The sequence below is a fragment of the Undibacterium sp. GW821-FHT07F11 genome (assembly GCF_059418665.1).
Genome location: NZ_JBWKQH010000006.1, coordinates 227950 through 285620, shown reverse-complemented (window position 1 = coordinate 285620; position 57671 = coordinate 227950). Strand labels below are relative to the sequence as shown.

The following is a 57671-nucleotide window of genomic DNA, read 5'->3' as shown; positions in this document are numbered from 1 at the left end:
CTGGGGTTCTTGATATCAGTGGTTATATTTTGCAACCTGATGCCACGGTCCGCGTGGGCGAAAATCTCAGCAAACTGAAAATTCTTCCCGCCTTGCCAGGGTTTGCAGAAATACTGGGCTTACAGGCAGTAGCGGGAGACTTGAAAGCCGCACTGGAAAAACCAGAAAATATAGCCATTACCGAAAGCGCCGCCAGGAAGATATTTGGCCCTTCACCGGCCCTGTCTCAATCCATACAGATCAATGACAAGACCCTGCGCGTGGCTGCTATCTTGCGCGATGCTTCTGCCAATACGACGATACCTTATTCTGCTGTCGTCGGAGAGAACTCCTCCCTGTTTTCCGCCGAAGAACGGGCTGAAGCGCTGACAGGTGCGCACGCTTCAAATGCCAAACTCTTCATACGTATACAAGCTGGCAGTTCACTCAAGGCGATTACCGAAAAGCTGCAAGATATCGTCGATCATGCAAGCAGTGTGCAAAACAATATGTTGCCAGATGCCAAAGCCAGACTGGGTACACGCAAGGCGATGGACCTTAGCCTCGTGCCTTTGCGGGACGCCTATTTTGATCAGGAAATTGCAAAAAATCCTATCACTGTGCCGGGTGACCGGGGCGACCCTGCGGTGATCAAAGGGCTGACTGCTATCGCCACCCTTATCCTGGTGCTGGCAGCCATCAATTATGTCAATCTGGCGACGGTGCGCACACTGCGCAGGCAGCGTGAGATAGGCATGCGCAAGGTGCTGGGAGCGAGCATCCCTCAAATCATTTTGCAATTCCTGGCGGAATCCTTGCTGGTATCCATGCTGGCAACTGGGCTGGGCCTGCTGCTGGCTTACCTCGCGCTGCCGCTGTTTGCAGAACTCATGAACCGCAAGCTCGACAGCATAGTCTCCGGCGGCAATCTCGCTGCCGCTCTCATCATTGGTATGCTGCTGGGTGTGCTGACTGCCATCTACCCGGCCTGGATTGCCATCCGTACCCGTCCTACCCAGGTATTGGCAGGGCGACCTGACAGTGAGTCCACACAAGGCAGGCAATTGCGCAGGCTGATGACAATCTTGCAGATTGCCACTGCCATGGGTCTGGCCAGCGTGACGCTGGCAATCGCCTGGCAGGCAGACTTTGCTATCAAGGCATCGCCGGGTTTTGATCCTGCTCCTATCCTGATCGTGGATTTGCCCGAACCTGTCAGTGAAAGCAAGAATGCCCAGGGCCTGATCGCAGCCTTGTCACAGAAGCCGGATGTCGCCAGCATGGCTGCGTCAACAGATGCCATAGGCCGTTATATCAACCCGTGGCTGATGGATGTCAAACTGCCGGATGGCACTGCGATTGCACCCGACATGAAATCCGTCAGTGCCAATTTCTTTGCTACTTACCAGATCAAACCTGTCGCCGGACGCTTGTTTGATGCCAGGCTGGACAAGGAAGGCGATGCTGAACCCATCATATTGAATACCATTGCAGTACGCCAGCTGGGTTTTGCCACACCGGAAGCCGCTGTCGGAAAAATTCTGGTGTACAAGCAATTCGACGGCAAGCAAGCGATTAAACGCATCATAGGCATTGCCCCTGAACTGCGCTTCCATTCCCTTCGCGAAGCACCACGCGCCATCGCCTATGAACTCTGGGTGGCAGGAACCGTACTCAGCATACGCAGTAGTACGTCTGTTGCGGCGACTGCCAGCACCTTGCAAAACCTTTGGCCCGTCTACTTCCCTGACAAGTTACTGGAGATGCACAGTGCCCGGCAAATCCTTGACGCGCATTATGAAGAAGACCAGCGCCTGGCAAGATTGCTCGTCATCTCAAGCATCATCGCCCTGGCCATCGCGGCATTCGGCACCTATGCCTTGTCTGCCTATACGGTACAAAGACGCGAAAAAGAAATCGCCCTGCGCAAACTCTACGGCGCAGGCAAACGCCATATCACCAGGCTGGTGATGAAAGAATTAGGCTTGCTGACCTTGCTATCAGCCGCCATCGCCCTGCCCGTTGCGGCCATCACGATAGAACGCTATCTGGCAAGCTATGTAGAACGCGCACCCATCGTCTGGTGGACGCTGGTGTTTTCACTGCTATGTTCCTGCGCCATCGCCTTCATTGCTGTCACCCTGCAAGCCAGAAAAGCCACTCGTCAACGTCTTGCCCTTTCCCTGCATGCCTGAGTAAAGCCTGTGAATTCCCAGATCTGTTTCCGGGAATTCAGCAGAACAGTTGGCCTGAACCTCTTCTCCCGTGCGTCATAAACTGCATGTTTTTTGAATATGCTGGCACGGGAGTTTTTTAAAATGAAAGCATCATTCAGAAAAGTAAATCACCCCAGCTTTAAGAAGCATGAGTACAGGTCGTAGTGACGTTGTTTTTGTTTTTGCTTTTGACTTTCTGCAGTTCCCATGTGTCGACGCCGTTTGTGCATTACAGAAAATGGAAAAAGAAAGGCCGATGTTTGAGGTGTAGCAGGGGTTTCATGGTGCATGTACGCATGCCTGCGTAACGACATGCGCTTGCAAGCGCATGTTCCTAAAGCAAGGCCGCAGGCGAGTTTTCGGACTTTCCCATTTTTTATACTGCATAAACGGGTACCCCGCAGGGGCGACGACGCCTGGGTCGCCTTTTTGGCCCACCTTTTTTGGTGAGACAAAAAGGTGGGTAGCTGCCGGTCTACCACCGGCCGGCAATCTAAAAATACGTTTGCAGGTATTTGAAAATCAGATACGAAAGACAATTCGAATCTGAAATTAAGATGCCTGACAACATGCCACGAAGGCTGCTGGATTCCAGCTAACCCCACGCTGGAGCGCCAGCCCAGTGCAATGACGATATTGAGATTGCTCGGGATTGAGAGCCTGACATATCTGTTAATCCCCATCAAAACCTATTGCCACAACCCCGCTTTCGCCTTAGCTCATTCAGCTTAGTTATAATAACCCCATTCCACAGGACATCAGTCCTGCAATAACAACAAGATACCAGCTTAGCAATGACCATACGCCTGATCGTCGGCCTGGGTAACCCCGGCCCTGAATATGAACAAACACGCCACAATGCCGGTTTCTGGCTGGTAGATCAATTACCAGTCAGCCTGCAAAGGGACAAGAATTTTAATGCGTTGGTGGGCAAGACCCGCATCGCCAATCAGGAAGTATGGCTGTTGAAGCCGCAAACCTTCATGAACCGGTCCGGGCAATCGGTTGGAGCAATCTGCCGCTTCTACAAGATCACGCCTGACCAGGTGCTGGTCGTGCATGATGAACTGGATATCATGCCTGGCATTGCCAAGCTCAAACTGGGTGGATCATCTGGCGGACACAATGGTCTCAAAGATATTACCGCGGCGCTGGGTACCCAGGATTACTGGCGTTTGCGCATAGGCATAGGCCACCCGCGCAGCCTGAATTTGACACAGGGCGTAGCGGACTTTGTCTTGCACAGGCCACGCAAGGAAGAACAGGGGCCGATAGACGAAGCCATCGCCAATAGCCTGGCTGTGCTACCCTTACTGGTTGAAGGTAAATTCCCTGAAGCGATGATGCAACTACATACGACAAAATGAGTTCAGCCATACAAATCCATGCCGGTCGCAAAGCTTACGCCCATCTGCGGGAACATGGTTTGCGCGCGCAGGATGTGGCCATCATCCCGGCAGCGGCAGGCGGCCCCAAGGGTTTGATATTGCAGGCTTTGGATCAATGGATATTTGGTGAATGGCTGCCAACTGCACCGCGTGAACGCACGCTGATCGGTGCCTCTATCGGTGCCTGGCGCATGGCGGCAGCCAGCCATGCTGACCCGGTGGCGGCTTTCCAGCGCCTGGGTGATTTGTATTGCGAACAGCGTTACCCTGAAAAACCTTCTGCTCAATATGTAACGCGGGAGATACAGAATCTCTTGCATGATTTCATCGGTGGACATGAAGCAGAGGTCGTCAACCAGCCTCTGCACAGACTGCATTTGCTGGCAGTACGCGGGCGTGGCTTGTTGGCAGCGCCTAAATCTGTGCACAAGGCCAAGGCCGGTTTTGTGGCAGCGACGTTTGCCAACCTGGCTTCGCGCTCGCGTCTGGCCAGACATATGGACCGTGTGATTGTCGGCGATACGCGTGATCCACTGTTCTGGCTGAAAGCCAAATTCGATGGTTTTGATACCCACTTTTGCCCGCTGCAAACAGATAACCTGGGCTGGTCTCTGCTGGCTTCCGGCACCCTGCCGCTGATCATGGAACCAGTCTCGCATATCCCGCATACGCCGGCGGGCACTTACTGGGATGGCGGCATCATCGATTACCACCTGGCCCTGCCCTATTCACGCGTGGCTGGCAGCAAGGATGGCGACCTGGTGCTGTACCCGCACTTTACCGACCATATCGTGCCTGGCTGGCTGGATAAGCCCCTGCCATGGCGCAGGGCAGGCATGGGAACCAATCGTCAATGGCTGGACAATGTGATCATGGTGTCACCCTCACCGTCTTTCCTGAAGACGCTGACACGCGGCAAACTGCCGGATAGAAAAGATTTTTTTTATTACGGCACGAACCATGATTTCCGTATCCAGAACTGGAAGCTGGCAATCAGCGAAAGCGGACGCATGCGTGACGACTTTGCGGCGTTTGTCGATAAGCCAAATCTTGATCTGGTGCAGGCTCTGAATTTTTGAGTTGGCTAGCTTGATATTTGCCTGCGTTGTTCAGCAACATACTGTATGAGTTCTGGAAAGAACTCCTGAAATCCCTCTGATAAAGCCGCATAATTACTTTGCAGATCATCCAGGCCTGCGCGTAACAAATCACCATTTTTTGAAAGCCTTTGCGAAGTGCGTTCTACTGCAATTCTTACGCCATCAAATTCATGATAAGACCCCAGCCAGTCCTGGCTGACCATGCGCGGCAAGGCTGCCTGCAGGTTTTCTGGCAAGACTATTTTTGATTGTTCTTGCAGGGCTGTATAAAAACGCGCTATCAATTCCTGGCGAGGAGCCGGACTATGCCGCGGCCAATGCTGACTCAGAACATGATCATAAAAAATATCCAGCAAAATGCCCGAATAACGGCGGTGCTTATCCTGGAATAAAGCTTTCGCCTGTAAAACGACAGGGTGGCTATCGGTATAACTATCCACCAGCCTGTGTATCTGGATATCTGCCTGGATGTCAGGGTGATAAAGTACGGTGTCTTTCAGTTTGACAAAGTCACCGAGCAGAGCCCCCAGCATGGCGTGATCACTATGCTGGGCCAGGTAAATGTGGGCGAGGTAATTCATAAGTGAAGCCAGTATAGCGGGCTTTTTGCCTGGCTGCTGCGGCGCTACAAATCAGTCAAATGAGTTCAGTCAAATCAATCGTCAGCCTGACTGTCGTCTTCGTTTGCAGCATCTGCCATTGTTTTGGATGAAGGCACATGCCGCCCTTGCTGCTTCAATGCCTGCCTGAGCAAGTATTCAACCTGGGCATTGGCACTGCGCAGCTCTTGCGCGGCCATGCGTTCGATCTCGTTCCACAACAGGGGATCGATACGCAGAGGGAAGGATTTTTTTCCTGGACTGGCCATTATCTGGCATTCAAACGTGGAGTGATATAACTGAGCAGGCGCTGTGGATCTTGCGTACCCAGGCGCAGGGTCTTCCCATTGCGCAGGCCCAGGCGTACTGCCAGATTACCAGTGGCGTTATACAACATGCCTTGCGATGTTTTTTTAATACCCAGCCCCTCAAGAAAAGCAGTATTTGTGCGTTCTGCAAACTGGATATCAGCCAGCGCCACTTTCCAGACTGGCCATCCCAGCCAGCCAAAACTCCAGGTCAGATGGCTGGCATCTATGCGTATGGTCAGGCAACCCAGTATCAGCAATACCAGAGCATTGATAATGGGGGCACCCAGCATGGCCCAGGTAGCCAGTGGCAGGCCAGCCATGATCTGCGTGCCCATGGAAAACAATGTCAACAACGGCATGAATATCCACAAGAACCTGAACCACTGTTTTTCCACATAGACTGGATGTTCCATCGTCTTATCTCGCTACGTAATCAATTGTACAAAGTGCCGGTATTGATGACGGGCTGGGTTTCCTTATCTGAACACAGCACCACCAGCAAATTACTGACCATGGCAGCTTTTCTTTCATCATCAAGTTCGCATATCTTGCGCTCTGACAAGCCTTGCAAAGCCGCTTCCACCATGCTGACCGCACCGTGCACGATTTTCTTGCGGGCGCTGATAATAGCTTCTGCCTGTTGACGGCGCAACATGACCTGGGCAATTTCTGCTGCATAGGCCAGGTGCGTGAGCTTGGCGTCTTCTACATCAATACCGGCAGCCGTAAAGCGCTTGTGCAATTCGTCACGCATGGCACCAGCCACCACATCCATGCCTGCCCGCAGGGTTGTCTCGCCTTCAGCCAGGTCCTCGCCATCGTCATAGGCATACTGTGTTGCCAGGTGGCGTATCGCTGCTTCAGACTGGATATTCACAAACCGTTCAAAATCATCGACATTGTAAATCGCCAGTGCCGTATCCTGCACACGCCAGATGATGGCGGCACCAATTTCTACAGGATTACCGCGCTTGTCATTCACTTTCAGCGGTGCCGTGTTCAAAGTGCGGGCACGCAGGCTAAGCTTGCGTTTGGAATAAAAAGGATTCACCCAACGCAAGCCTTCGCTGCGGTCTGTACCCTTGTATTGCCCAAACAGCGACAATAAAGCAGCTTCATTCGGCTGCAGCATATACAAGCCGGTGAGTATGAAAATACCCACAACAACAATCGCCAGACGCGCCAATACCGCTGGCACACTTGGCTGACCTGCACCGACCAGGTCAATAAAACTATAGGCACCGCCTGCGACAAACAGCAAACCCACAACAATCATGAAATAACCGTCCAGCGACGTAAGTGAACGTTCTTGTATTAATTTTTTACCAGTCGCTGACACTGAGGTAGTACTCATACTTTCTCCTGATAGATGGCACTTTGAAATCAAAGTGATATCACTTTAGTGCGCATGCATGAAAATGTCAAGGGAGATTAAAAATCAATGCAGATGTGCCGAAACAGCACAGGAATGACAAAAAGGCTGCCCTCTATGGGCAGCCTTCTTTAGATATGCTGAAGTTCAGAATAGTGTCAGGGCAAGAGTTCAATGCAGGAATTCGAAGAAGGAATTCAAGACAGAGGAAACAAATTCTTCACACGGTTACCAGCAAGCTTTTTGCTCGCAGCCAACACCGAAAGGCAGGTCTGTGGCTTGCAAGTTTCCAAGGGTTCAGGTACTTGCATACACTCCTCTGCAGGCTTGCTGCGACTACCGGCAAAATACAGGAGTACGCCCAGCATGGCTGCCGAGATCAATACCAAGAACATGACATCACTCTGGAAATGCGCCAGCAGGAAACCGCAGATCACAGGATTAAGTGCAGCACCAAACATGGCCAGGCTCTGCGCCCCATAATAACTGCCACGCTTGTCTGCAGGTGCGATCATATCGATGAACATGTATTCACAGGGAATGACTATGACCTCTCCTACTGTGAAGACCAGGGTTGCCAGCACCCAGCTCATCGCGCTGCTGGCATGCATGAAGCCCAGCAAACCCACAGCATACAAAGTGGCACCCAGACTGACCCAGCGGAACAGGTATTTTTGCTGCATGAGTTTGCCAACAGGATATTGCAAGACCACTACGGTCACCGCATTGGTGATGAGAATGAATGGCAGCAATTGCGCAGTCGCCTGCGTGCCCTGACTGATCATCAGGTATTGCGACAAATAGCCGGAAACAAAACGGCCAAACACGAAAGAAGTCAGCACACTGCCCATGGTGAACAAAATCAGGCGGCGGTCGCTTCTGAGTACACGCATGGTTGCATTGAAACCGGCAGGACTGGATTTGGTTTCTGAAGTCGCTTTGACTGCAGTGGCAGGTTTTCCCAGCACCTGCGATGCCAACAACGAGAAACCTGCAGCCAGCCACAATGGGCCAGAGACCTTGATGGCAAACAACCATGCTCCCAGAACCGGACCAAGGGCAAACGCCACATTGATCAGCGTATAGTTGAGAGAGAATGCTTTTGGTCTTTGCTCAGGTGGCAATAAATCTGCCAGCGTAGCCTTCAGCGAAATGCCGCGCAAGGTTAGCGCTGACTCTATGCACATCAGGGCCAGCAAAGCTGTCCAGGCATTCGGCGCTATCGTCAATGAAGCCGTACAAACGGCAACCACCACACCCGCCAGTTTCATCAGAAAATTCTTGCTGAGGCGATCTGCAAGGTAGCCTGCATACAGACTGAACAGGGTAGAAGAGAAAATGCTGCCTCCCAGAACCCAGCCTATGGTTTGCTGGTTAATGCCGAGGTGCTCATGCAGATACAGTGCCATGAAAGGCAGGGCGACTGCACGCCCCATGACAAAGACAAAGGAACTGAATAAAAGCCGTATCACGGTAGCGGGAAAGCGGGACATCATCTTCCTTTTTTGTACATTCAAAAACGGGCGGGGGCTGATGTCTGACAGTATGGTAAAAAAAGCAGAAAGGAAAAATGGATATAATTTAAAAAAATTTTTCCTCTTTTATCGTCTCGATAAGCGCATAGACTATCCACCATGAAACTGCTCGATCAATACCGCAAACTGCACGCCTTCCTTCAGCATCATGAGCAACAGCCAGGCTTGCCAGCTCTTGCATTGGCCATGCATTGCAGTGAACGCAATATGCGCAACCTGTTGGCGAAAATGCAGCAACGTGGCTGGCTGGACTGGCAAGCCGGACGCGGACGAGGCAATCATTCTCAGCTTGAACTTTTGCAAACCCCGGATAGCCTGGCGCTTGATCACCTCTCGCAATTTCTCGCACGTGGTGATCTGGAGCAGGCTTTTGCCAGTCTGGATGATCACCAGCGCCAGCAACTGGCAACGCGTCTGCCTGATTATCTCGGCATGCCGGACAGTGCCTGCCGCAGCTTGCGCATGCCCCTGTTTCGCAGCGTAGAAAGCCTGGACCCATTAAAGGTTCATGGCCGTCTGGAAGCACATCTGGTGCGCCAGATTTTTTCACGCCTGACGACCTTTGATCATGAGCAAAAAGCCTTGCGTCCGGCTATCGCCCACCATTGGGAAAGCGAGAAAAACTGCACGGTCTGGCACTTCTGGTTGCGCCCCGGCCTGAGTTTTCATGATGGCGCTGAACTGGGTGTGGAAGATGTGAAAGCCAGTTTTTTACGTCTGCGCGATGAGTCGGCAATTTACCAACGCCTGTATCGTCACTTGCAGCATATAGAAACTGGCCCTAGTCAGCGCGTGAGCTTTTATCTGGAGCACCCCGATCATTTGTGGCCGCATTGCCTGGCCACGGCCAATTCATCGATCGTGCCACGCCAGCGGGCTGCCGACTTTGAACGCTTCCCGATAGGCAGTGGTGCCTTCCGCATCATACGCAACAATACCTATCAGCTGACCTTGCAGGCCTTCAAGGATTATTATCGTGAGCGCCCATTGCTCGATGAAATCGATTTGTGGATGTTGCCACCACCATCCGGCCCATCAGGATTTGATTTGCAGTTTGGCCACGCCAATGAAGACTGCACAAAAAAACAAGCCATCATCGGCGCAGAATCAGGCTGCACCTATATCATCTGCAATCCTGCACGCAGCCTGTTTAAAACTGCAGAGCAAAGGCTGGCGCTGGCAGACTGGCTGGCACCGGAAACCCTGTTTGATCCTGATGAACGCAGCAGAAAACCGGCATCCGGCTTGCTGGTCATCTGGAAGCACCGCGTCGCTAAAAAACCAAAATGCAGCATTTTCAAAGCTGGCTGCAAATTACGCATGATCAGTGGCCAGACCAAGGAAATGCTGAGCCTGGCGCAAGCCGTCAAGCAAAGGCTGGAGGCAGGCGGCTTCATCGTCACCTGGACCAGTCTGCCCTTTGATCAATTACTGGCACGCGACTGGATGAAAGACACCGACCTGGTCGTGACCCGTGAAGTCATGCATGACGATCAGGATTTTGGTTGCTATGAATGGTTTGCTGCTGACAGCGTCTTCCGTCGCTGGATGCCTGCCAGTGCACTGAAACCCATGGACGCTGACTTAATGAAAATCAAGGAACTGGCCGACAGCAAACGCCGCATGCTGGCTTATGCGCGCATAGGGAAACGCCTGGTTAAGGAAGGTTGGCTGATACCGGTGTCGCATGAAAACCAGCAAGTCAGTATTGCCCCGCACGTGGCAGGAGTGAGGATGACGCCATTTGGTTTTGTATCTTTCAATGAAATGTGGCTAAGGCACTAGAACCTGCACAAAAGCAAGGAAATTGCATTCTACGGTAAGATGCTGATCCAATCCCTCTTTGTTTGCCCTGCATGAAAACCCGTATCCGTACCGAAGCCGCCGCCCTCTGGACCATTGCCTGGCCTGTCTTGATAGGACAACTTGCCACCGTAGGCATGAGTGTGGCCGACGTTGCCATGACCGGCCACCTCAGTGCAAACGATCTTGCCGCAGTTTCATTGGGGGCCAATGTCTGGGTAATTATTCTGGTCAGCGTGATGGGTATCATGATGGCGGTAAATACCGTGATTGCCCATGAAGTCGGTGCAGAAAATCATGCGCGCGTGCCGCATATGGTGCGTCAGGCTTTATGGCTGGGCCTGGGCGTGGGTCTGGTTGGCTGTCTGTTGTTGAATGTCGCTACGCTGGTTTTCAATTACCTGCAACTGGAGCCTGCCATCAATGCCAAGGCTTCAGAGTTTGTACATGTCATCAGCCTGGGCATGCCAGCCTTTGCCATGTACCGCGCCTTGTACGGGTACACCACCAGCCTGAACCAGACCAAGCCTGTGATGGTGATTGCACTGGGCGGACTGGCTTTTAATATCATCATCAACTGGCTGTTTATTTATGGCCATCTGGGTTTCCCCAAACTGGGCTCTACCGGCTGTGCCATGGCCACCGGCATGGGCCTGTGGCTGATGCTGGGGGCAATGATATTCTGGATGCGACGTGCTGAAGCCTACAAAGAGACTTTTCCTTTCAGCCATTACGAAGCACCGAACTGGGCAGAGATACGCTCTACCCTGCGCCTGGGCTTGCCGATAGGTGTTACTTATTTTGCTGAAGTCTCCGCCTTTGGTGCTGTTGGTTTGCTGATTGCCCGCTTTGGTGTGGTGCCGGTGTCGGCCAACCAGATCGCCCTGAATTTTTCATCACTGGTGTTCATGGTGCCACTCAGCCTGGGGATAGCGCTGACTACGCGGGTCGGGCAAACCCTGGGTGAAGGCGACCCGGAACGGGCGCGCTTTATCTCCTGGACGGGCTATGCATTGTCAACCAGCTTTGCCGTGATATCGGCACTGGGCATCATGATCTTCCGCGACCTGGTGGCGGCTGCCTATACCTCTGACCCTGCTGTGCAAGCCATGGCATCTGAATTGCTGCTTTATGCGGCAATCTTCCAGTTATCTGATGCGGCACAGGTCACCGCATCCTGCGCCATACGCGGCTACAAAGTCACGCGCACACCAATGCTGATACACCTGATGGCATTCTATGGCTTTGCCCTGCCTATAGGTTGCCTGCTGGGGCTGGCACCGGCATGGCTGCCATGGAACCCTGAACAGCCTATGGCAGCGCGCGGTTTCTGGATAGGTCTGGTACTCGGCCTGACTATTGCAGGTATCATGCTGACCGGCTTATTGCATAAACTCAGTCAGCGCAGGATCATGCAAGCTGCTGGTACAAGCCGGTAATACCATCCATGGTACTGAGTATGCGCTCGCTGGTGGTGGCAACATTGATGGCATATTGACGGGCATTTTTGGGTTCGCTGATCTTGCGCAAGGCGTCATCAAAAAACATCCATTGTTGTTGCGCCAGCGCCAGTTCTTCGCGTATGCGCGCGGTATTCGATGGCGCTGCCTGCAACGTTGTCATGCCGGCGACAAAGTCCTTGCGCGCGGCTTCCAGCTTGAGCATCACATCCGGCGGTGCCACGCCCCATTGCTGGGCCTGGTAAAACTTGGCCATTCTTTGCGAGAGCATGCGCTGCCTGCCTGAGATATTCACCAATTGGCCCATGGCCGTGCCTGAATAGGTTTCCAGTTGCACCGTGGCCCTGTGGGCGATGCTCAAGACATCTTCATTGAGCACCATGATGAGGCGGGCATCTTGCTGATTGGGCTGTTTTTCCAGCAAGACTTTTTTATATCCCAGCCAGTTCTTTTCCATTTCAGACAGCAACTGCTTATTGTCATTGGTAGGTGCAAAAGTTTTCAGTTCGGCCAGTTGCCTGTCAAAACTCGCCAGTGAGGTATCTAGTATCTTGCGCGACTGCTCAACCTCTATCCCCTGCCCCAGTTGCAGATAAGCCTTGGCCAGACGCTGTGACAACATGCGCTGACGACCGGATTTATTGATCGCTTCATTCAAGCTGATGACTTGCGCAATCGCATAGGAAAGCACAGCAAGATTACCCACCGTCAATACTGCCCTGCCAATAAATCCACGTCTGTCCATGTCTTGCTCCTGAATAATTGTTGGGATTAATATTCACAAAGCAAACTTCATACCTGTATTTTTAAAGAAAACTGCCCCAAAATAAGGCGAACATCATTTAATGAATGATTTGAACACTGCGCACTTCTGTCGCGCTGCCTGAATTATTAGCAAGATTTCCCGGTTTTATTCCCAGTATCGTAGCCAGAATCAGTCTGAAGGCCATGCTTTCCGGTAAAATAGCGGGTTAATCAAATCCAACTGGCAAAACATCATGAGTCTCAAATGCGGCATCGTCGGCCTGCCTAACGTCGGCAAATCCACACTGTTCAATGCGCTGACCAAAGCAGGCATACCGGCAGAAAATTATCCTTTCTGCACGATAGAGCCGAACGTGGGCGTCGTTGAGGTACCTGATCCACGCCTGAAACAACTGGCTGACATCGTCAAGCCTGAGCGTATCCAGAACGCCATCGTTGAGTTTGTTGATATCGCTGGCCTGGTGGCTGGTGCATCCAAAGGTGAAGGCCTGGGTAACCAGTTCCTCGCGCACATCCGCGAAACTGACGCCATCGTCAACGTCGTGCGCTGCTTTGAAGATGACAACGTGATCCATGTGGCTGGCAAAGTCAGCCCGCTGGACGATATCGAAGTTATTCAGACAGAACTGGCCCTGGCCGATATGGGCACGGTAGAAAAAGCCATTCATCGCGAAAACAAGAAAGCCCGTTCTGGCGACAAAGACGCACTGAAACTGGTTACCGTGCTGGAACGCATCATGCCTGCCCTGAACGATGCCAAACCTGTGCGTGCACTGGGTCTGGATGCAGAAGAAATGCTGCTCATCAAACCACTGTGCCTGATCACTGCCAAGCCAGCCATGTATGTTGCCAACGTCTCAGACAGCGGCTTCACCAACAACCCATTGCTGGATCAACTGACAGCCTATGCAAATTCACAAAATGCCCCTATCGTGGCAATTTGCGCTTCCATAGAATCTGAAATCGCCGACCTCGACGATGCCGACAAAGCCGACTTCCTGGCCGACATGGGCATGCAAGAACCTGGCCTCGACCGCCTGATACGCGCCGGTTTCAAATTGCTGGGCCTGCAAACCTACTTCACCGCCGGCGTCAAGGAAGTACGCGCCTGGACTATCCACGTTGGCGATACAGCCCCGCAGGCAGCCGGTGTCATCCACACCGACTTCGAACGCGGCTTCATCCGCGCTCAAACCATAGCCTTTGATGACTACATCACATACAAGGGTGAATCCGGTGCCAAGGAAGCAGGCAAGATGCGCGCTGAGGGCAAAGAATACGTGGTCAAGGATGGGGATGTGCTGAATTTCTTGTTTAACGTGTAAACAAGATCCAGAAGAATCTGTCCAACGTCAGAAAATCCCACAAAAAGCCGCGACATTCGCGGCTTTTTTGCTTCCTTCATTGCCCTTGTGCCTGAGATGTAATATTTTAAGCATTCACCATCCCAGCCTTACTTATTCATATCACGGAGAGAATTTGCCTGACAAGAATCATTGCCGTTTCACTGATGCGGCACAGACATGAAACTTGATGTCAGAACCATCATGCTCATGTGGAGCGGGATTAATCTGCTGGGTGCCGGGATGATGGCACTCATTAGCTTTCATGCTGCGAATATCAAGGGCGCGCGCCAGTGGGCTGTCGGGCATCTCTGCATGTGCCTGGGTATTTTTTCATCTACCCAGATGTCACCGGAATGGCCACTCTGGGCGATAGGTGCCGCACCATTTCTCGCAGGCTCCGGTTTTGGTCTTCTCTATAATGGCATAGAAGCATTCAAAGGCAAGCGCTGCCAATACTGGATACCTGCCTGGGTAGGGTTGCAAATGACGATACAAAGTCTGTGGCTAGGTATGGTACAGGGTGACTTCAGGATGCTTCTGATTGCCAATTCACTGGTGGCCAGCACAGTGTTTTTTGCATGTGCCCTGAGCCTGATGGTAAAAACTGCACAACCACTCAGAACCGCCTACCTGCTGGCGGCTGGTTCTTTTTCATTTATCGCTTTGATGAGCCTGCTCAGGGCGCTGAATCTTTTACGTATGCCTGGCGAGCAGGTAAAACTGTTTGCTCAGGGAGATATCAATCCTGTCTTTCTGGTGCTGGGCGGTTTGTCACAACTATCCATTTCGCTATCGCTGGTATTGCTGATTACCTTCCGCCTGGTCAGTGATCTGCGCGAGCAAGCCTCGCATGACAGCCTGACAGGTCTGCTGAACCGCCGTAGCTTCGAGGACGAATCCCGGCGTTTGCTGGCGCGCGCTGTGCGGACTGGCGAAACCCTGGCTGTCATCATGATTGACGTGGATTACTTCAAGCGTATCAACGACATGCATGGACATCAGGCGGGCGATGAAGTATTGCGCCGTCTGGCAGCATTGCTGCAGTCCATAGTCCGCAGTGAAGATTGCCTGGCACGCTATGGCGGGGAAGAGTTTTGTGTCTTACTCATGGGTACTGGCGAACAAGGTGCAGCTCAGTTGGCCGAACGTGTGCGCCTGTTGTATGCCGAATTACAAATCGCCTGGAAAAACGAGATACTGCAAAGTACCCTGAGTGCCGGCATTGCAGATTCCTTGAGCAATGGCATGGATCTCGTTACCTTGGTGGACGCTGCAGATCAGGCACTGTACCGCGCAAAAAATGCGGGTCGCAACTGCATCACTTTGCACTCAGCAGGTAGCCCGCCACAATAGTTTGAATTTCGCTTGTTCCATGACTGTCACACCACTGTCAATAATTTCGGGTTAATGCCCCGGTTGCCAGCAGCAACCGGGGCACAAGTCAGTACTTAAAACTTCACATCGAGGCGTACGGATACATAACGGAATGCATTCCGTGTCGGCGTCCATGTCGTGGTCGTGATATTGGCTGGTGGATTGGTTCCTGTGGCATTGAAGCTGGCCAATGGGAAAGAGCGGTTGGCGCGGTATTGACGGTCAAACAGATTATTGATCCTGAAACTCAAGGTAGCGCGGCCAGACTTTTCACGGAAACCAAAACCGCCATGCACATAGGTAGTTGCCGGCACAAAGTTAAGCGGGTTTTGGTCAAGATTGGAAATCATGTCGCTCGCATACACCACATTCCCGGTGACGTAGGCATCAAAACTCATCTCAGGCAATTTCAGATCATATTTGAAACCTACGCTGGCTTTGCGCTTTGGTGAAAATGGCATGCGCCCGCCAGATACGTCATTGGTATTTTGATCGCCATACAAGGGGTTTTTCAAGATGCAGGTTTCATTGAAACCACCATTAGGGCTGCCAGTCACCTGGTAACAGGTAGAGTTTTTAAACGAGGTGATGGTGGCATCGGTATAGGCGAAATTGGCATTGACCAACAAGTCTTTGCTTGCCAGTGCATTGATGTCCAGTTCTGCCCCGCGTGTCTGCACACCTTCCAGACTATTCAGACGGGTCTGGTAAATCAGGGTATCTGGAATATAGCTGCCTGAATTTTGCTGGTAGTCTTTGAACTTGCTGTTGAACAGTGTCGCTGCCACAGTCAGACGGTTATCCAGGAAATTGCCCTTCATGCCGATTTCAAAGCTCTTCGCCGTCTCTGATTTGACGGGTTGCTGCGATGCTGTCAAGGCAGACAGGCTGCTGGTGATATCGTAAGCCTGACCCTTATAGCCGGTAGATGCAGAGATATAGCCCATCAAGGTAGGCGTGAATTGTTTTTGCAAGCTCAGCTTGCCAGTGGTGGCGTTTTCTACATTGCCAACGCTGGAGAAGTTATTGACGGCGACATAGGGGCTGCCCAACGCCAATTTGGAAGGGTTTCCAGTTCCGGAAAAATGATAACCGGATTCTTGCCTGTTAAATCGTACTCCTGTAGTCAAAGTATAAGTAGGTAGGAATTCCCAACTGGCCTGGCCAAATACTGCCTTGTTGATATTATAGGTATCGCCATAAAACTCGGTAGGACTGGTCGCGACCAGGCCGTTTTCCCCGCGCTTGAAGTAACGCGCCAGTTCATTCTTGCCATACCAGAGACCGGCGACGTAGCGAAAGTTGCCAGTATCCACTGACACCAGGCGTATCTCCTGCGTGCGTGAAATCACATCAAAACGGCCATGCTGCTCTGCTCCCTGGTTCAGGCCTGATGACTTGGTCGAACCTGTCACCGGGTAGTACAGCATGACCGGTGCATCGGTAAAATCCTGGTCACGCGAATCGTAGGCGTGATAGCGGTCACCCGAAGTAATCGAAGTCAGGGTTGCGCCGTTAGGCAACTGGTAATTCACCCTCAGGCCAAAACCACGCGTAGTCGATTCCTGCCCTGTGAATGTGTCATTGCGGATAGTGCGGTTGTCCGGGCCGGGTGTGATGCCTGCCAGCACTTGTGAGATAGGCATGGCTGGGGAATTATTCAGCAAGCCGTTTTGTATATTGGTGCCAGTCAGACTGGTGATGACCAGCGCGCAGCAATCGGTTTTTGTATAGTTGTAGCGCGGCGAAAAATCGATGTCGAGATCATCTGTCAAGTGCCAGTTGAATTTACCCAAAAAGGTTTTACCGGCAGAGCCATTGGTCATTTTACCGGTGGTCAGGTTATTCACGTTACCGGGATAGTCATTATTGCTGGCAGCGATGCGGAAGCCAAATTTTTCTGACACTTCACCACCCACCGATGCACCCAGACGCCATTCCCTGTCGCTGGACAGCAATACACTGGCACGCGAAACGATGGGGCCGGAGATAGGTTTGGTGACGATATTGATGGCACCGGCAATGGCCGATTTTCCGAACAGGGTACTCTGCGGGCCTTTCAGGATTTCTACGCGGGAGACATCTGCCAGATCACGAAAAGCCTGCACCTGCATGCCAATAGGAATATCATCGACGATCACGGCAACATCAGACTCCACGCCTATGCCTATTGACTGGGTGCCTATGCCGCGCATGTTCAAACCCGTGTTTGCGGGATTGTCACTCTGAGTCTTGGTCAAGGCTGGTGACAAGTCTATGATGTCGTCAAGGTCGCGCACATTATTGCGGTGCAATTGCTCTTCGCCAATAACGGAAATCGACATTGGCACATTTTCTAATTTCTCTACGCGCTTGTTGGCGGAGATGACTACTTTGGCCAGACCTTTTTCATCCACGTCTGTATTCACTGGCGCAGCTTTATTCGCTGTAGCTGCCGGTACATTAGCAGAAGCTTGCTGCGCATTGGCCGTATTCATGAAACTCAACATTGCCAATGCCACTGCAGCCGTAACTGGCGTCAATTGATACTGTTGAGTTACGTCACGACGACGATACTTTTTTTGTTGATTGCTATGTTTGGTATTGGTATTACTGCGGAACATTTTCGTCTCCTTGCGATTTAATAATTTTTATAATGGTTTTATTACTACAGCACTGCTCTTACTTATTTTTTGATAGATACACTGAATTTTTTGTGCTTTCCCCTAACGTACCAGACAAGGTTTCTTGTTATCAAAGGTCCATCCCGAAATCAAAAACTGCATGGCAACTGCATCATCCCGTGCACCTAATCTCATATTCAGATAGAGTTGATGTGCCGCTTCTACTGCTGCCATGTCCAGCTCGACACCCAGGCCTGGCTTGTCAGGTACATCGACCATGCCATTATTGATTGTCAGTGGCGCAAGCGTCAGGCGTTGGCCGTCCTGCCATATCCAGTGCGTATCGATAGCAGTAATTTTCCCTGGTGCGGCGGCGGCCACATGAGTGAACATCGCCAGCGAAATATCAAAGTGATTATTTGAATGCGAGCCCCAGGTCAGCCCCCATTCCTTGCACATCTGTGCGACACGGATTGAGCCTTGCATGGTCCAGAAATGCGGGTCAGCCAAGGGGATATCGACGGCCTGCAACTGTACGGCATGTCCCAGCTCGCGCCAGTCGGTTGCGACCATATTGGTGGCTGTCGGCAAACCAGTTTCACGGCGAAATTCTGCCATCACTTCGCGACCTGAAAAGCCATCTTCTGCGCCACAAGGGTCTTCGGCATAAGCCAGCACATCAGCACGATCACGGCACAGGCGTATGGCATCTTTTAAGGACCATGCGCCATTGGGGTCGAGGGTAATACGAGCGTCAGGAAATGCTTCAGCGAGAGCAGTGACGGTTTCTATTTCTTCTTCGCCACGTAATACGCCCCCTTTAAGTTTAAAGTCGCGAAAACCATAGCGCTGATGCGCGGCTTTTGCCAATGCAATCACAGCCCTGGTATCAAGTGCTGGCTGGCAGCGCAGGCGCGCCCAGTCATCATCTGGCCCGGCTACAGTGTCTGGATCAGGATAAGGCAGATTGGTGTCATGGCGGTTGCCGATGTAGAACAGATATCCCAGCATGGCGACCTGGCTGCGCTGCTGGCCCTCACCGAGCAAGGCGGCAACTGACACGCCCAGAAATTTGCCCAGCAAATCCAGCAAGGCAGATTCCAGCGCGGTGACTGCATGCACGGTAATGCGCAAGTCAAAAGTCTGATGCCCACGACCATTGGCATCACGCTGGGCAAATACCGTGCGGACTTGATTGAGCATGCTATTGAATGCGCCTACAGGCTGACCGATGATAAAAGGACGTGCGTCTTTCAAGGTTTTTTCAATTTCGCTGCCGCCAGGTACTTCGCCAACCCCCTGATTGCCTGCACTGTCGGTCAGGATCACAATATTGCGGGTGAAGTAAGGGCTGTGTGCGCCACTGAGATTGAGCAGCATGCTGTCATAACCAGCCACAGGGATCACTTGCAATCGGGTCACGACAGGCGTGACATGCACTTGAGGACGTGGGTTGCTTACATTGGGAAACACTGGTGTCTGCATAAAAAATAGAGATGGTTTTTATATAAATTTGTTCTGGATTATTTCTTCAAAGGCTTTACTACTGACCTACGTCATCAGTGCGCCGTGATAGCGAACAAGCTGATTCAAGACTGTTAAAGCTAGCCAATTTTATTTTGATTTTGTTTTAATGGTACCGCTACCAAACAATGAATTTATGGTAGCGGTACCTTTTTTGGAAGTCAATCAATTTCTTGAGCGAATTGTAGGAGATTGAAAAATCGTGTTAAGTAGCGCCGAAATCAAAACGAAAATACAACGAGACATGCAACTTGCTATGTAAAGCAGTATGCAAACTATCGCAGTCAAGGAATCAAGGCAGGAAAGATGATAGACCAGGCGCGTTAAAAACATACTAAGCCGGTCAGAGAAACTGAATACGCTTAAAAATCAAAATTCAACATCAGGCACTGTCACGTTCGACGATAGAAAAACCTATATCCTTGACTTTGTCTGTCACAGGATTGCCATCAACACGATCAATAATGAAGCGCGCTGCCAGGCTGCCTATGGCGGTACCGTCTATGCGTACGCTGGTCAGCGAGGGATTGAGGTCTTTTGAAAATTCCTGGTCGCCCAGACCTATCACTGCCAGCTTTGCTGGCACGGCTATACCCATTGCCTGCGCTTCTATGATGACACCCTGAGCCATCATGTCTGAGCTGCAAAAGATGGCATCGATGGCAGGATCATTCTCCAGTAAAGTGCGCAAGCCACTACGGCCACTGCCCAGTGTGGTCGGTGCCTTGACTATGCAAGTCGCAACTTCATTCGCACCTGCAGACCCCATGCCCAAGGCCAGAGCTGCATCAGAGAATGCCTTGTTGCGGCGTGCTGCGCGCTCATCATTGGCGCTGATGGTGGCTACGCGCTTGCGCCCACGACCATGTAGGTATTTGGCGACTGCCTCACCGATTTTCTCATGAGAAAAACCGACCAGCATATCGATAGGGGTAGGTGTCAGGTCCCAGGTTTCCACTACCGGGATACCGCTGGCGAGCAGGCGCTTACGACCGAGCTCTGAACGCATGATGCCGGTCAGGACAACGCCATCTGGACGGCGCCCTATGATGGCTTCCAGCAAAGCATCTTCACGCGAGTTTTCATAGCCAGCCTGGCCCAGCATCAATTGGTAGCCTTCATCTGCCAACGACTTGGTCAGGGATTGCACCATCTCTAAAAATACCGAACCAGTGATGGTAGGTACCACCGCAGCCACCAGGCGGCTTTTTTTCGAAGCCAGGCCACCTGCCAGCAAATTGGGCACATAGCCAGTGCGCTCTACCGCTTCTTTTACTCTCGCCAGGATGGCGGGAGACACTGCATCAGGGGTATTCAATGCCCGCGATGCAGTGATAGGCGCGACATTGGCCAGCTTTGCCACGTCGCGCAAAGTAAAGCCACCGCTGGAGCGGCGGCTGCGGCGCACAGGATCGGGCGCAAGCACATCGGTTGCGAGTGCTTCAGTTGCAATATCAGGTTTGGCTGTCGCTGTAGAGGATGACTTGTTTTTCATCCATAAATTATAGCATTGCAAATTCGCCCATAGCCATTTGCCAACGGCAAGGCCGCTGCTGACAATTCTGTTGCCAATCTTACTTCAGCTTGTCCAGAAACTGCAGTTCACCAGTCAAACGGATATCGTCCGACGCACTGCCCAGCATGACGATAAATTTGCCTGGTTCAGCTACCCATTTCAATTTGCTGTCATAAAACGACAGCATGGCCTGGTCTATGCTGAACGACACGCGCTTTTGCTCACCTGCTGCCAGTTTGATTTTCTGGAAACCTTTCAGTTGTTTGACGGGACGTACTACTGATGCAACCGGGTCTCGTAAATATAATTGCACCACTTCCTCACCATCCCGTTTGCCAGTATTGTGCAACTCAAATGAGACAGTCACGGTAGCGCCGGGCGACATGCTTGTATTACTGAAACTCAGATTGCTATAGCTGAATTCGGTGTAACTCAAGCCATGCCCGAAGGCGTAACGCGGCGTATTTGGTGCATCAATATAGGCGGATTTATAGACAACATTTTTCACGTCTTGCACAGGTCGCCCGGTTTCATAATGGTCGTATGAAATGGGAATCTGGCCTACGCTGCGCGGAAAAGTCATTGGTAGTTTTCCTGCAGGGCTGTAATCACCAAACAGTACATCAGCAATCGCATTGCCACCTTCACTTCCGGCAAACCATGTGTACAAAATTGCGGCGGCATGATCAGCTACAGTATTGAACACCAGAGGTCGACCAGCCATGATCACTACTGTGACTGGCTTACCCTTTGCCTGCAGCGCCTCGAATAATTGCGTCTGCAAACCCGGCAAGCCCAGCTCGGTACGCGATTTCGCTTCACCACTCATGTCCCAGCTTTCACCCAGCACCAGCAAGACAGTGTCTGCCTTGTCCACTGCCGCCAGTGCTGCAGAAAAGCCGTCGGTTTTAGAGCAGGCGATATCACAGCCTGGCGCAAAAATCACTTCCGTGTCTTTCTCTACATGGCTGCGTATGCCGTCCAGTAAACTGGCCACCTGGCCCGCATCTGACTTAACGATCCAGCCACCTTCCAGGTCACGGCGCGCATCTGCCAATGGACCTATCACGGCGATGGATTTGGCGGTTTTATTCAGGGGCAAGGTCTGCTTGTCGTTCTTGAGCAGCACCAGGGACTTGCGCGCAATGTCGCGTGCTATCAATCGATGACTGGGGTCATTCATCACCTCCTGTTCTCGCTTTATATCTGAAAAACGATAAGGGTCATCGAACAGACCGAGTTCAAACTTCTTGTACAGGATGCGCCTGACTGCATCGTCGAGCAAAGCCTCTTTCACTTTGCCGCTTTTGATCAGTTGCGCCAGAGAGCTGGAATAGACAAAGCCTTCCATATCCATATCGCTGCCTGCATTGATGGCTTTTAACGCCGCGTCAGGAATATCTGCGGCATAGCCATGTTTGACCATTTCAGCGATTGATGCCCAGTCGCTAACGACGAAGCCGTGGTACTTCCATGCGCCTTTGAGTAGGTCGCGCTGCAGATAACTGCTGCCAGTTGCAGGGATACCATTCAGGGTATTGAAGGAGTTCATGAAAGTAGCAACGCCCGCATCTACCGCCGCCTTGAATGGTGGCAGATAGGTTTCCCACAACTGATGCTCACTCATATCCACGGCATTGTAATCACGCCCGGCTGTCGCAGCACCATAGGCGGCGAAATGCTTGGCGGTAGCCATGACTGCATCAGTACCACCGAGTTTTTTTCCTTGAAAACCAAGTACCCGTGCTTTGGCAATCTGGCTGCCGAGATAGGTATCTTCGCCCGCCCCTTCCATCACCCTGCCCCAGCGCGGGTCACGGCTGATATCCACCATGGGGGCAAAAGTCCAGTGTATGCCGGACGCTGCCGCTTCTTTGGCGGCGATGTGTGCAGATTGCTCTATGGCCAGCAAATCCCAGGAGGCTGCCTCACCCAATGGGATGGGAAAGATGGTCTTGTAACCATGTATCACATCAAGGCTGAACAACAGAGGTATCTTCAACCGTGATTGCAAGGCCGCCGCCTGTACTTCACGGGTTTCTGCGACGCCTTTGACATTCAGCATCGAGCCTATTTTCCCCTTGCGGATTTCTGCGAGGATGTTGGTATTTTTATTGTTGGCAGGACCAGTCAAGTCACGCCCAGATAGCTGGTGTAATTGGCCGACTTTTTCTTCCATCGTCATCTGTTTTAACAGTGCATCGACTTTTTGCTGTATCTGCCTGTCTTGTGCTGACGCATTTGCCGTCAGGATCAGGGTAGCAAATAATGCTGTCAACGCTCTGGATTTATTATTATGCATATCGTGCTTTACCATGCTCATTTATTGATATTTCTTTTGCACATCGTCATAGAAGTTTTTTAAGGTAAAAAATGCCTTCTTCTTTTTACCGCTGTCAGAGATCAATCCCTTGCGGTTCCAGAAATCCTGAAAGTAAGGATGCTGGCGCCGTGGTGAGCGGAAATCCACCAATATCCATGGCGTCATGCCGCGTAGGCCGGGCATGGCGGTCAGCATCTTGAACTGGTTCTGGTATAGCAGTTCCTGATATTCTTCACTCCAGCGGGTATCCGCATCGGCGTGGTAACCAGCTAGGGCATCAGCGCCAAATTCTGTAATGACTACCGGCTTGTTGTATTTGATCTTGAAGCGATAATCCAGCATCTCTTTGGTGTTACTCCAGTACCAGCCTGCATATTCATTGAAACTGACCAGATCCAGTTTGTCTGCCAGCGGGTCTTCGACGATGACTTCATGTCCTTCGCGGTGCACTTCGAGTGCAGCAGCCACCAGACGGGTATCATCATTGGCACGCGCAGTATTCGCCAGTTTGCCCATGAATACATTACGGGCTTCACTGACCGGGGTTTCATTGCCTATCGACCAGATAATCACGCTGGCGCGGTTTTTATCCCTGAGCATCAGGTCTGTCAGTTGCTGGCTGGCGTTCTGGTAAGTGTCAGGATTAGTCCAGGAAATAGTCCAGTACACCGGCACTTCAGCCCAGACCAGCAAACCCATTTCATCTGCCAGACGCAGCATTTCTTCGCTGTGCGGGTAATGTGCCAGGCGCACATAATTTGAATTCAATTCCTTGGCCCATTGCAGCATCATGCGCATATCTGCCTGGCCACGCAGACGGCCAACGATAAGTGGATTTTCATCATGCAGGGAAATGCCACGCAAGAATATCGACTTGCCATTCAGCAGTATGTCCTGCCCTCGTGTTTCTATGGTGCGAAAACCTATGCGGTCGCTGACTGTATCACCGGCAGCGGCAATATCGACTTTGTAGAGCTTGGGATTCTCAGGCGACCAGTACGTCATTTTTTCCACCGGGATGCTGATGGCCGCACGGCCATTCGCATCAGTTTTTACGGTAGTGCTGATACCAGCTTCGGCAATATTGATCCTGATATCTTCCGGCTTGCGCACACCAGCCAATTGCACAAAACCCTCTATGCGTTTGAGAGTGCCCTTGGCGAGCTGGATTTTATAATCATTGATATAGGTAGCTGGCAGCTCTGCGAGCAAGACATCGCGGGTGATGCCGCCATAATTCCACCAATCGGTATTGACGGTAGGTATTTCATGCTGATGCCGGGTGTTATCGGCCTTAACGACAACAAAGTTCCTGCCTTTGTTGAGCTTGCCGGTCACATCAAACTGAAATGGTGTGAAGCCACCTTTATGGCTGCCCAGTTTTTTACCGTTCAGATAGACATGAGCCTCGTAATTGACTGCGCCAAAGTAAAGAAAGTAATTCTTGCCCGCTTTGGGCTCAACATCAAATACCTGACGCAGCCAGATTGTGCCTTCATACAATTGCAGCTTTTCTACCTGCGAATTCCAGTCACCCGGTATTTTCATTGTTGGTGACAGGTCAAAATTGTATTCGACCCAGTCGTTTTTATCCTTGGGTGCGCGGTCATCATAAAAGCCGCCTTTGCCAGTGGCTGACTCATCAAAGGGCATGCGGCGGTAATCGTAATAACCCATCTCATAGGGATCGATGATGTAATTCCAGCGTCCGTTGAGGCTGGTATGAGAACGGCCATAGATGTTTTGTATCGGTGATGAGGAGATAACTGATACCTCTGCAACAGCAAGCGGCCTGGCTTGCGCAAGTGCTGTACTACCGGTCGCCAGGCTGGCAAGCGCAGCAAGCATGGTGCTGCAGATGACACTGCCCAGTGATGCTATTAAACGATGCATTTCACGTCCTTTACTAAATTTTTGATTGCTGTCCCACTTTTTACGATCATGTCTGAAGCATATAAAATCACCATAATATGGTAGCGGTACCATTTTTAGAAGTCAATGCTTTTCTGTGAAGCTGAATCCTGTCGCTGACAGCAAGGCAAAAATATCAATAATGAAAACTCTGCTTACCTATATCAAACCGTTCTTCATTCGTACTATCTACACCAATTACACCAATCAAAAAAGCCCGGATGCGATGCAATCCGGGCTTTCCATACAAGATAAGAGCTACTGCGCTTTATCCTGCGGCACGTTGGCGGCCAGCCATATGCGAGCTGTATACATTACCTCTATCCATCAGCACCCCTGCTTCCACGGCAGCAATCCAGGCATCGGTGCTGCTGACGGCACCAAAATTGGAATGGAAGACCACACTAAAGGCGCGGTGGATTTCTTCTGCAGTGGCATAACCGGCAGCATTTTCATAAGGCAGAGAGCCTGTTGCATCATTCAGGGCTTCTACCTGATAACCCATATGTGCTGCTTCAAAGATGGTGCTGGCATTGCAGTTATGCGTCATGTAGCCAACGATGCTAAGGGTATTGATCTCATTCTTTTTCAACCAGTCGGCAGCATCTGTTCCTGTGAATACGCTGGCCATGTTTTTTTCTATGTGGTGATCAGCATGGCGACTGGCAACTACGTCATGCAACTCCCAGCTTTTTGAACCACGGGCAAAAATGGGGGAATTTTCTGGCGCAGAATGCTGAACCACCAGGACAGGAATACTCGCAGCCTTGGCCACATCCATGGCCCGGCCTATGTTTTGCAGGGATACTTGCGGGTCAGGGTAGCTGATTTGCATATTGCCGGTGAAGTACTCGTTTTGCACATCAATAACGATCAGGGCGCGTTTTACAGTGGCGTTGGTGGTAGTGGTCATGACATTATCCTTTGGCGGTGACGGTTTTAACAGAGTGTAGTTTTAACAAACAGCAGCGCTGTTCATGGACTGTATTTTCAGCCATCGCGCCTCTTAATATAAGTGACCCGATTGCCAATATTCGATACAATCAGGCCATGCAGATATCAAACCCCGTGAATACGCTCAATACTGTGAATATTGCCGTGCTGGCCTTTGATGGCATCAGCCCCTTCCACCTGTCTGTCCCCTGCATGGTGTTCGGTGACCATCATGGCGGGCTGGCGATGCCAGTATTTGATCTCAAAGTCTGCCTGGATCAGCCTGGAAAAACGCAGCCTGAGGTACGCACCAATGCCGGTTTTGGGATACGCGTGCGGCATGGCCTGTCTACTCTGCTCAAGGCGGATATGGTCATCGTGCCATCCTGGCATGATGACCTACGCCCTGCTCCACCACCCTTATTGAAAGCCTTGCGCCAGGCTCACCAGCGTGGTGCGCGCATCATCGGTTTATGCCTTGGTGCTTTTGTGCTGGCTGAAGCTGGCTTGCTGGATCAGCGCAGCGCTACCACCCACTGGGCGCTGTGTAAATCTTTCTCGGAGCGTTATCCACAGATCAGCCTTGATCCAAATGTCTTATATGTGGATCATGGAGATGTGATTACCTCAGCAGGTACTGCTGCAGGTATCGATTGTTGCCTGCATGTATTGCGCACTGAATACGGTGCAGATGTAGCAGCCCATGTCGCCCGCCGGCTGGTAGTAGCACCACACAGACAGGGCGGACAAGCCCAGTACATAGAGCAACCTGTACCGGCACTGGCAGCAGATGACCGTTTATCCAAAGTGCTGGAATGGATGCTGGCCCATCTGGCCGAACCACAGCAACTGGATCAGCTGGCACAAAGAGCCTTGATGAGCAGACGCAGCTTTACCCGTCACTTCCAGCAGCAAACCGGCACGACCGTGGGTAAATGGTTATTGAATCAAAGGCTGGCGCAAGCCCAGCGCCAGCTGGAAACCAGCAAACGCGCGATTGATGATATTGCTGCCGATACCGGTTTTGGTACGGGACTATTGCTGCGCCGTTATTTCGCCCGCGAATTCAGCATCTCCCCTTCTGCTTACCGGCGTGCTTTTCAGGGGAATGCATGATTGCTGCACATCATCAATGAATGAACTGGCATGGAATATGCCTGAAACATCAGCATGAATAGAGCTTAGCCATTAAAATAGCTAGAACTCATCCCGGCTTACTTAATTTGCGTCAAGATCATGCCCAGCATACTCTCCCTTAGCATTTACCCCATCAAATCCTGCGCCGGTATCGCGCTGAATGCAGCCACGCTGAACGAAACCGGCCTCAGTTTTGAGGGCATACATGACAGGGAATGGATGCTGGTTAACCAGCAAGGGCAGTTTTTGACGCAAAGAGAATTTCCAAAGATGGCTTTGATACGGCCAGAAATTCACAGTGACGGACTTTACATCCATGCCCCCGGCATGCCTGTCCTTTCCCTGGACCAGCAAGAAGATACCCGCTCCACCTCTGTCACTATCTGGGAAGAAAATTTCGCTGCCCTTGATTGCGGCCAGGCCATGGCAGACTGGTTCAGCAAGGCGCTGGATACACCTTGCCGTCTGGTACGCAGCACACCACAGACGCAGCGCTATGCGAGTCAGAAATGGACGGGTAGCAAGCTGGTAGCAACCCGCTTTTCCGATGGCTACCCTATCTTGCTGACAGCATCTGCCTCACTGGATGACCTCAATCAGAGACTGGAAAAACAGGGCCGCAGCGCGCTACCCATGAACCGCTTTCGTCCAAATATCGTGCTGGATGGCATAGAAGCTTTTGAAGAAGACTATGCCGAGAATTTTGAAGCTGGCAGCCTGATACAACTGCGTCCGGTGAAGCCCTGCCCGCGCTGCCCCATACCATCAATAGACCAGAGTACCGGTGAATTTGGTCCTGACCCACTGGACATCCTGCAAACCTACCGGGCCAATCCCCTGGTCGATGGCGGCATCACCTTTGGCATGAATGTCATCGTCGAACAGGGTATTGGGCAACTGCTGCGCGTTGGTGATTCCATCAATATGAATATCGCATTTTAAATACGGGCCAACATGGAAAGCATGATGCCAGCGTCTACCGACATAGAGCCAGATGAAGTTCCATCTGCGCTGCTGGAATTGCAGCATGAAAATCAGACACTGCGTGCCCGGCTCGACAGCTTGCTTGAACTCGCCCATCGCAATCAAAGCATCATGGCGCGTCACCAGAGTTTCGATTTAAAGATCATCGGCGCAAACAGCTTTCGCGAACTCATCACGAATATTTTCAGTGCTCTTGCAATCACTTCGGAACTCGATGTCGTGTCGCTGGTATTGTTCGACAAATTTGGCGATCTGCAGCAGATGCTGTGCGACCTCAAGATCGATTTGAATGAATTTCCGCATCTGATTTTTTTTCGACATGAAGTTGAACTCAGCCAGCCGGAAACTGCCCTGCGCAAACCTCAGTTAGGTTTATACCAGAGCCTGGCATATTCATCTTACTTCAGCAGCTTCAATAAAAAACCGGCAAGTATCGCCATCATCCCCATGCGCAGGCAAGGCCGCCTGATAGGCTGCCTGAATCTGGGCAGCTTCAAGGCCGACCGTTTTCAGCCGAATATGGCGACTGATTTTATTGAACGCTTGGGTTCCATCATTGCGATCTGTCTGGAAAACGTCATCAACAATGAGCGCCTGACCTATATCGGTTTGACTGACCCCCTGACCAATGTCAGCAACCGCCGTTATGTAGAACAGCGCATGCTGGAAGAAATTGCCCGCGCACGCAGACAAAGATACAGCATCGCCTGCATGTATCTGGATATCGATTTTTTCAAGCAGATCAATGACCGTTACGGCCATCAGGGCGGTGATGATGTGCTGAAAGAAGTAGCAAAACGCATCAAGGATGAATTACGTCTCAGTGACACCCTGGGCCGTTTCGGTGGTGAAGAATTTGTGGTGGTGCTGGTCAACACCAATTTGCATGATGCGATACAAGTAGCAGAGCGTATACGCAAGAGTATCGAGGGCCAGGATTTTGTATTGAGTGAGGCTGGCACTTGCCAGGCCACGATATCGATAGGCCTGACGACCATTGATGAAAATACCAATTACGACGATGCCAGCAGCATTGCCCGTGATCTGGTGTTGCGTGCTGACCGTGCCTTATATCAGGCAAAAAATGGCGGGCGTAATCAGGTGCGTTGTTTTTAGGCCGGGCTTATGCTTACGCAGGCTTTTTGCCGGCCTGCAATTGCTCATACTTCGCGTTCAACTGTTCTGGGGTTTCGCGCCACTCAGGATTAAAAGGAATGCAACTGACCGGGCACACCTGCTGACATTGCGGCTCAGTGTAATGACCGACACATTCAGTACATTTATGCGGGTCAATCTCATAAATTTCCGGCCCCATGTAAATGGCGTCGTTGGGGCATTCGGGTTCGCAGACATCACAATTGATGCAATCGTCTGTAATCATCAGGGCCATGTTGTCACTTCACTTTCATGTGCTGCTTAGTTCAGTACGCACTGATTTCAGCGCATACGAATATATCTACTCTTGTATTTCAACTGTTTGTGTTTTCAGCCAGCAAAGCGACTTTCTTCTTTAGCCAGCGATCCACTGAAGGGAACACAAATTTTGACACATCGCCACCAAACATGGCGATCTCACGCACTATCGTACCTGAAATAAACTGATATTGATCAGAAGGTGTCAGGAACAGGGTTTCTACATCTGGCAACAGATAACGGTTCATGCCCGCCATCTGGAATTCATACTCAAAGTCAGACACGGCACGCAAGCCGCGCACGATGACACGCGCATCATTTTTGCGTACAAAGTCTTTTAGCAAACCAGAGAAACTCTCTACTTTGACATTCGGGTAATGTCCCAGCACTTCATTGGCAATTTCCAGGCGTTCATCCAGGGAGAAAAATGGATTCTTGCTTTTGCTATCCGCCACACCCACCACCAAAGTATCAAAAAGACCGGATGCGCGACGCACCAGATCTTCATGACCGCGTGTCAGCGGATCGAATGTTCCCGGATAAACGGCTGTGACCATCTTCACTCCCTTTTTTCGCAATCTGCATAAGGATATGCACCAAGTTGAGCAGGCATTATGCCTGATTTTCGTGCGCCTCATGCGGCAAAATGTTGCGTTGCAGTATATGGAAGTACACACTACCGGCTTTATCGGCACGGATAAGTTGCCATCCACTTAATAATTTAGCTAATTTTTCTTCTGTCGCTGCATCGCCTGAAGTTTCAGCCAGGGGAAACTCGGATTCAACATAAATACAGCCTTTCGGGCTCAGCAATTGCGCGCAAGCTGGCAAGATACGACCCAGCCAATCCTGCTCAAACGGAGGGTCAAGGAAGATCACATCCATTTTTTGTGACTGGTTTGCCATACTTTCAACTGCCTTGAGAGCATCGGCCCTGATCAGTTTGCATTGGCTGGCTTGCAGTTTGTCCCTGACTTGCTCCAGTTGCTTATAAGCAGGGGTATGCGCCTCCACCATGATGACTTGCGCTGCGCCGCGGCTGGCGGCTTCAAAACCCAGGGCACCGCTGCCAGCAAACAGATCCAGGCAATGCACGCCTGTCCAGTTATTGTGCAGCAAGTGATTGAGCCAGTTAAACAGGGTTTCTCTGACGCGGTCTGGCGTAGGACGCAAACCCTCGGCATCAACCACGCTGAGCAGGCTGCGTTTCCACACGCCGCCTATGATGCGGACCTGATGGTTTTGACGTTTTACTACCGACGTTTTTGCGGTCGCGTTTTTTGTTTTTTTATTACTATTTGTTTTCATTGCATGCTTGCTACGGCTAAATCAGTTTACGTTGCGCTGTCTGTTAAAATGGCAGCATTCTAATATCAGGGCTGGCTTATTTGCCGCCCGCACTCCCAAATATCCCGATGTTTAGTTTTTTCAAAAAGAAGCCCAAAGAAGAGGCGCCAGTTGTTGTGGCTGATCCTGCACCCGTTGTTACGGCACCAGCCAGTCCTGCACCTGCTGTTGCTACGCCTGCCATCGTTACCACGGTTACCGCTCCTGCGCCTGTGGCTGAAGTTAAGCCAGCGTTGGCAGATGTTGTAGCCCCTCAAGCACCAGAACCCGAGCAAAAACGCTCATGGTTAAGCCGCCTGAAAGCCGGGCTGGCTAAGACTTCCTCGAATCTTACCACCCTCTTCATCGGTGCCCGCATTGATGATGATTTGTATGAAGAGCTGGAAGCTGCCCTGCTGACCTCGGATGCAGGTGTGGAAGCTACCCAATTCCTGCTGGATGGATTAAAGAAAAGGGTCAAGGAAGAGAAGCTGACGGATGCCGAGCAAGTCAAGGCTGCCCTGAAAGTGTTGCTGCTGGAATTGCTGACCCCTTTACAAAAACCACTGGAACTGGGCCGTTATCAACCCTTGGTCATGATGATCACTGGTGTGAATGGTGCTGGCAAGACCACCACGATAGGCAAGCTGGCCAAGCACATGCAAAGCCATCAGCAATCCGTTTTACTCGCGGCGGGCGACACCTTCCGCGCAGCAGCACGTGAGCAACTGACGATCTGGGGCGAACGCAATAATGTCACCGTCATCGCACAGGAATCTGGCGACCCTGCCGCAGTGGCTTTTGATGCAGTCGCCTCTGCCCGCGCCCGTGGTACGGATGTAGTGATGGTGGATACAGCAGGCCGCCTGCCTACCCAGCTACATCTGATGGAAGAATTGAAGAAAATCAAACGCGTCATCGCCAAAGGCATGGACGGTGCGCCACAAGAAGTCTTGCTCATCATCGACGGTAACACTGGTCAGAATGCCCTGGCCCAGGTCAAAGCCTTTGATGATGCCCTGCAATTGACTGGTCTGGTCATCACAAAGCTTGATGGCACTGCCAAAGGTGGCGTGCTGGCAGCGATTGCCAAGAACCGCCCTGTGCCCGTCTATTTCATAGGCATAGGTGAACAGATTGAAGACTTGCAACCGTTTAATGCACAGGAATTTGTTGACGCGCTGTTCAGCTAAATGTGACTGAGAACAAGCACAACAGCCATTGATGAAGCTCAAAAAGACCATACGCGACCATGATTGAATTTGAACACGTCAGCAAACAATATTCGCAAGATGTCTATGCGCTCAAGGATGTTTCATTATCGATTGCCGCCGGTGAACTGATCTTTCTGGCTGGCCCCTCTGGTGCTGGCAAGTCCACCTTGCTAAAGATGATCGCTGGCATAGAAAAGCCAACAGCGGGTACAGTCAAAGTGAATGGTCAGGACATAGGCAAACTGAAAAACAGCAGCCTGCCTTATTTGCGCCGCAAGCTGGGCCTGATTTTGCAAGATCAAAAACTATTGACTGACCGCCATGTACTGGCCAATGTCATGCTACCCATCATCGTTACCGGTGCTTCCCATAGCGAAGCCGAAACCCGCGCCCGCATAGCGTTGGAAAAAGTTGGCTTGCCTGATAAAGCTTATTCTTTGCCGCTGGCTTTATCCGGTGGAGAACAACAGCGCGTGGCGATTGCCCGTGCCATCGTCAACCGGCCACAGATCATTCTGGCGGATGAACCTACCGCCTTTCTCGATCGCGACAATGCCAACAAGGTATTGGGTGCGCTCAAGGCTTTCCAGAGCGCGGGGGTCACCTGCATTATCTCCAGCCATGATGAACAATTTCTCGATCAGGCCAGCCGCGTGATTTATCTCAGCCAGGGTCAGGTAGTCAGTACCTGGAAATCCTCGCTCGCCGCCTGATCCTGCATGACAGAATAATAAGGATGAATTCATGACCAACTGGTTCCGTCAGCATTTGTTTGCCATCAAGAGTGCGTTTGCCCATTTACGCGGCAGCCCTGGCAATTTCTTGTTCAATGTACTGGTTGTTGCGATTGCGCTGGCCTTGCCCATCGCTGGCCTGACCCTGATAGAGAATATACGCCCGATCTCTTCGCAACTATCAATAGAGCCTGAAATCAGTATTTTCGTCAGCCCGGACACGCCAAGGGCAACTGCTACTGCCTTGTCGATACCCTTGAAGAAATTGCTGAAAGAGAAAAACATCACGGCAAACTTGAGCTTCATCCCCAAGGACAAGGCACTCGCCAGCCTGGAGCAGTCATCCAATCTGGCCGAAGTCTTATCCACCCTGGGCGGCAATCCCTTGCCGGATGCCTATGTCTTGTCCATGTCGAATAATGAGGCTGGCAAGATAGAGGCGCTGGTAGAAGAAATCAAACAAATGCCTGATGTCGATGTAGTGCAACTGGACTCGGCCTGGGTCAAGCGCCTGGCAGCACTGGTGCAGATCATGCAACTGGGTTTGTTATTCCTGGCTGCCACGCTGGGTGTGGTGGTGGTGGTCGTGGTGTTTAATGCAACCCGTCTGCAAGTCATTTCACACCGGGCTGAAATTGCCGTCTCACGCCTGTTGGGGGCCACCAATAGCTTTATCCACAAACCTTATTACTATACCGGCGCATTGCTTGGCTTATTGGCGGGTGGCCTGGCACTGGGCCTGATCGCTGCATCACTGCAGCCTTTGAACAAGGCTATTGCTGAATTTGCTAAATTATATGCCTCAGAATTCCACCTTGCTCCGTTGGGTATCGTACAGAGCGCCATTCTCCTGGCTGTTAGCATGTTGCTAGGATTGGTAGGCGTTTTTCTGTCAGTAAGAAGACAACTGGCACGTGCAAGTTAAATTAATAGCTGCCATTGCAAAATAAATCTGGTTTTGTTTCGTCTACATGATGTTAGCGGTGCCTGCGTCAACGAAGTTGGCCGGGCGCCTTGATTTGCAACAGCCTCTTACAATTTGCATCAACAGGATTGCAACTTTCAAGCCTGAGCCGTATCTAAGCAATATAAATGTTGTAAATGAATGCTAGTTTTTCAATAGATTTATTTGATGAAGTTCATAGAATCTGATTATTAGCACTCTTCTCAAGAGAGTGCTAATATAGGAACTTGAAAGTGCCAAAAGGAGTAATTGATACTCTTAAGGCAGCAATAAGGAGGAAAAATGGCAACTACATCGACACAATTGATCCCTGCAACTGACAGCACAGCATTGGCCCTGGGCTTCAGTGGTACGCTGGGTAATATTGATGCCTATATCTCTGCAGTCAATCGTCTGCCCATGCTCACGCATCAGGAAGAGATCGACTTCGCAAACAAATTACGTAATGACAATGACCTGGCTGCCGCGCAGCAACTGGTTATGTCGCATCTGCGTCTGGTAGTGTCCATCGCCCGTGGTTACCTCGGCTATGGCTTGCCACATGCTGACTTGATTCAAGAAGGCAATATTGGCCTGATGAAAGCCGTCAAACGTTTTGACCCTGACCAAGGCGTGCGTCTGGTGTCCTATGCCATGCACTGGATCAAGGCTGAAATGCATGAATACATTTTGAAAAACTGGCGCCTGGTTAAAGTAGCAACGACCAAAGCCCAGCGCAAATTGTTTTTTAACCTGCGCAGCCATAAAGAAGGTCTGGACGCGATGACACCCAAGCAAATTGATGCCCTGGCATCGACATTGGATGTCAAACGCGAAGAAGTCATCGAAATGGAAATGCGTTTGTCCGGTCATGATATTGCCCTGGATGCGCCGACGGATGATGACGATGAGAAATTTGCCCCTATCGCCTATCTGAAAACGGAATCCGACGAGCCTACCCGTGTTCTGGAAACACGTCAGTATGACCGTCTGCAAAGCGAAGGACTGGAATCTGCCTTGTCCAAGCTGGATGCACGTTCGCGCCACATCATAGAATCACGCTGGTTGAAAAATGATGATGGTACAGGTGCGACCCTGCACGAGCTGGCCGATGAATACGGTGTCTCTGCCGAACGCATACGCCAGATCGAAAGCGCAGCCTTGAAGAAAATGAAGGGCAGCCTCAGCAGTTTTGCTTGATCAGACATGCACTAGCAATGAAAAAGGCACTCGCAAGAGTGCCTTTTGTTTTATACGCCGGATTTATACGGCAGTTCAGAGCAAGCTGCTCAAACTTATTTCAATAATATCTTCAAATCATGCGCAACAGGTTCTGCCCCCTGACCATGGCGCAAGAATAAGCGTATGCGCCCCTGAGGATCAAATACATAACTGCCGGCAGTATGGTCTACGGTATAACTACCCGGGGTTTTACCCTCTACCTTTTGATAAAACACCTTGAATTCTTTGGCGACCCTGGCTGTTGCCGCTGCATCGCCATACAAACCAAGGAAACGCTTGTCGAAATTGGGTACATAGCTGGCCAATAAAGTCTGGGTATCACGCTCAGGATCAAGCGTTACGAACAGTACCTGCACCTTGTCGGCATCAGCACCAAGCAGCTTCATGACATTGGCCATTTCCACCATGGTGGTCGGACACACATCCGGGCATTGGGTATAGCCAAAAAAAATGACGACAGCCTTGCCCTTGAAGTCTGCCAGGGTGCGCGCCTTGCCATTGTGATCTGTCAGGGCAAAGTCTTTGGCGTAATCAAGACCTGTCAGATCCGTGTTATTGAATTTTTCCTGCGCGGGATTGCAAGCCACCAGGGTCAGCAAACTCAGCGCCATCAGCATACTGGTCACATGCTTCAGAATTTTCATAGCTTGATATAGTGATCAATCAACAAGGCTGCGAATAGCAGGGACAGGTAGATGATGGAATAGGCAAAAGTCTTGCGTGCCAGTATGTCATCATAATGCTTGTAAATACGCCATGCATACCAGAGGAAAATCAGGCCAAGGATGATCGCGCTGACCAGATAAATCAGGCCACTCATATGCACCGCATAAGGCAGCATGGTAGTGGCAAACAGGGCAATGGTGTATAGCCAGATGTGGAAACGGGTAAATTCCAGACCATGGGTAATCGGCAACATCGGCAAACCAGAACGCGCATAGTCATCACGCCTGTACATCGCCAGTGCCCAGAAATGCGGCGGTGTCCAGATGAAGATGATCAACACCAGCAACCAGGCCTGCATCGGTACATCGTTTGCCACGGCTGCCCAACCCAAGGCTGGCGGCATGGCACCGGACAAACCACCGATAACGATGTTTTGCGGTGTCGCCGGTTTCAGGATGATGGTGTAAATAACGGCATAGCCGACAAAGGTAATGAAAGTCAGCCACATGGTCAGGGGATTGACCATCGTGTACAAGATCCACATACCCATGCCACCGATGACACCTGAGAAAACCAGAGTCTGTGGCACGGTGATTTCACCCTGGGCAGTCGCACGGCGCGCAGTTCTTGCCATGCGCGAATCAATTTCTTTTTCTACAAGGCAATTTACTGCAAAAGCAGCACCAGCCAGCAGCCAGATACCCACGGTAGCGGCAACAACGACACGCCAGTCCGGCAAGTCTGGCGTCGCCAGGAACATGCCGATGACGGCACAAAATACGGCAAGCTGGGTAACACGGGGCTTGGTCAAAGCCCAGTACTGAGCCAGGCGGTTGGAGGGCAAACTTAAAGTGGTCATGATCTATCTTTGGCAGCGGCAAGGCTCACATGCCTTATGCGGTAGTTTAACATGGTCAGCAAGAGCACGAGCATGGCGGCCATCCCATTATGCAAAACTGCCAGCAGCAAAGGCCAGGAAAAGAATACGGTAGAAACACCGATGATGAATTGGGCAAGAATCGCGAGCAAGAGATTGCGCCCCAGCTTTTCCAGCCCTGCAATCTTGCGTGCCCTGAGAGCAGTCCAGAGGCAGACAGCAACTACCAGCAGGGCAAAATTCCTGTGTACCCAGTGTATGGCAACCAGGGCATTGAAGGGCAGGTAATCACCACTCATGGTCTGACCTAGCTGACGCCAGAGACTGAAGCCATGCTCAAAGTCCATTGCCGGTATGGCTTGCCCATTGCACATGGGGTAATCATGGCAAGCCAGGGCAGCATAGTTAGTACTCACCCATCCACCCAGGGCGATTTGTACAAACACCAGTAATAAGGCCAGGCTGGCAGGCCATAGCATGCGCCTGCCATCTGAGGCACCAATGCTGGCGCTAACCAGGGATGAACTTTGCTGCTCCAGGCTGGCACTGAGCAGCGCCAGTAAGCCCATGCCCAGTATCAAGTGAGTGGTCACTATGACAGGTTGCAGCTTCAGAGTGACCGTCCAGGCACCGAAAGCGCCTTGCAGGCAGACAAAGAACAGCAAGAAGGTCGCCAGCCAGGGGCTGGACTCGAGTTGACGACGGCGCGCCCAGGCGATGCCCATCTGGGCAATGATCAGTATGCCCACACTCATGGCCAGATAGCGGTGCACCATTTCTATCCAGGCTTTTTGCAAAGTGACAGGACCGGTAGGCATGGCAATTTCAGCCGCCTTGATAGCCGCATGGGATTGCAAGGGATTGGCCTGGCCATAGCAACCCGGCCAGTCCGGGCAGCCGAGGCCAGAATCTGTCAGGCGAGTGAATGCGCCGAACATGATAAGTTCAAAGGTCAGCGTCACGGTCACCGCAATGAGCTTGCGGAATTTATTCTTTTCTTTGGATAAGAAAACCATAGCCGCCGGGATCACCGCGACCATGAGAGCTGTCAATGCAATCTGCAACCACATGATTCTTTTTTAACCTATCGCTGACGCACGCAATAACTTGCTGAGGTCTTTTTTAATTTTGTTGGGATCTGCATTTTTTTGATAACGCATCATCAGATTACCGCGTGGATCTATCAGGTAAATATGGTCGCTGATCTGGGTATCACTTTCAGTCGGCAACCAGGCTTTGAGGGCGGCAGCATCGACCTTGAGCATGCGCGCACCGTCATGCTGGCGTATCAGCATGGTATCGATAGGTGCATCATCAGTAATCAGCCAGACGCGCTCTATCCTGTCCATCTCCTTGCCCTGGGCAGTACGTAACTGGCGTATGTCATACATTCTTTTTTGGCAGGCATCGGCGCAGGCACCGCTATCCACCTGCACCATCAGCCACTTGCCTGCATAGGCTTCCAGGCCAATGACAGGATCTGTCGCGGCAGCACCCAGCAAGTGCCCAGCCAGTTTAGGCATGGGGTAATTGCGTGGATCAAGAATAGTGCCGTAATTGGTACGGCCACTGGGCTTGATGACATAGTAGGCCAGATAGGAAAAAATCATCGGGGCGGCACAAACAGCCAGCACCATCAATAATTTCCAGCGACCACGCGACTTTTTCTTTTCAGTTTTTTCCACGACGAAATCCAGTAACAACAAAAAATAAGAAGGCCATCAAGGCCAGTGCATACCATTGAAAGGCATAGCCTCTGTGCTTGTCGGCACCAGCCGAAGGCATGGGCCATTCACGCAAGAGACCATCGCCCTGCGCGGAAGTTTGTTCCAGCGTTTGCTCAAGTACAAAGGGATAAAAATCCCAGCGCGTTTGTTTTGCCAATGCTTCCACATCAATGTTCTGCAAGAGACTGCCCGGTTTGACAGCTTCGGCCTGACCGAGTTGCATGACGCGGTCCAGCTTGTCCCTGAGCATGCCTTCCAACACAACTTGACCACCTGGTGCCGGTACATCTGGCATATGCATGCGGTCACGTGCATCACGCGGATGCCAGCCACGTGCGATCAAAATATACTTGCTGCTATCAGCCAGCTTGAAAGGCATCAGCACATACAAACCCGCTTTACCCTGCAAGGGGCGATTATCCAGATACAGGGGCCATTCACGTATGAATTGCCCGCTGACTTGCAACTTGCGAAATGCCTGCAACTGATCAGGCGGCGTCTTCTCATTCAATACCAGGGCTGGCAAATGCTGGCGTTCAGCCATTTGCGCCGCCAGGCTTTCTTTTTCTTGCGCCCTGTGCGTCTGCCATTGCGCCAGAGAGATACCCAGGCTGACCAGCAGCAGGCAGGCAATAAACGGGATCAGGCGGAAGCGGAAGGAAATAGGCATTCAGGTATTAAGGTATTACAATGCAGGAGTCGATCAATCAAAAGCACCAACAATAGCTCAGTATGAAAATTCTTGTCGCCATCGCTTTTTTCCTCATCCTGTTCAGCCTGGGATCAGCCCTGGTTTATCTGATGAAAGACAAGGGAAAAAGCAATCGCACGGTCAAAGCACTGGCATTCCGGGTCGGGTTTTCCATCACCCTGTTTTTGCTGATCTTGCTGGCCAATCACTTTGGCCTGATACAGCCTACCGGCATCAGGTAATTTTGCGTTTACTGTCGCTTAAGCGCCAGTATCGTTCGCTGCTCAAGCACTTTCATATATGTAAAAAAGCCGCACTAACTGTGCGGCTTTTTTTACGCTACTGAAGCTTGCTTACAGCCAGTAGACAACAACGTACAGACCCAGCCAGACCACGTCAACAAAGTGCCAATACCAGGCAGCGCCTTCGAATGCGAAGTGATGCTCAGGTGTGAAATGGCCTTTCATGACACGGTACAGAACGACGGACAACATGATCGCACCCATGGTCACGTGGAAACCGTGGAAACCGGTCAGCATGAAGAAAGTGGAACCATAGATACCGGAAGTCAGTTTCAGGTTCAGTTCGCTATAGGCATGCATGTATTCATAAGCCTGGAAGCCCATGAACACGGCACCCAGCAATACAGTAGCAAACAACCAGAATGCTGTCTTGGCACGATGGCCTTCACGCAAAGCGTGGTGAGCAATCGTCAGCGTCACACCGGAAGTCAGCAACAAGGCAGTATTGATCGTAGGGATAGGGAAAGGTCCCATGGTTTTGAAGGCTTCGACTGTACCAGCTGGGCCTACATTACCCCAATTGGCAGCAAAATCAGGCCACAAGACTTTGTGATCCAGATCAGCCAGCCAGGGCATACTGATGGTACGTGCATAGAACAATGCGCCAAAGAAGGCTGCAAAGAACATGACTTCAGAGAAAATGAACCAGCTCATGCTCCAGCGGAAGGAGACGTCGATACGGGCACTGTATTTGCCGCCTTCGGATTCAGCAATCGCTTCACCAAACCAGTTATACAAAACTACCAGGGTCAGGATGATACCTGCAAAATTCAGGTAAGAACCCCAGGCCAGACCATTCACCCAGGCAGAAGCACCTATCATGGTCAACAATAAGGTGGTGCCACCGAGGACTGGCCATTTGGATGGGCCAGGCACAAAATAATATGGCGCATTAGCGTGTTGAGAACTCATTTCCATCTCCCGATGCAATTTAATGTACTACTTGAATTGTTATTTCGCGACTACATGTTTGACTATCATGATCAGCACTGCAATGAAGATCAGCGCACCTATGATGCCGGCAATAATCACGTGAACAGGATTCAACTGTGCTGCATCCTGCTCATAATCATTTTTCTTGCGTATTCCCAAAAACGACCAGAATACGGCTTTCATTGTTGCCACAAACGAAGCCTTACGCTTGCTTGCTTCTTTTAAATCCGTCATAGCTTGCCCTGTCCTTCTCCAACCTGGGCAGCGCCTGCCTGCGGCTTCATGCCTACTTCAAAAAACGTATAAGACAAAGTAATTGTCTTGACATCCTTTGGCAAGGCCGGGTCCAGATAAAACACCACTGGCATTTGCCGCGCTTCATTCGGGCCCAGGGTCTGCTGCTTGAAACAGAAGCATTCCATCTTTTTGAAGTAATTGGCAGCCTGTTGAGGTGCGTAGCTGGGTATCGCCTGCGCATCCATTTTGTAAGACTGCTTGTTAACTACTTCATAAACGATCTGTGTCATTTCACCGGGGTGCACTTTCATGCTCGCCACGGTAGGACGAAAACGCCACGGGCCTTGTGTGTTTGCATCAAACTCAACCGTCACTTCACGGCTTCTGTCGATTTGGGAATTGGATATTTCTTTTACTGAAATATCCTTGGGCGTCAAAATATTCACCCCCGTCAATTCACAAATCTGTTTGTAGATGGGCACCAAAGCGTAACCAAATCCAAACATCAGAACCGCAATCACCAGCAACTTGCCCAGCATCTTTGCATTCAGCTTGTTCTTGCCAGCAACGCAGGATTCCTCTTGCAACATGAAGCTATCCTATCAGCGTAACCAGGTTTGCTTGATGAAGACACCGGCAAAAAACACCAGCGCCACAGAAAACAGAATGATGGCTGTTCGCAAGTTATTCGGTTTTTTTTGATTACTCATTTTTTGTCTTGCTCCGGAAAAACCGGAGCAAGCCTAAGCCGTACTACATTATTTGAATTCTGGCGGTTCTTCAAAAGTGTGGAAAGGCGCAGGGCTAGGCACTGTCCATTCCAGACCTTCAGCACCATCCCATGGTTTTGCTGCTGCTGGTATACCGCCTTTGATGGACGGGATGACCACAGCCAGGATGAAGTACACCTGCATCAAACCAAAACCAAACGCACCAATCGTTGCCAGCTGATTGAAATCAGTGAACTGTGCAGGGTAGTCGGCATAGCGACGTGGCATACCGGCCAGACCCAGGAAGTGCATAGGGAAGAAGGTCACGTTGAACAAAATCAGCGAACCCCAGAAGTGGATCTTGCCACGTGTTTCGTTGTACATGAAACCTGTCCATTTTGGACCCCAGTAGTAGTAACCGGCGAACAAGGCAAACAGGGAACCCGCCACCAATACATAGTGGAAGTGGGCAACCACGTAGTAAGTATCCTGCAACTGGATATCAATCGGTGTCACCGCCAGGATCAAACCTGTGAAACCACCCATGGTGAACACGAAGATAAAGCCGACAGCGAACAACATAGGCGTCTCGAAAGTCATCGAGCCTTTCCACATAGTCGCTACCCAGTTAAACACTTTCACGCCGGTAGGTACCGAGATCAGCATGGTCGCATACATGAAGAACAACTGTGCCGTCACTGGCATACCGGTTGTAAACATGTGATGTGCCCAAACGATGAAGGACAGGATAGCGATGGATGCTGTTGCGTATACCATCGACGCATAGCCAAACAAAGGCTTGCGGGCAAATGCAGGAACGATCTGGGAAACGATACCGAAGGCTGGCAAAATCATGATGTACACCTCTGGATGTCCGAAGAACCAGAAAATGTGTTGGTACATGACCGGATCACCACCGCCTGCAGCATTGAAGAAGGATGTACCAAAATGACGGTCAGTCAGGGTCATGGTGATCGCACCGGCCAGAACTGGCATCACAGCGATCAGCAGGTAGGCAGTAATCAACCAGGTCCAGCAGAACATCGGCATCTTCATCAAGGTCATGCCAGGAGCGCGCATGTTCAGGATGGTGGTGATGATATTGATGGAACCCATGATGGAAGACGCACCCATGATGTGGACGGCGAAAATCGCCATATCCATACCTGGTCCCATTTGTGTGGACAATGGTGCATACAGAGTCCAGCCAGCAGCAGTCGCGCCACCTGGTACCCAGAAAGAACCCATCAGCAGGATAGCTGCAGGAGGCATGAGCCAGAACGAGAAGTTGTTCATACGGGCAAATGCCATATCGGACGCGCCGATTTGCAGAGGGATCATCCAGTTGGCAAAGCCAACGAAAGCCGGCATGATTGCGCCAAAAACCATGACCAGACCATGCATGGTGGTCAACTGGTTAAAGAACTCCGGTTGCATGAGTTGCAGGCCAGGCTGGAACAATTCACTGCGGATACCGAGGGCCATGACGCCACCGGCCAGCAACATCGTGAAGGCGAACCACAGATACAGACTACCGATATCTTTATGGTTGGTTGCAAACAACCAGCGCTGCCAACCGTGTGGATGGTCATGCGCGTGGTCGTGAGAGTGATCGTGAGCGTGATCAGCTGTAGTAGTGCTCATCTTTTCTCCTGTTCTTCCTGTTTATTACTTGCGCGCAGCCAGAACTTCAGCCGGTTGAACGATGTTTTCAGCAGCCTTGTTAGACCAGTTATTGCGTGTATAGGTAATCACAGCAGCAATTTCTGTATCAGACAAAGAACCCTTCCATGCTGGCATGCCTGGCGCTTTACCATTCATGACGATATTGATTTGAGCAGCTTTTGGACCAGTTACCATGGCAGAACCATCCAGTGCAGGGAATGCGCCTGGCACACCCTTACCAGTTGCCTGATGGCAGGCTACGCAGTTTGCCGTATAGACTTTTTCGCCACGTTGTTTCAACTCATCCACAGTCCAGACTTTGCTAGGATCGTCTGCCTTGGCAGCCATTTCCTTCTTCTTGCCATCAACCCATTTTTTGTAGTCTTCATCGGAAACGACAGTAACGACTATAGGCATGAAAGCATGTTCTTTACCGCACAGCTCTACGCACTGACCACGGTAAGTACCGATTTTCTCAGCCTTGAACCAGGTATCACGTACAAAACCAGGAATCGCATCCTGTTTCACACCGAAAGCTGGAATAGTCCAGCCATGGATAACGTCATTGGCAGTAGTGATCACGCGGATTTTCTTGTTAACCGGAACCACAACTTCATTGTCAACTTCGATCAGGTAATTGTCGCCGCGTTTTTCAGTTGGCTCTACACCAGGCGCACCAACTTGTGTACGTGGCGTGGACAAAGTGGACAAGAAGGAAATGCCTTCGCCCTCCCCCTTCAGATAGTCATAGCCCCATTTCCATTGCATGCCTGTGGCTTTAATGGTGATGTCAGCGTTTGACGTGTCCTTCATTGCAACAACAGTTTTTGTTGCAGGCAAGGCCATGACGATAACAATAATGAATGGAACAATAGTCCAGGCGATTTCAACTGCGGTACTTTCATGGAAAGTAGCAGCCTTGTGACCTACTGATTTGCGATGTTTCAGTATGGAGTAAAACATCACCCCAAAAACTGCAACAAAAATTACCATACAGATAACCAACATCAGGTTATGGATGGAGTAGATTTGCTCCGCAATTTGCGTAACAGGTGGTTGCAGATTTAACTGCTTTATCGCCGGACCGCCCTTCATATCTACCGCCGGACCATTGACCACCGCCCACGTTGGCAGACTAGCAGCCAAGAGCGAGGCACCCAGCATGAACGACTTTAATCGCTTAGCATGTTTCATGAATTTCCCCAAAACCCGATTAGAATTCTTTTAACAGAGCGCCAGGGACACAGATTCAAAATTTTTCAAATGCGTACCGGCAACTTCCACAACTGCGAGAGTATAAGGCGTAAAGCAGGGTGATATCAAGCAGAATACACGAGCGACAACTATGATCCCGCTCAAATGTCACAAAGATTTATGACGCAAATTTACAGTTTTTCGGTATTTTTTGATCCGGCTTTGATCTGCATTAAGGTGACTTTTTAGGCAAATCGAAACGGACTATGGATTCTCCGGCAGCCGTTTTCCGGTTCACCGGACGAAAAGCATGGCCATACACCACTTCCAGCGTCAGGGTGATGCGGCCATCCACGTTTTTGCGCTTATCCAGAGCAGCCAGCAATCGCGCGTGCGCTGCACGCCCCAGCAAACCTTGCCTGCGTGTCATCAGCGGGTTCCCCCCCAGGGCGCGCACGTCTTGCAATAATTGATCGGCGCTGCCATAGGTCAGGGTAATTTTCTCCATATCCATGACCGGCGTGGAGAATCCTGCATTCACCAGCATATCGCCAAAATCATGCATATCAACAAAGGGCAATGCGTGAGGCAGATCATCGACTTCGGCAAAGGCCTGGCGCAATTCCATCATGGTATCCGGACCAAAACAGGAAAACATCAGCAAACCCTCAGTCCGTAAAACCCTGCGCCATTCAGCAAATACCAGATCAGGCTGGGGATGCCAGTGCAACGCCAGATTTGACCAGATCAGGTCAACTGCTGCATTTGCTATCGGCAAGCGGGCAAAATCGGCACACAACAAATGCTGACCGCCATCCTGACGCAGCGCAACAGGCGTCCATTTCGCCAATAAACGTCCGACTGCACTCTTGGCGGCTGTCTGCTTATTTCTGCCCGCCTCCAGCATTGCCAAAGATGCATCAACACCATAAGCCTGGGCCGCCGGATAATATTTTTGCAACTCAGCAATATCATCGGCCTCACCACAACCGGCATCCAGGAAGCTGACGGGCTGGATCTTGACCAATTCCAGCTTTTCACGCATGCGCGCGGCTATTTCGCGACGCAAGAAGTCGGAAGCACGGATTTTTGCTGCATCAGCAAACAGGCGGCGTACCAGTTGCAGATTAATAGGAGCGCTCAACATAGGCAAAATTCAAAGAAACTACATTTTTAAGTTAAGCTGGCAGTTTACACGCTTGCAGCTCCGCTTGTGCCCACGCTTTTCACATGTTCACAGACAAACTCAAACTAGCCTGCAAAAATGGTATTGCTGCCCTGATACCAAATTCTTGTGCCTTATGCCGCCTGGATAGCAACGATGTGGTGTGCAGTGCCTGCCATCTGGCTTATTTCCACACCGGACATGTGCGATGCAAACAATGCGGCCTGCCCTTGCCACCTGGTAGCGCCAGTCCGCGCTGTGGCGATTGCCTCAGCAATCCACCAGCTTTTGACAGTACCTTGACCGTTTGCGACTATGCTGCCCCACAAGATCAGCTGGTACTGTCACTGAAATTTGCCCACCAACTGGCCCTGGCACCCTGGTTTGCGCGCATGCTCAGGGACTGTATCTTGCAGCATCAAGGCAATGAACTACCTGATTTGCTATGCGCCGTGCCTTTGGGCAGGGATAGATTGGCAGACCGTGGCTTTAACCAGGCTTGGGAGATCACTCGCCCCCTGGCTAATCATCTTGGTATATCTGCCAACATGCATATACTGCAGCGTAGCAGGGAAACTGCCATGCAAAGCGGCCTGCCCATTGATGCCCGTGCCCGCAATGTCAAACATGCATTTTGCATAGATGAAAATCAACAGGACACCCTGCGCGGCGCGCACCTGGGTATCGTCGATGACGTCATGACCACTGGCATGACCATGCATGAAATCGCTACAATGCTGAAGCGTTACGGTGCGGCCAAGGTCACTGCCTATGTTTTTGCCCGCACCCTCCCTCATATTCACTGAATCACTAAGTCATTAAGGAATTGCCTTGTTTCATGTCGTCCTGGTTGAACCAGAAATACCGCCAAATACTGGCAATATTATCCGTCTGTGTGCCAACACAGGTGTACAACTGCATTTGATAGAACCGCTGGGTTTTCCTCTGGATGATTCCAAGATGAAGCGCGCCGGTCTTGATTACCATGACTATGCGACCATGAAGGTGCATAAAAACTGGGCAGAGTTTTGCGCCAGTGAGCAGCCAGATAACAAGCGCATGTTTGCCATGACCACACATGGTTCCACGCCCTTTGCGAATATGGCTTTCCAGCCCGGCGACTATTTTGTATTTGGCGCCGAAACTCGCGGCCTTGCCCCTGAATTGCGAGAATCCTTCCCCACCAGCCAGCGCATACGCCTGCCGATGAGGCCCGATAACCGCAGTTTGAACTTGTCGAATACGGTGGCTGTCGTCGTCTACGAAGCCTGGCGTCAGAATGATTTTGCAGGCGGTGCTTAAACTCCGGCGATCATTATTTTTATTTCCGCAAGTCAATTATCCAAATTACCACAGCGTATTTGAAAATTTACTGCATTTCCTCAAGAATCCTTTAGCATACTTACAGGGAAACGGATTCCAGATAATTATAATTTGGCCCCTTAATTTGACCCCGTATTCAGGGCATAGACCAAGGCCAGGACAAGATCGTGCAAAATTCGGGAATTGAGCAATTTGAAGACAATCTTCAACAGCTACGGCATCTGATCGATGCGTTGCCTGTCTGCATCTCTTATGTGGATGTAACTTACCGCTACCAATTTATTAACCAGGTGTATCTCAACTGGTTTGGCGTCCCCAGATCTGCCGTTATCAATAAGCACATGATCGAAGTGATTGGTGAACCTGCTTTCCAGCATGTGCGCTCCTACGTAGACCAGGCATTAAGTGGAAAATCCCTGGCGTATGAAGCCACAGTTCCGTACCTGCATGGCGGGACACGCAACATTTCTGCCCAGCTATTACCAGTCTTTGACCACAATGGTAGAGTCAAAGGCTGCTACGCAATGATTATTGATACCAGCCAGCGCAAACAAAGTGAGGAACAATTACATTTGCATGAAGAACGCTGGCAACTGGCGCTAGAAGGTTCTGGTGATGGTGTCTGGGACTGGTATCCACAAACTGGCATAGAGATATTGTCTGACCGTCTGCGCGAAATCTATGGCTATGAAAAAGATGAGATAGCAGACTTGTCTGAAGAACTGGACAGACGCACTCATCCTGACGACCTGAAGCAAATGTACCTGGACAGACAGGCGCACTTTGATGGCAAGACGCCGATATATATCAATGAACACCGTGTGCAATGCAAGGATGGTCGCTGGAAATGGATACTGACACGCGGTACCGTGATACAGCGCGACGCGCAGGGCAGCCCGGTACGCGTAGTCGGCACTCATACCGATATTTCAGAAAGAAAACAGGCTGAAGTCGCCCTGCGCGAGAGTGAAGAACGCCTGCGCATGGCGCTGTCTGCCACGCATCAGGGTCTGTATGATTTGAATGTGCAGACCGGGGATGCCATCGTCAACCCGGAATATGCGCTCATGCTGGGTTATGCGCATGAGCGCTTTCAGGAAAACAGAAAAAATTGGGCAGCCAGAGTACATCCTGCAGATTTCCCTTTGGCAGCACGCGCTTTCAGGGAGCATCTGGAAGGCAAGAGTGACGAATACCGTGTTGAATTCCGTCAAAAGAAAGCCAGTGGCGAGTGGGCCTGGATACTCTCGGTCGGTGCCGTCGTTGAATGGGACAGGGATGGCCGCCCTCAGCGCATGCTGGGCACTGTTCTCGACATCACAGAAAAGAAAAAAACCGAAGCCCTGATCTGGCAACAAGCCAATATAGATACCCTGACTGGCTTGCCTAACCGCCGCATGTTTTATGACAGGCTGGATCACGATATCAAGCTCAGCAAGCGCAATAAACTGGCACTGGCCGTATTGTTCATAGACCTGGATTTCTTCAAGGAAGTCAACGATACCCTGGGCCACTCCACTGGTGATGCCTTGCTGATAGAAGCCGCACACCGGCTACGCAACTGCGTCAGGGAAAGCGATACTGTGGCACGTCTGGGTGGTGATGAATTTACCGTCTCGCTGCCAGAAATGCATGAGCAGAACCGTGCCGAAACCATTGCACAAAACATCATCCGCAGCATGTCCACACCTTTTCAGCTTGCAGGTGAAGAAATCTATTTATCTGCCAGCGTGGGTATCACCATTTACCCGCGTGATGCTGACAATCTGGATGACCTGATCAAACATGCCGATCAAGCCATGTATGCTGCCAAGGCACAGGGCAGGAATCGTTTCAGCTATTTCACACCCGGCCTGCAAACTGCAGCGCTGGCGCGTCTGCGCATGACCAATGACTTGCGTGCGGCAATTGCAGACAATAGCTTGCGCGTGTATTTCCAGCCCATCGTCGATATCCATACAGGGAAAATACAAAAAGCCGAAGCCCTGGTGCGCTGGCCACATGCACAGCGGGGCTTCATCAGTCCCATGGAGTTCATACCGATAGCAGAGACCAGTGGCCTGATAGTCGCTATTGGCGATCTGGTTTTCCACGAAGCAGTACGCTGGGTCAAGAAATGGCGCGAACTGTATCATCCAGACTTCCAGATCAGTATCAACCAGTCTCCTATGGAATTTCAGGGCGATCAGGAACGCTATGTAAACTGGATACATGAACTGACACAGCAAAACCTGCCAGGACAGGCAATTACAGTGGAGATTACCGAAGGATTACTGCTCGATGCCAGCCAAAAAATCACCAGCAAGCTTTTGCAATTCCGTGACGCAGGGATACAGGTTGCACTGGATGATTTTGGCACCGGGTATTCATCACTTTCCTACCTGAAGAAATTTGATATCGATTACCTCAAGATAGACCAATCCTTCATCCGCAACCTGGCGACAGATGCCAGTGATATTGCTCTGTCTGAAGCCATCATCATGATGGCGCACAAGCTGGATTTGAAGGTGATAGCCGAAGGAGTGGAGACGCAACAGCAGCATGACTTGTTGAAGCAGGCGGGCTGCGACTTCGCCCAGGGTTATTTATTTGCCAAACCGCTGCCGCCGGAAGAATTTGAAATCTTCCTGCAACAAGAATCTCTAGGTCGCTGACCTGACCTTGGCCAGCAATTTGCTGGTCGAACGGTCATGCTCAAAATCAATCGCCGCTACCGTCCCACCATAAGCCAGCACGGCCTGGCCTTCAGGTATGGCCGTCATATCGTAATCACCGCCTTTGACATACACATCAGGGTGTGCCGCCAGCACTGCTTGCAAAGCAGTATCTTCATCAAACTCCACCACCAGGCTGACTGCCTCCAGTGCGGCCAATACAGCCATGCGGTCTTCACAGGAATTCACCGGCCGGTCATCGCCTTTGCCCAGGCGCTTGACCGAGGCATCGGTATTCACGGCGACCACCAGCGAAGCGCCAAATTCACGTGCGTCAGCAAGATAGCTGACATGGCCGCGATGCAGGATGTCGAATACGCCATTGGTCATGACCACGGGTTTTGGTAAAGCACGCACACGCTCGGATAATTCTTCGCGTGTGGTGAGTTTTTTTTCGAATTCTGGCATAGGAATAGTTCAGTATTTTTTTGAAAAACCACTCACCACAGAAGCATGGAGAAAACCGAAATCGTAATTTGTTGTAGGTTGGGCTACGTTTCATCAGCCCAACACTCGGCGTATAAATAACGTATTCGTTTATCAAAGGCACAGTGTTGGGCTGGTAAACCGTAGCCTAGCGAGGCCCGGCCCAATTTACGGAAAACCACGCGATTTTCCTCTGTGCCTCCGTGTTGAGAGGTCTTGATTGTACAAATAAAAAAGCCGCTAATGAATAGCGGCGATTGTACAGGCTCAAGCCAGGTTTAGGCAGCACTAGGCAAGCTGCCAGGCAAAATAACCAGTCTTTGTGCGACTTCCTTGCGGTAGCGGTTCAAGTCTTGCACGGTTTCGAAAGTACGCTCAAACAGCAGCGACATATTGTGCAAAATGCGGTCAACGACTTTCTTTTCCCATACGCCATCGAACTTGATCTGGCCATCGAGCCAGCGTTCCAGCCAGTCCGGATCAGGCAGGCGGGACTGTATGGTGTCGTTAGGGAACAATGCCTGATTGACATGCAAGTTGGTTGGGTGCAGAGGTTTTTCAGTACGCCTTGCAGATGCCATCAGGACACCAATTTTTGAAAACGCAGCGCGTGCCACATCACCCATTTCTGCCAGGGACTTTTTCATATAGCGCAGATAAGCACCGCCATGGCGTGCCTCATCCTGGCTGATGATTTTGTAGATATGCTTGATGACAGGCTCGGTATGCCAGTCAGAGGCACAACGATACCAGTGGTTCAGGCGGATTTCGCCGCAAAAATGCAGCATCAGGGTTTCCAGCGGTGGAGCAGGATCAAACTCAAAGCGTACATTGTCGAGTTCTTTTTCCGTAGGCACCAGTTCAGGGTGGAAGCGGCGCAGGTATTCCATCAAGACCAGGGAATGTTTTTGTTCTTCAAAAAACCAGATGGACATGAAGGCGCAAAAATCACTGTCCCCCCTATTATCACGCAAGAACATCTCCGTAGCAGGCAGGGCAGACCATTCGGTGATGGCATTCATCTTGATGGTTTGCGCCTGCTCAGGCGTCAATTTGCTGGCGTCATATTTATCCCAGGGGATGTCTGACTCCATATTCCAGCGCACTTGCTCCAAAGACTTAAACAATTCAGGGTAAAGCATGGTCAACCTCTGATAAAAATTGCGGAAATTAGAATAATTTGCCTAATTTTACCAGAGAGATGTGACACCTTCACGACAGCACCTGAATTGCTTAAAATTTAGGCCGCAACACAACAGAAAGATAAGACTTGCGCAAAATTGTCCCAGCAAGGCCTTACCTGGGAAAGCTCCCTTGCAAGGGAGCTTCGTTTCATCGGCGGACAACATATTGTCCGAAACCCCGATTGCACCGTAGCGACGAAGACAGTACTTTAGTACCGAATTTATCAACTGCCGGAGCTGCAACGCAGCTGGGGCGGTTTTGCGCGAGTCTAAGCTAATTCGTTTTCGCTGACGGCCTGCCTAACTTCATCCCTGTCCAGATTAGGTGCAAACTGTTGTATGAATTCATACGTGTAAGCGCGCAGATAGGCACCCCGGCGTACTGCCAGACGCGTCACATTTGATGCAAACAAATGGCTGGCTGAAATAGTTCTCAAACCATGCGCACGCTGCACTTCTATTGCCATCGACGCTACCAGACCCACACCCAGACCCAGTGCCACATATTGCTGGATAACGTCAGAATCCATGGCAGTCAGGACGATATCGGTACGCAAGCCAGCCAGACGGAAGGCATCATCAATATGACCACGGCCAGTGAAGCCGACATCATAGGTAATCAATGGGTAATTCGACAGATCTTCCAGTGTCAGTTCATCCTTGCTCAAAAGTGGATGTCCTTCTGGTACGACAACTACGTGATTCCATTCATAGCAGGCGAAAGATGCCAGGTCCTTGAATTGCGACAGACCTTCAGTAGCGATACCGATATCCGCCTTGCCGGACAGTACCCATTCAGCAATATGCTCAGGTGAGCTTTGCTGCAGGGCTATGCGCACATCCGGGAAGGCCTGACGGAAACCTTGCACTACCTTGGGCAAGACATAGCGCGCCTGGGTATGGGTAGTCGCTATCGTAAGCGTACCCTTGGACTGGTCAGAATAATCTTCACCAGCCTGACGCAGGTTTTCTGCCTCCAGCAACAGTCTTTCTATGATGGGCAAAATATCCTTGCCTGGCTCAGTCAGGCCAGTCAGGCGTTTGCCATTGCGTTCGAAAATATCGACGCCCAGTTCTTCTTCGAGTTCACGGATCTGGCGGCTGACGCCGGGCTGGGAAGTGAACAATACATTGGCCACTTCGGTCAGGTTATAACCGCGGCGTGAAGCTTCACGGATGGAGCGTAGTTGTTGGAAATTCATGGCTTACCTTATTCTTTATTATTGGGTGTCAACAAAGACATGGAGACGCTTGGGTCGCACTACCAGGGCTTCACCGACTTTAAGTTTCAGTTGTTCATAGCGTTCTGTAGAAATCATGGCTTCGACCAGTTCGCCGTTATCATCTCTTTCCAGTTCCAGTTGGGCCAGCGGGCCTATGCTGTGGACCCGGCGCAGTTGCACATTGAGACCTGCCGCACCAGGGGAATAGCGGTCTATTTCCAGCTCGTGCGGGCGCACATAACCAGTACCAAAAGCATCACGGGTATCGGCATGGCCAGGTGCTTCAAAAGGCACGCCACCGGCATCAAGTATGCCTTCATGGATGCGGCCACGGAACAGGTTCACATTACCCAGGAAGCCGTAAACAAAAGGTGTGGCCGGATGATGGTACACCTCGGCTGGCGCACCTACCTGCTCAACCTTGCCATGATTCATCAGCACAATCTTGTCAGCTACTTCCAGTGCTTCTTCCTGGTCATGCGTGACAAAAATACTGGTGACATGTAATTCATCATGCAGGCGACGCAGCCAGCGGCGCAATTCCTTGCGCACCTTGGCATCGAGTGCGCCAAAAGGCTCATCCAGCAAAAGCACACGCGGTTCCACTGCCAATGCACGGGCCAGCGCGATGCGCTGACGCTGGCCACCAGACAATTGTGGTGGATAGCGGTCAGCCAGCCAGTCGAGCTGCACCAGTTCCAGCAACTTGGTGACTTTTTCCTTGATCTCGCTTTCTGACGGACGCAGATGACGTGGTTTGACGCGCAAACCGAAAGCGATGTTTTCAAAAATCGTCATATGCTTGAACAAGGCATAGTGCTGGAACACAAAACCAACCTGGCGTTCACGCACGTGCTGGGCCGAGGCATCTTGCCCATCGAGCAAAACCTGACCACTGTCCGCATATTCCAGACCAGCGATAATGCGCAGCAAAGTGGTCTTGCCACAGCCTGAAGGTCCCAGCAAAGCTGTCAATTCCCCATTTGGAAAATCCAGCGAGACATTATCCAGCGCAGTGAAATTGCCAAAGCGTTTTTGTAATTGATTAACAGCGATACTCACGGTGAACCCCTTCTCTCTTTATTCTTGTGGTACTTGGCGGTTTTCATTGGTACGCCATTCGACTAATGTTTTCAAAGCGAGTGTCAGCAAGGCCAGCAGGGTCAGCAATGAAGCGACAGCAAAGGCGGCAGTGAAGTTGTACTCGTTATATAAAATCTCGACTTGCAGCGGCATGGTATTGGTCTCGCCGCGGATATGGCCAGACACTACCGATACTGCACCAAACTCACCCATGGCACGGGCATTACACAGGATCACGCCATACAGCAAACCCCATTTAATATTTGGCAAAGTCACGTACCAGAAAGTCTTCCAGCCGGATGCGCCGAGCACCAGTGCAGCTTCTTCTTCTTCACTGCCTTGCGCCTGCATCAACGGTATCAATTCACGGGCAACGAATGGAAAAGTCACGAAAATGGTCGCCAGCACAATGCCTGGCACAGCAAACAAGATCTTGATCTCATGCTCACGCAGCCATTCACCAAACCAGCCCTGGGCACCAAACAGCAAGACATAGATCAGGCCAGAAATAACCGGTGACACCGAAAACGGTAAATCGATCAGCGTCAGCAAAACATTCTTGCCACGGAATTCAAATTTGGCGATAGTCCAGGCTGCAGCCACACCAAATACCAGGTTCAGCGGCACGGCTATGCCGGCGGCTATCAAAGTCAATTTGATTGCTGACAAGGCATCTGGTTCTATGATGGCTGCCAGATAAACTTCCCAGCCCTTTTTCAAGGCTTCAGCAAAAACGGCTGCCAGTGGAATAAACAAAAACAGTGTCAGGAAAAGCAATGCGGTAACCGACAAAACGATGCGTACCCATAGCGGCTCCAGCGTTGCTGCCGGCGTAATCACGGGTTCATGTCTGCGGGTAGCGACGGGCGTCTTGACCGGCGTAGTGATGGTGGCGCTAGTCATAATTAATCTCTCCCTGCATTTTGGCGGCTGCGCGTCCAGGCTTGCAGCGCATTAATCGTCAGCAGCAGGCTAAATGACAGTAAGAGCATGACCACGGCAATCGCCGTCGCCCCGGCATAATCATATTGTTCAAGTTTGGTAATCATGAATAGCGGCGTAATTTCAGAAATCATGGGCATGTTGCCAGCGATAAAAATCACTGAACCATATTCGCCAGTGGCGCGGGCAAAGGCCAGTGCAAAACCTGTCAGCAGGGCCGGTAAAATGCTGGGTAATATCACGCGTAAAAAGGTTTGCAGGTGGCTGGCCCCGAGGCTGACGGCGGCTTCTTCCAGTTCTTTTTCGGCTTCTTCCAGTACAGGCTGGACTGTGCGCACCACAAAAGGCAGGCCGATAAAAGTCAGGGCAATCAAAATACCCAGAGGCGTGTAGGCAACCTTAATGCCAAGTGGTGTCAGCAATTTGCCTATCCAGCCATTTGGTGCATACAGGGTAGCCAGGGTAATACCTGCGACAGCGGTAGGCAGGGCAAATGGCAAGTCAACCAACGCATCGATGAGTCGTTTGCCAGGAAACTTGTAACGCACCAGCACCCAGGCAACGATGCCGCCAAAGAAGACATTGATCAGCGCACCCAGCAGGGAAGCACCAAAAGTCAGGCGGTAAGAAGCCATCACACGGTCAGAAGTGACGGTGTTCCAGAAAGCTTCCCAGGTCATGGTGAAAGTTTTCAGGAACACGGCAGAAAGCGGTATCAGGACGATCAAGCCCAGATAAAACAGGGTAAACCCTAGAGAAAGGTGAAAGCCGGGTATCACCCGCCTTGCCTTTTTATTTGATCCTAGAAACTGCGCCATGCTTAGCCTTTATTACAGATATGACTATCGATGAGCAATCTTCCCAGTATTTTGTTATATAGAAAACGAATTTTTTCTTATGCTTAAATGCGTTTTTCGCATATAGATTAGTCGTTAACAAGCGAAAATGCCAAAATATTATTCATAAGACACTGGATTGGCGATGGACTACCCATTTCCCGCTTTACATATGCAGAACGCAAAAAAGCAGAGACCACCTCTGCAATCATTGCATTCGTGATCCCTGCGCTTATTTGCTTGATATTGAAAAACTCAGGCCAGTTTGAATTCTTCTTCGTAATGGAAAGTCAGCTTGCTTTCTTCACGGCTTAATAAAGCCGCTTTAGGCAAATCAAACAAGAACCCCTGCAACAGATAAGGACTGGCAGTCTGGTTGGCATCGCGCAATGTCTGCAGGCGTTTCTGGTTTTCTATACGGCGAAAGATGATGTGGCACTGCGCGCGGTCAGCCTGTTCCAGCAAACGCACCTGCGCCTCTGCATCATTGGCCAGACTGATATCAACCTTGATGGAAGCAGGCCGTATGCGTTCCAGCAAGTCTGCTGCCTGTTCAAGACTTGCTGCGTGCAAGCCTATGCGGAAACCATTGCGCCGGTAATTCTCTGCAACATGGGTCAACACCCAGCGCTGGCTGGGCGTAATCTGTGGCAATTGCAAGACAATATCCGGGTGTGGCAATTCCAGCACATCAAGGATGCGGCGGAAGGCCATGCCATGATTCCCCTCCACTGCCGCCAGCAAGCGGCTATGCACACTCAGATATAAATCCAGCTTGCTACTTTCTGGCTGCCGATAAAAATTCAGGGCATGCAAGAGCCGACATAAACGGTCCAGTTCTACCGACTCATCATCATTGGCGGCGTTTTCCAGCAATTTCCAGATATTCAGACCCTGGTCATCACTGGCATAACTACGTGCGTACGCCTCATAGGCAACAATACGGCCATCATCACCAGCACGTATGGCCTGGAAGGCGCTGGTCAGTGTGGAATTAAAATAACGTCCGCGGGCACGCCCTTGTTCATCCAGCCACAAGTTGGTGGTGGCCAGCGTACTTTGCAGACGACTCAGATAGTTTTGCAATGCGGGAGAATGCATGCCTGCCTCAGCTTAAAAATTCTATCTATAACTTGGCGATAGAAACTTCTGTCGCTTTTACCAACGCCACGACTTCTGAACCGATGACCAGGTTCAAGTCCTTGATGGAGCGTGTAGTAATGACAGAAGTGACGATGCCTGCCGGCGTCTCGACATCGACTTCGGACACAACTGATCCTTCGATGATGGCCTTGATCTTGCCGCGAAATTGATTACGTACGTTGATAGCTTGTATGCTCATGGTAAATCCTAAAAAAGTTTAAATAGCCCAGGCGACCTGATGCACAGTCCTGTGCAAGGACAAGTCGCCTAATTCAGTGTCAGGTGTTACTGACGGTTTTTGCAATACACGCTGCAAGATACGTTCTTCCAGTTCGGCAAATTTTGGATTGCCGCGCGCGCGCGGGCGGGGTAAGTCGATTCTGGTATCAAGTGTGATCTGACCATCTTCTATCAGGATCACACGGTCTGCCAGGGCAATGGCCTCCTGCACATCGTGGGTCACCAGTACAGCAGTGAAGCCACGCTGCTGCCACAGGCTTTCAATCAGGTTTTGCATTTCAATGCGGGTCAGTGCATCGAGTGCCCCCAATGGTTCATCAAGTAATAACAGGGCAGGTTCATGCACCAGGGCCCTTGCCAGCGCAACACGCTGACGCTGGCCACCGGACAATACCGATGGCCACTCGTCAGCGCGCTCTGCCAGCGCGACCTTTTCCAGAGCCTGACAGGCCCTGGTCTTGTCACTGCCCAGACCCAGTGCTACGTTGGCGATCACAGACTTCCAAGGTAACAGGCGAGAATCCTGAAACATCACCCTGGTATCTGGCTTATCTTGCGTTTGCTCTGTACCAAATTCCAGACTACCGCTATCAGCCTGTTCCAGACCTGCAATCAAACGCAACAAAGTACTCTTGCCGCAACCACTGCGGCCTATGACGGCGACAAATTCGCCGGGTTCTATGTGCAAATTCAGTGACTTCAATACCTGGCGGCCCTGATACGACTTTTGTATGAGACGCAGATTGAGTTCAGTACCAGTGCTGCCTGTTGTACGCCCTACATCGCCAGGTAGGGGCAGCCATTCACTTTTGGCTGTCTGCTCCCAACCACCATCAAGCTCATCGCGCAAGGCTACAATGTCTGCAACAGCACTCATGGGAAATTCTGGAAATTGACGCATCATGCTGCCCTCCTCTGATAGCCCGGATGCCAGCGCAGGAAATACTGTTCCCCCGCCTTTGACAACACATCGGCCAGCTTACCCAGCAAGGCATATAAAAGTATGCCAACCAGCACCACATCGGTCTGTAAAAATTCACGTGCATTCATGGTCATATAGCCTATGCCAGCCTGGGCAGAAATGGTTTCTGCGACGATCAGCAAGACCCACACCAGACCAAGGGAAAAACGCACACCCACCAATATTGAAGGCAAAGCGCCTGGCAAGATCACATCGCGATATAAAGCCCAGCCAGACAGCCCATAGCTTTGTGCCATTTCTATCAAGCCTTTATCTACGGTGCGTATGCCATGAAAGGTGTTCAGGTAGACGGGAAAAAATACGCCCACCGATACCAGGAACAGCTTGGCTGCCTCATCAATACCAAACCACAAAATC

The 57671-nt window shown here is 51.0% G+C and carries 55 protein-coding genes (2 of these 55 only partly in view); 18 read left to right on the top strand and 37 right to left on the bottom strand.

Features of this window, described 5'->3' with window-relative positions:
- From AC07OI_RS16995 to AC07OI_RS16985, 3 genes are all read left to right on the top strand, one after another.
- Nucleotides 1-2174: the 3' portion of an FtsX-like permease family protein gene (locus AC07OI_RS16995; protein WP_495258023.1), read on the top strand. It extends 262 nt beyond the left edge of the window; the window shows 2174 of its 2436 coding nt (coding positions 263-2436); its start codon lies off the left edge, out of view; the stop codon is at nt 2172-2174.
- An 815-nt stretch (nt 2175-2989) separates the two neighbouring features.
- A complete protein-coding gene (gene pth, locus AC07OI_RS16990; RefSeq protein ID WP_495258022.1) occupies nt 2990-3562 on the top strand; it encodes an aminoacyl-tRNA hydrolase in 573 nt (190 codons plus the stop codon).
- A complete protein-coding gene (locus AC07OI_RS16985; RefSeq protein ID WP_495258020.1) occupies nt 3559-4662 on the top strand; it encodes a patatin-like phospholipase family protein in 1104 nt (367 codons plus the stop codon). The genes pth and AC07OI_RS16985 overlap by 4 nt, the downstream gene beginning before the upstream one ends.
- A gap of 5 nt (nt 4663-4667) precedes the next feature.
- On the opposite strand, the gene AC07OI_RS16980 is transcribed toward AC07OI_RS16985, so the two are convergent.
- From AC07OI_RS16980 to AC07OI_RS16960, 5 genes are all read right to left on the bottom strand, one after another.
- Nucleotides 4668-5264: an acyl carrier protein phosphodiesterase gene (locus AC07OI_RS16980; RefSeq protein WP_492704891.1), complete on the bottom strand. Its 597-nt coding sequence runs from the start codon at nt 5262-5264 to the stop codon at nt 4668-4670.
- A 74-nt stretch (nt 5265-5338) separates the two neighbouring features.
- The gene (locus tag AC07OI_RS16975) at nt 5339-5551 is read right to left on the bottom strand and encodes a type II toxin-antitoxin system antitoxin (protein WP_492704889.1); all 213 of its coding nucleotides are present in this window, start codon (nt 5549-5551) and stop codon (nt 5339-5341) included.
- Complete coding sequence (locus tag AC07OI_RS16970) at nt 5551-6006, bottom strand: hypothetical protein (RefSeq protein WP_495258019.1); 456 nt, start codon at nt 6004-6006, stop codon at nt 5551-5553. The genes AC07OI_RS16975 and AC07OI_RS16970 overlap by 1 nt, the downstream gene beginning before the upstream one ends.
- Before the next feature lie 20 nt (nt 6007-6026).
- Nucleotides 6027-6947, bottom strand: coding sequence for an SPFH domain-containing protein (locus tag AC07OI_RS16965; protein WP_492704885.1), 921 nt, complete (start codon nt 6945-6947; stop codon nt 6027-6029).
- Nucleotides 6948-7162: 215 nt separating this feature from the next.
- The gene (locus AC07OI_RS16960; protein ID WP_495258018.1) at nt 7163-8461 is read right to left on the bottom strand and encodes an MFS transporter; all 1299 of its coding nucleotides are present in this window, start codon (nt 8459-8461) and stop codon (nt 7163-7165) included.
- Between the two features lie 138 nt (nt 8462-8599).
- Here AC07OI_RS16960 and AC07OI_RS16955 point away from each other — a divergent pair, with 138 nt between their 5' ends.
- Nucleotides 8600-10285 (top strand): SgrR family transcriptional regulator, encoded by a 1686-nt coding sequence (locus AC07OI_RS16955; protein ID WP_495258017.1) that lies wholly within the window; start codon nt 8600-8602, stop codon nt 10283-10285.
- Between the two features lie 71 nt (nt 10286-10356).
- On the top strand, nt 10357-11742 hold the full coding sequence (locus AC07OI_RS16950; RefSeq protein ID WP_495258016.1) for an MATE family efflux transporter: 1386 nt from the start codon (nt 10357-10359) through the stop codon (nt 11740-11742).
- Here AC07OI_RS16950 and AC07OI_RS16945 read toward each other — a convergent pair.
- The gene (locus AC07OI_RS16945) at nt 11714-12508 is read right to left on the bottom strand and encodes a type IV pili methyl-accepting chemotaxis transducer N-terminal domain-containing protein (protein WP_495258015.1); all 795 of its coding nucleotides are present in this window, start codon (nt 12506-12508) and stop codon (nt 11714-11716) included. The genes AC07OI_RS16950 and AC07OI_RS16945 overlap by 29 nt on opposite strands.
- 253 nt (nt 12509-12761) lie before the next feature.
- On the opposite strand from AC07OI_RS16945, the gene ychF reads away from it, so the two are divergent.
- The gene (gene ychF / locus AC07OI_RS16940) at nt 12762-13853 is read left to right on the top strand and encodes a redox-regulated ATPase YchF (protein WP_492704875.1); all 1092 of its coding nucleotides are present in this window, start codon (nt 12762-12764) and stop codon (nt 13851-13853) included.
- A 198-nt stretch (nt 13854-14051) separates the two neighbouring features.
- On the top strand, nt 14052-15227 hold the full coding sequence (locus AC07OI_RS16935) for a GGDEF domain-containing protein (RefSeq protein ID WP_492704873.1): 1176 nt from the start codon (nt 14052-14054) through the stop codon (nt 15225-15227).
- Between the two features lie 95 nt (nt 15228-15322).
- On the opposite strand, the gene AC07OI_RS16930 is transcribed toward AC07OI_RS16935, so the two are convergent.
- From AC07OI_RS16930 to AC07OI_RS16905, 6 genes are all read right to left on the bottom strand, one after another.
- A complete protein-coding gene (locus AC07OI_RS16930; RefSeq protein ID WP_495258014.1) occupies nt 15323-17851 on the bottom strand; it encodes a TonB-dependent receptor in 2529 nt (842 codons plus the stop codon).
- A gap of 102 nt (nt 17852-17953) precedes the next feature.
- Nucleotides 17954-19324, bottom strand: a complete 1371-nt coding sequence (locus tag AC07OI_RS16925; RefSeq protein WP_495258013.1) for an enolase C-terminal domain-like protein — start codon at nt 19322-19324, stop codon at nt 17954-17956.
- 433 nt (nt 19325-19757) lie between these two features.
- The gene (locus AC07OI_RS16920; protein ID WP_495258012.1) at nt 19758-20870 is read right to left on the bottom strand and encodes a LacI family DNA-binding transcriptional regulator; all 1113 of its coding nucleotides are present in this window, start codon (nt 20868-20870) and stop codon (nt 19758-19760) included.
- 79 nt (nt 20871-20949) lie between these two features.
- Nucleotides 20950-23193 (bottom strand): beta-glucosidase BglX, encoded by a 2244-nt coding sequence (bglX, locus tag AC07OI_RS16915; RefSeq protein WP_495258011.1) that lies wholly within the window; start codon nt 23191-23193, stop codon nt 20950-20952.
- Nucleotides 23194-23214: 21 nt separating this feature from the next.
- Nucleotides 23215-25107 carry a glycoside hydrolase family 2 protein gene (locus tag AC07OI_RS16910; protein WP_495258010.1) on the bottom strand — a complete coding sequence of 631 codons (1893 nt, stop codon included), beginning with the start codon at nt 25105-25107 and terminating at the stop codon, nt 23215-23217.
- Nucleotides 25108-25393: 286 nt separating this feature from the next.
- Nucleotides 25394-26038 (bottom strand): cysteine hydrolase family protein, encoded by a 645-nt coding sequence (locus AC07OI_RS16905; RefSeq protein ID WP_495258009.1) that lies wholly within the window; start codon nt 26036-26038, stop codon nt 25394-25396.
- Between the two features lie 137 nt (nt 26039-26175).
- Between AC07OI_RS16905 and AC07OI_RS16900 the strand changes: the two genes are divergently transcribed.
- From AC07OI_RS16900 to AC07OI_RS16890, 3 genes are all read left to right on the top strand, one after another.
- Nucleotides 26176-27174: a GlxA family transcriptional regulator gene (locus AC07OI_RS16900; protein WP_495258008.1), complete on the top strand. Its 999-nt coding sequence runs from the start codon at nt 26176-26178 to the stop codon at nt 27172-27174.
- A gap of 120 nt (nt 27175-27294) precedes the next feature.
- Entirely contained in the window at nt 27295-28137 is an 843-nt protein-coding gene (locus AC07OI_RS16895) for an MOSC domain-containing protein (protein WP_495258007.1), read from the top strand.
- Nucleotides 28138-28158: 21 nt separating this feature from the next.
- Nucleotides 28159-29295, top strand: coding sequence for a DUF484 family protein (locus AC07OI_RS16890; RefSeq protein ID WP_495258006.1), 1137 nt, complete (start codon nt 28159-28161; stop codon nt 29293-29295).
- 13 nt (nt 29296-29308) lie between these two features.
- On the opposite strand, the gene AC07OI_RS16885 is transcribed toward AC07OI_RS16890, so the two are convergent.
- The 3 genes from AC07OI_RS16885 to rsmD form a co-directional block, all read right to left on the bottom strand.
- Complete coding sequence (locus AC07OI_RS16885; RefSeq protein ID WP_492704854.1) at nt 29309-29569, bottom strand: YfhL family 4Fe-4S dicluster ferredoxin; 261 nt, start codon at nt 29567-29569, stop codon at nt 29309-29311.
- Nucleotides 29570-29648: 79 nt separating this feature from the next.
- Nucleotides 29649-30149, bottom strand: coding sequence for a pantetheine-phosphate adenylyltransferase (gene coaD, locus AC07OI_RS16880; RefSeq protein ID WP_495258005.1), 501 nt, complete (start codon nt 30147-30149; stop codon nt 29649-29651).
- Nucleotides 30150-30204: 55 nt separating this feature from the next.
- Nucleotides 30205-30900: a 16S rRNA (guanine(966)-N(2))-methyltransferase RsmD gene (gene rsmD, locus AC07OI_RS16875; protein WP_492704852.1), complete on the bottom strand. Its 696-nt coding sequence runs from the start codon at nt 30898-30900 to the stop codon at nt 30205-30207.
- A 107-nt stretch (nt 30901-31007) separates the two neighbouring features.
- Between rsmD and ftsY the strand changes: the two genes are divergently transcribed.
- From ftsY to rpoH, 4 genes are all read left to right on the top strand, one after another.
- Nucleotides 31008-32111 (top strand): signal recognition particle-docking protein FtsY, encoded by a 1104-nt coding sequence (ftsY, locus tag AC07OI_RS16870; RefSeq protein WP_495258004.1) that lies wholly within the window; start codon nt 31008-31010, stop codon nt 32109-32111.
- Nucleotides 32112-32170: 59 nt separating this feature from the next.
- Nucleotides 32171-32845 (top strand): cell division ATP-binding protein FtsE, encoded by a 675-nt coding sequence (locus tag AC07OI_RS16865; RefSeq protein WP_492704848.1) that lies wholly within the window; start codon nt 32171-32173, stop codon nt 32843-32845.
- Between the two features lie 31 nt (nt 32846-32876).
- A complete protein-coding gene (locus tag AC07OI_RS16860; RefSeq protein WP_492704846.1) occupies nt 32877-33791 on the top strand; it encodes a cell division protein FtsX in 915 nt (304 codons plus the stop codon).
- 321 nt (nt 33792-34112) lie between these two features.
- The gene (gene rpoH, locus AC07OI_RS16855) at nt 34113-35009 is read left to right on the top strand and encodes an RNA polymerase sigma factor RpoH (RefSeq protein WP_110256444.1); all 897 of its coding nucleotides are present in this window, start codon (nt 34113-34115) and stop codon (nt 35007-35009) included.
- Nucleotides 35010-35104: 95 nt separating this feature from the next.
- Here the strand turns inward: rpoH and AC07OI_RS16850 are convergent, their stop codons facing one another.
- From AC07OI_RS16850 to AC07OI_RS16830, 5 genes are read right to left on the bottom strand one after another with little or no spacing between them, the layout of a single operon-like run.
- Nucleotides 35105-35668 carry an SCO family protein gene (locus AC07OI_RS16850; protein WP_492705051.1) on the bottom strand — a complete coding sequence of 188 codons (564 nt, stop codon included), beginning with the start codon at nt 35666-35668 and terminating at the stop codon, nt 35105-35107.
- A gap of 23 nt (nt 35669-35691) precedes the next feature.
- Complete coding sequence (gene cyoE / locus AC07OI_RS16845) at nt 35692-36576, bottom strand: heme o synthase (RefSeq protein WP_495258003.1); 885 nt, start codon at nt 36574-36576, stop codon at nt 35692-35694.
- Entirely contained in the window at nt 36573-37664 is a 1092-nt protein-coding gene (locus tag AC07OI_RS16840) for a COX15/CtaA family protein (RefSeq protein ID WP_495258002.1), read from the bottom strand. The genes cyoE and AC07OI_RS16840 overlap by 4 nt, the downstream gene beginning before the upstream one ends.
- A 9-nt stretch (nt 37665-37673) precedes the next feature.
- On the bottom strand, nt 37674-38279 hold the full coding sequence (locus AC07OI_RS16835) for an SCO family protein (RefSeq protein WP_495258001.1): 606 nt from the start codon (nt 38277-38279) through the stop codon (nt 37674-37676).
- Nucleotides 38266-38991, bottom strand: coding sequence for an SURF1 family protein (locus AC07OI_RS16830; RefSeq protein WP_492704841.1), 726 nt, complete (start codon nt 38989-38991; stop codon nt 38266-38268). The genes AC07OI_RS16835 and AC07OI_RS16830 overlap by 14 nt, the downstream gene beginning before the upstream one ends.
- Before the next feature lie 62 nt (nt 38992-39053).
- Between AC07OI_RS16830 and AC07OI_RS16825 the strand changes: the two genes are divergently transcribed.
- Nucleotides 39054-39254 (top strand): twin transmembrane helix small protein, encoded by a 201-nt coding sequence (locus AC07OI_RS16825; RefSeq protein WP_110256438.1) that lies wholly within the window; start codon nt 39054-39056, stop codon nt 39252-39254.
- Nucleotides 39255-39365: 111 nt separating this feature from the next.
- Here AC07OI_RS16825 and AC07OI_RS16820 read toward each other — a convergent pair whose 3' ends face one another.
- The 7 genes from AC07OI_RS16820 to AC07OI_RS16790 form a co-directional block, all read right to left on the bottom strand.
- Complete coding sequence (locus AC07OI_RS16820) at nt 39366-40226, bottom strand: cytochrome c oxidase subunit 3 (protein WP_492704840.1); 861 nt, start codon at nt 40224-40226, stop codon at nt 39366-39368.
- Nucleotides 40227-40265: 39 nt separating this feature from the next.
- Nucleotides 40266-40481 (bottom strand): DUF2970 domain-containing protein, encoded by a 216-nt coding sequence (locus AC07OI_RS16815; protein ID WP_423005363.1) that lies wholly within the window; start codon nt 40479-40481, stop codon nt 40266-40268.
- Nucleotides 40478-41074: a cytochrome c oxidase assembly protein gene (locus AC07OI_RS16810; RefSeq protein ID WP_495258000.1), complete on the bottom strand. Its 597-nt coding sequence runs from the start codon at nt 41072-41074 to the stop codon at nt 40478-40480. Before AC07OI_RS16810 ends, AC07OI_RS16815 begins: the two co-directional genes overlap by 4 nt.
- Nucleotides 41075-41086: 12 nt before the next feature.
- Nucleotides 41087-41194, bottom strand: coding sequence for a cytochrome oxidase small assembly protein (locus AC07OI_RS16805; protein ID WP_492704837.1), 108 nt, complete (start codon nt 41192-41194; stop codon nt 41087-41089).
- A gap of 48 nt (nt 41195-41242) precedes the next feature.
- A complete protein-coding gene (gene ctaD / locus AC07OI_RS16800) occupies nt 41243-42838 on the bottom strand; it encodes a cytochrome c oxidase subunit I (protein WP_492704835.1) in 1596 nt (531 codons plus the stop codon).
- Between the two features lie 24 nt (nt 42839-42862).
- Nucleotides 42863-44053: a cytochrome c oxidase subunit II gene (gene coxB / locus AC07OI_RS16795; RefSeq protein ID WP_492704833.1), complete on the bottom strand. Its 1191-nt coding sequence runs from the start codon at nt 44051-44053 to the stop codon at nt 42863-42865.
- A gap of 232 nt (nt 44054-44285) precedes the next feature.
- On the bottom strand, nt 44286-45200 hold the full coding sequence (locus AC07OI_RS16790; protein WP_495257999.1) for a methyltransferase domain-containing protein: 915 nt from the start codon (nt 45198-45200) through the stop codon (nt 44286-44288).
- Between the two features lie 83 nt (nt 45201-45283).
- On the opposite strand from AC07OI_RS16790, the gene AC07OI_RS16785 reads away from it, so the two are divergent.
- The 3 genes from AC07OI_RS16785 to AC07OI_RS16775 all read left to right on the top strand — a co-directional run bounded on the left by AC07OI_RS16785 (nt 45284) and on the right by AC07OI_RS16775 (nt 49195).
- Nucleotides 45284-46024, top strand: a complete 741-nt coding sequence (locus tag AC07OI_RS16785; RefSeq protein ID WP_495257998.1) for a phosphoribosyltransferase family protein — start codon at nt 45284-45286, stop codon at nt 46022-46024.
- Between the two features lie 25 nt (nt 46025-46049).
- Nucleotides 46050-46520, top strand: a complete 471-nt coding sequence (gene trmL, locus AC07OI_RS16780; RefSeq protein WP_495257997.1) for a tRNA (uridine(34)/cytosine(34)/5-carboxymethylaminomethyluridine(34)-2'-O)-methyltransferase TrmL — start codon at nt 46050-46052, stop codon at nt 46518-46520.
- 188 nt (nt 46521-46708) lie between these two features.
- On the top strand, nt 46709-49195 hold the full coding sequence (locus AC07OI_RS16775) for a sensor domain-containing protein (RefSeq protein WP_492704825.1): 2487 nt from the start codon (nt 46709-46711) through the stop codon (nt 49193-49195).
- On the opposite strand, the gene rfaE2 is transcribed toward AC07OI_RS16775, so the two are convergent.
- The 10 genes from rfaE2 to ssuC form a co-directional block, all read right to left on the bottom strand.
- Nucleotides 49184-49663, bottom strand: coding sequence for a D-glycero-beta-D-manno-heptose 1-phosphate adenylyltransferase (gene rfaE2 / locus AC07OI_RS16770; protein WP_492704824.1), 480 nt, complete (start codon nt 49661-49663; stop codon nt 49184-49186). The genes AC07OI_RS16775 and rfaE2 overlap by 12 nt on opposite strands.
- A 296-nt stretch (nt 49664-49959) precedes the next feature.
- A complete protein-coding gene (locus tag AC07OI_RS16765) occupies nt 49960-50823 on the bottom strand; it encodes a ferritin-like domain-containing protein (RefSeq protein ID WP_492704822.1) in 864 nt (287 codons plus the stop codon).
- A 311-nt stretch (nt 50824-51134) separates the two neighbouring features.
- The gene (locus AC07OI_RS16760; protein WP_492704821.1) at nt 51135-52067 is read right to left on the bottom strand and encodes a CysB family HTH-type transcriptional regulator; all 933 of its coding nucleotides are present in this window, start codon (nt 52065-52067) and stop codon (nt 51135-51137) included.
- 18 nt (nt 52068-52085) lie between these two features.
- Nucleotides 52086-53150, bottom strand: coding sequence for a sulfate/molybdate ABC transporter ATP-binding protein (locus AC07OI_RS16755; protein ID WP_492704819.1), 1065 nt, complete (start codon nt 53148-53150; stop codon nt 52086-52088).
- Nucleotides 53151-53168: 18 nt separating this feature from the next.
- Complete coding sequence (cysW, locus tag AC07OI_RS16750; RefSeq protein ID WP_495257996.1) at nt 53169-54074, bottom strand: sulfate ABC transporter permease subunit CysW; 906 nt, start codon at nt 54072-54074, stop codon at nt 53169-53171.
- 2 nt (nt 54075-54076) lie between these two features.
- The gene (gene cysT / locus AC07OI_RS16745) at nt 54077-54931 is read right to left on the bottom strand and encodes a sulfate ABC transporter permease subunit CysT (protein WP_495257995.1); all 855 of its coding nucleotides are present in this window, start codon (nt 54929-54931) and stop codon (nt 54077-54079) included.
- A gap of 273 nt (nt 54932-55204) precedes the next feature.
- Nucleotides 55205-56050: an EAL domain-containing protein gene (locus AC07OI_RS16740; protein WP_492704813.1), complete on the bottom strand. Its 846-nt coding sequence runs from the start codon at nt 56048-56050 to the stop codon at nt 55205-55207.
- Nucleotides 56051-56075: 25 nt separating this feature from the next.
- A complete protein-coding gene (locus AC07OI_RS16735) occupies nt 56076-56291 on the bottom strand; it encodes a TOBE domain-containing protein (RefSeq protein ID WP_110256421.1) in 216 nt (71 codons plus the stop codon).
- Nucleotides 56292-56309: 18 nt separating this feature from the next.
- Nucleotides 56310-57233 (bottom strand): ATP-binding cassette domain-containing protein, encoded by a 924-nt coding sequence (locus AC07OI_RS16730; RefSeq protein WP_492705050.1) that lies wholly within the window; start codon nt 57231-57233, stop codon nt 56310-56312.
- Nucleotides 57233-57671, bottom strand: partial view of an aliphatic sulfonate ABC transporter permease SsuC gene (gene ssuC / locus AC07OI_RS16725; protein ID WP_495257994.1) — the end only. It continues 446 nt past the right edge of the window; 439 of the gene's 885 nt are visible here — the last part of the coding sequence; its start codon lies beyond the right edge, outside the window; it ends in the stop codon at nt 57233-57235. Before ssuC ends, AC07OI_RS16730 begins: the two co-directional genes overlap by 1 nt.

Excerpts from the sequence above, each read along its gene's own strand:
- ychF (WP_492704875.1), top strand. The coding sequence starts at position 12,762 with ATGAGTCTCAAATGCGGCATCGTCGGCCTGCCTAACGTCGGCAAATCC.
- AC07OI_RS16765 (WP_492704822.1), bottom strand. The coding sequence starts at position 50,823 with ATGCTTTACCCTGAATTGTTTAAGTCTTTGGAGCAAGTGCGCTGGAAT.
- AC07OI_RS16820 (WP_492704840.1), bottom strand. The coding sequence starts at position 40,226 with ATGAGTTCTCAACACGCTAATGCGCCATATTATTTTGTGCCTGGCCCA.
- pth (WP_495258022.1), top strand. The coding sequence starts at position 2,990 with ATGACCATACGCCTGATCGTCGGCCTGGGTAACCCCGGCCCTGAATAT.
- AC07OI_RS16810 (WP_495258000.1), bottom strand. The coding sequence starts at position 41,074 with ATGTTGCAAGAGGAATCCTGCGTTGCTGGCAAGAACAAGCTGAATGCA.
- ftsY (WP_495258004.1), top strand. The coding sequence starts at position 31,008 with ATGTTTAGTTTTTTCAAAAAGAAGCCCAAAGAAGAGGCGCCAGTTGTT.
- bglX (WP_495258011.1), bottom strand. The coding sequence starts at position 23,193 with ATGCATAATAATAAATCCAGAGCGTTGACAGCATTATTTGCTACCCTG.
- rsmD (WP_492704852.1), bottom strand. The coding sequence starts at position 30,900 with ATGAAAACAAATAGTAATAAAAAAACAAAAAACGCGACCGCAAAAACG.
- AC07OI_RS16850 (WP_492705051.1), bottom strand. The coding sequence starts at position 35,668 with ATGCTGATGGCGCTGAGTTTGCTGACCCTGGTGGCTTGCAATCCCGCG.
- AC07OI_RS16960 (WP_495258018.1), bottom strand. The coding sequence starts at position 8,461 with ATGATGTCCCGCTTTCCCGCTACCGTGATACGGCTTTTATTCAGTTCC.
- AC07OI_RS16945 (WP_495258015.1), bottom strand. The coding sequence starts at position 12,508 with ATGGACAGACGTGGATTTATTGGCAGGGCAGTATTGACGGTGGGTAAT.
- AC07OI_RS16965 (WP_492704885.1), bottom strand. The coding sequence starts at position 6,947 with ATGAGTACTACCTCAGTGTCAGCGACTGGTAAAAAATTAATACAAGAA.
- AC07OI_RS16735 (WP_110256421.1), bottom strand. The coding sequence starts at position 56,291 with ATGAGCATACAAGCTATCAACGTACGTAATCAATTTCGCGGCAAGATC.
- cysW (WP_495257996.1), bottom strand. The coding sequence starts at position 54,074 with ATGACTAGCGCCACCATCACTACGCCGGTCAAGACGCCCGTCGCTACC.
- AC07OI_RS16950 (WP_495258016.1), top strand. The coding sequence starts at position 10,357 with ATGAAAACCCGTATCCGTACCGAAGCCGCCGCCCTCTGGACCATTGCC.
- AC07OI_RS16830 (WP_492704841.1), bottom strand. The coding sequence starts at position 38,991 with ATGCCTATTTCCTTCCGCTTCCGCCTGATCCCGTTTATTGCCTGCCTG.
- AC07OI_RS16865 (WP_492704848.1), top strand. The coding sequence starts at position 32,171 with ATGATTGAATTTGAACACGTCAGCAAACAATATTCGCAAGATGTCTAT.
- AC07OI_RS16895 (WP_495258007.1), top strand. The coding sequence starts at position 27,295 with ATGCCCAGCATACTCTCCCTTAGCATTTACCCCATCAAATCCTGCGCC.
- AC07OI_RS16975 (WP_492704889.1), bottom strand. The coding sequence starts at position 5,551 with ATGGCCAGTCCAGGAAAAAAATCCTTCCCTCTGCGTATCGATCCCCTG.
- cyoE (WP_495258003.1), bottom strand. The coding sequence starts at position 36,576 with ATGACCACTTTAAGTTTGCCCTCCAACCGCCTGGCTCAGTACTGGGCT.
- coaD (WP_495258005.1), bottom strand. The coding sequence starts at position 30,149 with ATGGTCACAGCCGTTTATCCGGGAACATTCGATCCGCTGACACGCGGT.
- AC07OI_RS16890 (WP_495258006.1), top strand. The coding sequence starts at position 28,159 with ATGATGCCAGCGTCTACCGACATAGAGCCAGATGAAGTTCCATCTGCG.
- AC07OI_RS16815 (WP_423005363.1), bottom strand. The coding sequence starts at position 40,481 with ATGACGGATTTAAAAGAAGCAAGCAAGCGTAAGGCTTCGTTTGTGGCA.
- AC07OI_RS16955 (WP_495258017.1), top strand. The coding sequence starts at position 8,600 with ATGAAACTGCTCGATCAATACCGCAAACTGCACGCCTTCCTTCAGCAT.
- AC07OI_RS16920 (WP_495258012.1), bottom strand. The coding sequence starts at position 20,870 with ATGAAAAACAAGTCATCCTCTACAGCGACAGCCAAACCTGATATTGCA.
- AC07OI_RS16905 (WP_495258009.1), bottom strand. The coding sequence starts at position 26,038 with ATGACCACTACCACCAACGCCACTGTAAAACGCGCCCTGATCGTTATT.
- AC07OI_RS16885 (WP_492704854.1), bottom strand. The coding sequence starts at position 29,569 with ATGGCCCTGATGATTACAGACGATTGCATCAATTGTGATGTCTGCGAA.
- AC07OI_RS16790 (WP_495257999.1), bottom strand. The coding sequence starts at position 45,200 with ATGTTGAGCGCTCCTATTAATCTGCAACTGGTACGCCGCCTGTTTGCT.
- AC07OI_RS16985 (WP_495258020.1), top strand. The coding sequence starts at position 3,559 with ATGAGTTCAGCCATACAAATCCATGCCGGTCGCAAAGCTTACGCCCAT.
- rpoH (WP_110256444.1), top strand. The coding sequence starts at position 34,113 with ATGGCAACTACATCGACACAATTGATCCCTGCAACTGACAGCACAGCA.
- AC07OI_RS16900 (WP_495258008.1), top strand. The coding sequence starts at position 26,176 with ATGCAGATATCAAACCCCGTGAATACGCTCAATACTGTGAATATTGCC.
- AC07OI_RS16805 (WP_492704837.1), bottom strand. The coding sequence starts at position 41,194 with ATGAGTAATCAAAAAAAACCGAATAACTTGCGAACAGCCATCATTCTG.
- AC07OI_RS16825 (WP_110256438.1), top strand. The coding sequence starts at position 39,054 with ATGAAAATTCTTGTCGCCATCGCTTTTTTCCTCATCCTGTTCAGCCTG.
- AC07OI_RS16980 (WP_492704891.1), bottom strand. The coding sequence starts at position 5,264 with ATGAATTACCTCGCCCACATTTACCTGGCCCAGCATAGTGATCACGCC.
- ctaD (WP_492704835.1), bottom strand. The coding sequence starts at position 42,838 with ATGAGCACTACTACAGCTGATCACGCTCACGATCACTCTCACGACCAC.
- AC07OI_RS16740 (WP_492704813.1), bottom strand. The coding sequence starts at position 56,050 with ATGCATTCTCCCGCATTGCAAAACTATCTGAGTCGTCTGCAAAGTACG.
- AC07OI_RS16935 (WP_492704873.1), top strand. The coding sequence starts at position 14,052 with ATGAAACTTGATGTCAGAACCATCATGCTCATGTGGAGCGGGATTAAT.
- AC07OI_RS16860 (WP_492704846.1), top strand. The coding sequence starts at position 32,877 with ATGACCAACTGGTTCCGTCAGCATTTGTTTGCCATCAAGAGTGCGTTT.
- rfaE2 (WP_492704824.1), bottom strand. The coding sequence starts at position 49,663 with ATGCCAGAATTCGAAAAAAAACTCACCACACGCGAAGAATTATCCGAG.
- cysT (WP_495257995.1), bottom strand. The coding sequence starts at position 54,931 with ATGGCGCAGTTTCTAGGATCAAATAAAAAGGCAAGGCGGGTGATACCC.
- AC07OI_RS16840 (WP_495258002.1), bottom strand. The coding sequence starts at position 37,664 with ATGTGGTTGCAGATTGCATTGACAGCTCTCATGGTCGCGGTGATCCCG.
- AC07OI_RS16910 (WP_495258010.1), bottom strand. The coding sequence starts at position 25,107 with ATGCATCGTTTAATAGCATCACTGGGCAGTGTCATCTGCAGCACCATG.
- coxB (WP_492704833.1), bottom strand. The coding sequence starts at position 44,053 with ATGAAACATGCTAAGCGATTAAAGTCGTTCATGCTGGGTGCCTCGCTC.
- AC07OI_RS16970 (WP_495258019.1), bottom strand. The coding sequence starts at position 6,006 with ATGGAACATCCAGTCTATGTGGAAAAACAGTGGTTCAGGTTCTTGTGG.
- AC07OI_RS16930 (WP_495258014.1), bottom strand. The coding sequence starts at position 17,851 with ATGTTCCGCAGTAATACCAATACCAAACATAGCAATCAACAAAAAAAG.
- AC07OI_RS16785 (WP_495257998.1), top strand. The coding sequence starts at position 45,284 with ATGTTCACAGACAAACTCAAACTAGCCTGCAAAAATGGTATTGCTGCC.
- AC07OI_RS16730 (WP_492705050.1), bottom strand. The coding sequence starts at position 57,233 with ATGCGTCAATTTCCAGAATTTCCCATGAGTGCTGTTGCAGACATTGTA.
- AC07OI_RS16760 (WP_492704821.1), bottom strand. The coding sequence starts at position 52,067 with ATGAATTTCCAACAACTACGCTCCATCCGTGAAGCTTCACGCCGCGGT.